The organism is Bacillus sp. 7_6_55CFAA_CT2 (genome assembly GCF_000238655.1).
GTDB lineage: Bacteria > Bacillota > Bacilli > Bacillales > Bacillaceae_G > Bacillus_A > Bacillus_A cereus.
In genome coordinates this window covers 1-56,615 of record NZ_JH414709.1, presented here as the reverse complement: position 1 = coordinate 56,615, position 56,615 = coordinate 1, and the positions used below count along the sequence as shown (strand labels likewise).

Here is a 56,615-nt window from a genome sequence, read left to right as displayed (position 1 = left end):
AAAACTTAATTAAAGTAAGGTTTTTTGTATTTATTCATTAGCAATATAAGCATTCTTATAAGTATAAATACCACCAAATTGATGCTTTTCAATTCCTTTTACATAATCCTTTTGTACATATGCTGAGCCAATATGATAAAGCGGCGCTACCGCAGCATCTTCTAATAATACCTGCTCGGCTTCTCGCAACGCTTCCCATCGGTTTTCCGTATCTAGTACAAAATCCGTTTTCGCTTTCTTTATTAATTCATCGTAATGAACATTAGAATAATTCATTTTATTATTCGGATTCCCTGTCGTAAATAACTCTAAATAACTAATTGGGTCTTTATAGTCAGGTCCCCAATTTGCCATAGTTATATCGTAATCACCTGCTTGTTCTAACTGTAATTTTTGCTTAAATGGCTGTTGTTTAATTTGTATCGTGAGTCCTTGCAAATTCTTTTCTAAATCACCTTTTATATATTCTGCCATCCGTTTTGCATTATCTTGTTCAAACGTTAAAAACTCGAGGTTTACTTGCTCTACTTCAAGCTCTTTTTTCGCTTCTTTCCAAATCTTTTGCGCATTTTGCAAATCATATGAAGAAAGATCTCCGTTTTCTTTTCTAAAATCTTTACCGGTCACTTCATTTACATGACCAACTGGTACAAGCCCGCTTGCAGGTTTTGCTCCGTTATTAATAAAGTGAGCAACAAAATCATCTTTATTTAACGCTAATGAAATAGATTGACGCACCTTTTTATTTGCTAACGCGGTATTTTTTTCATTAAAACGAAGCATGGCAATTCCAGGATCACTCGACATATGTAATTCCTTATTCCCTCTATACTTGTCTACAATTTGAGAATTAATAGGTACTCGATCCAAATCTCCGGCTTCATATAAATTTACAGCTGTCATTGTATCCTTTACGATATGAAAGTTTATTTCGTCTAATTTCACTTTCTTTCGATCCCAATATGCAGCATTCTTCTTTAATTGAAACTCTTGTTCATGCTTCCATTTTTCTAATACAAATGGCCCGTTATATATGAGATTACTAGGTTCCAATGCATAATTGTTTCCTTGTTCTTTCAAAAATGATTCATGCTGTGGTAAGTATATAGGTAGTGCTAACAACTGTAAAAAATACGGAACTGGCTGTTCCAGTTCAACTTCTAACGTATAATTATTTATTGCTTTAACCCCAAGTGCATCAAGAGGCATTGTTCCCTTATTAATCTCTTTCGCATTTTTCACATAAAAGAGCATGTATGCATATTGAGATGCCGTTTCAGGGTTAATTGCACGTTTCCATGCAAATATAAAATCATTTGCTGTTACATTATCTCCATTTGACCATTTTGCATCTTTACGCAAGTTAAATGTATATTTCTTACCATCTTCACTTCTTTTAAACGATTTTGCTACTGCTGGAGTAGGCTGATCTTGATCATTTAATACATATAACCCTTCAAATATGTTTTGCATAACGTGTGCTGATGTACCATCCATCGTTTTCGCAGTGTCCAGAGAAGGAATTTCTTCTGATACTGTTACATTTAACACTTGTTTTTTAACCTCTGTATCACTTTTATTCGCTTTATTATTACAAGCTGTTAATAATAAAGATGTAACAAGTGCCATTACCATTAAATGGCTCTTTTTTCGCTTCATGAGTTGTTCTCCTTAAGTATAAAATATTATAAAGCGTTATATATTATAGCAGAAATATGAACAGAAAGATGCGACATTCTTTTGAATATTTATTCGTTCAAGAAAAAAGCTATCCTTTTAAAAGGATAGCTTTTTCAACTGCCACATAATTATCTATCTTTGCAAACCTCGTTTATAACGACTTGCTTCAAATATAATACGCTCTTCATCTAACGTTTTACATTCGCCATTCCAAACGACACGTTTTCCGTTAATAATTACATCGCTTATATCTTTTCCACTAGCAGCATATACAAGGTGTGATAACACTTCATCCGCTGGTTGTAAATGAGGCTTATTAGACGGATCAATTGTAATGAAATCAGCACATTTTCCAATCTCAAGTGATCCTGTTTGTTTCATCCCGATTACTTCAGCAGCTCCTTTTGTCGCAAGTGTAAGAGCTGTTTCAACTGGTAAAGCTGTTGCATCTTGGTGAATACCTTTTTGTAGTAAAGTCGCTATGCGCATTTCTTCAAACATGTCTAAATTATTGTTAGATGCAACACTATCTGTTGCAATTCCTACTTTTATTCCTGCTTCTAGCATCGCTTTTACATTCGCTATACCAGAACCTAGTTTTAAATTACTATTCGGATTATGAGCTACTCGAACGTCATTTTCTGCTAAAAATGCACGCTCATCTTCATTTAATACTACACCGTGTGCAATAACTGTTGGGCGTTTAAACAATCCGCAGCTCGCTGCATATTCTACTGGACGTTTTCCATATTGTGCTTCAATATCACGTACTTCACGCTCTGTTTCAGAAAGATGGATATGAACCATCGTTTGATTCTCTACTGCAATCCGTGCGCACTCTTCTAACAATTCTGTACTACATGTATATGGACTATGTGGTGCAACCATCGTAGTTAACATGCCACTTTCGTTATAGTAACGCTTCACATATTTCTCAGCTTCTTCAATCGCTTTCTTTTCATCGTCTTTCGTTCCGAAGCTAAATAAAGTCCTTGAAACAGCAGCTCGCATCCCGCTCCTTGATACCGTTTCCATAATTGCGTCTTGATCTACTCCAATTGGATTAAACATGTCAGAGAATGATGTTGTACCACTTTTCACCATCTCAAGTAATCCTAATTCCGTACTAGCGACCGCAATTTGGGGAGTAAATTGACTTTCCAGTGGCCAAATTCTCGTCTCAAGCCACGGCTGTAATAACATATCATCGCCAATACCTCTTAGGAGACTCATTACAACGTGTGTATGTGTATTTACAAGCCCTGGTAAAACCCACTTTCCTTTCATATCAATTACTTCATCTACTTCAAAATCATTAGCGAATTCTCCGCTCTTTACATCTATAATTTGATCATTTTCTACAATGATATATCCATTTTCTATCACTTCGTTTTGTTCATTCATCGTTACAATTGTAGCGTTTACATAAGTTGTTTTCAAAAGTATTTCCCCTTTCAACTCTATGAAGTTCCCTTTAATAAGTTACCACCATTATAGTAACTTATTAAAGATTAAGAGTCAAAAGATAATTTGAATTCTTTCGTTACTTTTTCCTTCAAAATGCTATATTGTTTTTCATTTGTATCTGCAAATGCTTCTTTCCGATTTGATTCCACATCCATATAATTCAATTTCCCATTGAATTGATTCTCTGTAAAATCAAATCTCTGCCCATCTATAAAGTTATAAAAGTGCCATACCTCTCTTACTTTTGTCTTTTTAATTTCTCCTCCATATATGTCTTGAACGACTAGAGCCGTTACACCACACTGTCCCTTTGCTGGGTTTTCAATTGTCCACTTTGAACTTGTTTCAATCGACCACGATTTTATTAGTGCTTCATATATTCTTTTTTCCTTTACATCATCCATTCTAATCTTCCCCTACTATTAATAGTTTTACACATCATATTTCAAAAGAGGCAGTAAACGATCCTTAAAGACAGTTGATGGCGTCTCTCCTATTAACTGTGCTCCCATTTTCAAGTAATATCCTTTTGCATTCGGATCACTATCAATCGTAAAACTTTTTAATCCTAGTTCATTGGCTTTTTCTATTACATACTCCCAAAGTATTTTCCCGTAACCTTTTCCTTTGTAATCAGGATGAATGTACAAGAAATCGAGAGCTTTATCATTACGTAAAAATGAGAAAAAACCAATCTTCGCATTATCGTTTTCTAAAACATATACAAAATTATTTTTTATGTATTCTTCTGTAATTGTTAAATCTTCCTTACAAGCAAGTATGAATTCTTCACTATAATCCCACGTTGCTTTTGATTGTAGTGCGAATTCACTTAATTCATTTGCTTCACTTAATAACGCTTCTCTTATCTTCATGATTCTTTCTCCTCACCTTTGATATGTAAACTACTAAATTGATTCGGAAAGCACTTCAAAAAACCTTTTTTTTCATAAATTAGAGGTTATTTTTATAAATCTTTATTATAACCAGTACAATTTTTTTAAAGAAAAAGAACACCATCCCTAAAAGTTGGTGTTCTCTTTTTCTAAAATTTAATCTTCAAACTCACTCATTCGTTTTACTATTTCGTACGATACAAACCTATACAGTTTCTACTACCGCTTCAAGCATTGTTCCATTTTTAGCATAATTCGTATGCCAAGAAAAAGCTTTTTCTAAAATATGAGGAGTTTGTCCACCTCTTGTTTTTGCTTCTTCGTAATAAGCACGTAGTTGATCACGATACATTGGATGTGCGCAATTCTCAATAATAAGTTCCACTCTTTCTCTTGGCGCAAGTCCCCTTAAGTCGGCATACCCCTGTTCAGTAACAATAACATCTACATCATGTTCAGTATGGTCTACATGAGAAACGAAAGGAACAATACTTGAAATGTTACCACCTTTCGCAATCGATTTAGTAACAAAGATAGCTAGGCGTGCATTTCTTGCAAAATCACCAGACCCACCAATTCCATTCATCATTTTTGTACCTAAAACGTGAGTAGAGTTAACATTTCCGTATATATCTAATTCTAATGCAGTATTAATTGAGATTAATCCAAGGCGACGAATGATTTCAGGATGATTGGAAATCTCTTGCGGACGCATCATTAATTTGTCACGATATTTTTCAAAGTTAGAAAATACTTGTTGCATTTTCTCTTCAGAAAGCGTGATAGAACAACAAGAAGCAAAATTGACTTTTTCAGCATCCATAAGATCAAAAACTGCATCTTGTAAAACTTCAGAATACACTTCTAAATCTTCAAATTCTGAATCTAACATTCCATGCAATACTGCGTTAGCAACTGAACCAATTCCTGATTGTAACGGCGCTAAACGATTTGTTAATCGCCCTATTTTAACTTCTTCTCGAAGGAATTCTATTAAATGCTGTGCCATAATGACCGTTTCTTCATCCGGAGGAACAATTGTCGATGGCGAATCCAATTGATTCGTAAACACAATTCCCTTTACTTTTTCAGGATCAATTGGAATACCGATTGTTCCAATTCGGTCATCTGTTTTCACAAGCGGAATTGGAAGCCTCTCCCCTTGTTTACCTGGTTCATATAGATCATGTAGTCCCTCTAATTGCGTGGATTGAGCCATATTCATTTCAATAATAATAGACTTAGCATTTAAGGAAAACGCTAAGGAATTTCCAATTGAAGTGGTTGGAATAATCATTCCATCCTCTGTAATCGCAACCGCTTCCAAAATAGCGAAATCTATATCCAGAACGTCAGCGCGGAGTAACTCTGCTGTATGAGATAAGTGTTGATCCACAAATAAAAAGTCTCCGTTATTAATTCCTTTTCGCATCGTCGCGTCAGCTTGGAAAGGTAATCTTTTCCCTAAAATTCCTGCCTCAGCAAATAATTTGTCTACATCCGAGCCTAAAGAAGCCCCAGTATAAACATTTACTTTAAAAGATTCATCATTCTTAACTCGGTTTACAAGCGCAAATGGGACTGCTTTTACATCACCTGCACGTGTAAACCCACTTAAGCCTAAAGTCATTCCACTTTGAATCCAGGAAGCTGCTTCTTCAGGTGTAACTACCCGATCTTTTAGACGTTGATCTCTGATTCTATCTAAATTATTCTCCATATGTAATCCCTCTCTCATTGAATATTCATAATTATTTTACACATTTACACTATCAAAATAGGGATTTTAGTATACAATGCCGAAAATTCAGACAGAACAGCAAATCTAGGTTCTAAAGCAGAAAAATTTAGAATCCTAGAAGCTTACGGAAATAACTAGCGTATGATTGACTAACTGGTACTCTCTCACCATTATCCATCGAAAGTACAAAAGTAGAATGGGTATCAGGATAAATCGCTTTAATATGATTAACATTTACAATAAATGAACGGTGACATCTAATAAATGAATCTTTAGGAAGCAAGTATTCGAATTCTTGCAGAGAGTATTTATGTGTTCCTGATAACTCTTCTGAATTCACGTACGTCTTTTTATCTTTAGCCTCTAAATACATAACCTTTGAAAAAGGAACCGGAATCCAGCCATCTGTTGTTTTTAAAGTAACGACTGACTTTCCATCCGTTAAAGCTGGATAAATTGCCGTTACGCACCCTTCAAGCTTTCCATTGTTTGAAAATGGTACAGCCATTCCATGATAAGGAATACCAAAAACATCCCGATTCATAAACTCAGATGTTTTTTGATTCATCACCATCGCTTTATGAGCAATCGTTCCTTCCTTTATAGGATCCCCAGCGCTAATCTTTAAATCAATTCGTTTACTTGGCCGATAGTAAATATATTCTTTCGTATTCGAAACAGCAATTGAAATTTCATCTGAAAATAATTCACCAACAACATCTAGTAATAAACCTAATGTTCTATCTTCCATTCTATTAACACCTCATTCACTATTATACTACTATTATGAACAGGCATCTGTTTCTTTATAAATAGTTTGATTTTAAATTATTTTTAAAATTAGTTTTATTCACTATTACTTCGTTACTACAAAAAACCTCACTTCAGAAAAGTGAGGTTTCCTCTCATACAATATTTCTTTATTTTTTTAACGACTCTAGAATAAGATTTATTTTTTATTAAGTAAAGTAAATTTAAGAATTTATTGCCCGTATTTCTGTAAAATAAATAATCTCAAACTACAAACAGTTTGGGATTATCTTTCTCATTTATTATGCGCATCTAACCACGAAATTAAATCTTTAAATACTTCATCCTTATTTACTTCATGAAACATTTCATGTCTACCATTTTCATATAAACGTAGTGTCACGTCTTTCACACCACATTTTTTATAGTTTTCATATACTTCTTTTACACCTTTCCCCATATCGCCAACAGGATCACGATCACCAGAGAATATATGTATTGGAAGATTCTTTGGCGTCTTCTTGTATTCTTCTAGTTTATTTACTTCTAATACACCAGAAAATAATTCTCGGTAAAAACTCGTCGTACAAATGAAACCACATAACGGATCCGCAATATATTTATCAACTTGATTATTATCTGAAGATAACCAATCAAATTTTGTACGATTTGGCTTAAAGTTCGAATTGAAGTTTCCGAAAGATAAAAAGTTTAACATTGGACTTTTCGTTTTTGCCCCGCGCAACTTCATTTCGATTGTTGCTACTTTATGACCAATAACTCCTAAAAGCCCTGGATTTCCACCTGTTCCTGAAATCAGAAATCCCTCATATAGTTCACCCCTAAGTTGTACAGCACGTCTTGATAAAAAAGAACCCATACTATGTCCAAGTAAAAACAAAGGACTTGACTGCTCTTCTTTTATCCTTTCTGAAACAAAGATAACATCCGTTACAACTTGATTCCACCCTATATTTGGTTCAAAATGACCATAATCTTCTTCTTTTTTTACTGTTTTCCCATGTCCTTTATGATCATGCGCATAAACACCATACCCTGCTTCCAATAAAGCATCCACAAATTCTGTATACACCCCTGCATGCTCTGTCATGCCATGTGCAATTTGAATAATTCCTCTCGGATCTCCTTCTGGTAACCACTTACGCAAATAAATTTCCGATCCATCCAATGCCGTAACGAAACTTTCCTGTACATTCATTTCGTCAGCTCCCAACTCTATTATGTATACCTTTAAGAGAAATGAATATCCATTCACTTTTCTTATTTTATATTATATGTAATTGCTTTCATTATGACAAATGATGTATTTTTCAGACTTGCTTTCAAACTGATCTCTTGACGAACCTGAAATAAAATTATATAGTTACTTACATAAAGTAACTATATAATTTTTAGGAGGTTTCTACTATTATGATGCCATCATTATTTTTAGCACATGGTTCGCCTATGCTCGCTATTCAAGATACAGACTATACACGATTTTTAAAAACACTTGGAGAAACATATAAACCGAAAACAATTGTTATTTTCACTGCTCACTGGGAAAGTGAAGTATTAACGATTTCCTCATCAGATAACGAGTATGAAACAATTTATGATTTTGGAGGTTTTCCCCCTGAGTTATACGAAATCAAATATCGTGCGAAAGGCTCTTCTAGCATTGCATCTATGTTAGAAACAAAATTTAAGAACAAAGGTATTTCAGTCCATCATAATATGACGAGAGGTTTAGATCATGGTTCATGGACACTCCTGCACCGCATGTATCCAGAAGCAAATATTCCTGTCGTGCAAATATCAGTAAATCCATTCCTTTCTGCAAAAGAACAATTTAAAATTGGAGAAGCACTTAAAGGACTCGGACAAGAAGATATTTTAGTAATCGGGAGTGGTGTTACCGTCCATAACTTACGAGCACTGAAATGGAATCAAACTACACCTGAAAAATGGGCAATTGAATTTGATGATTGGATTATTAAACATATGCAGAATAACGATAAAAATGCATTGTTTAATTGGGAAAAAAATGCTCCTCATGCACAATTAGCAGTACCAAGAGCAGAACATTTTGTTCCTTTATTTATCGCTATGGGAAGTGGTGAAAATAGCGGTGAAGTCATTCACCGTAGTTATGAGCTTGGTACATTAAGCTATCTATGTCTTAAATTTTAAAGAAAAGGATGAAGCAATGATTGCTTCATCCTTTTTTTATTCACTAAGTTAACTAACTTCCAAATGTCGTTTCTCTGATACCTCTTCGTTCTTATTATGAAAATAAACCCAGATACACGCAATAAATAATAGTGATGATGTAGAGAGGAAAACATATTGGAAACCTGCATGCGCTGCAATTTGTCCCCCGAGTACTGGACCAATCATATTTCCTAAAAACTGAAATGATTGATTATATCCAAATATTCTTCCCGTAACATGGGTTGGTGTATGTTGTTTTAGTAGAGTTTGTACGGAAGGTAATAATCCTGCTTGTGCGATACCTAATAAAAATCGAAGAATTAATAGTTGCCAAGCTGAGGTTACAAATGCTTGCGGGATAAAAATAATTCCTGCAGCAAATAACGCTACAACTAACGTTTTTTGAGGACCGATATGATCTGATAATCTTCCTAGTCTTGGTGCTGCCAAAATAACGGCTAATCCTGTCGCTGACATAACTGCTCCCGCAATTGTTTCAATATGTGCAGTATGAGGGCCTACTAAATTTTTCACGTACAATGTAACAATTGGTTGAACTGACATATTAGCAAGTTGAATAATAAATGTTGTAACAAACAAACTAATAATTAAATGCTTCGCTGGGACCATCGTCCATACTTTTTTCGGCTGTGTTTTTTTGCTTGAGCAGAGTGATTTTCTTCATGCAAGAAGAAAAAACGATGAGAAAGGAAAGGAATAAAAAAGCTCCTGTAACAAGAAAGACATGACGCATTCCAATTAATTCAGATAAATAACCTCCAAGTAACGGGCCAAGTAACGAACCGCTTACACCACCAGTTGAAATTGTGGAAATTGCCCAACCTGAATGTTCTTTCGGAGTTTCTGCTGCAATAAATGTCATTGCGGTTGAAAGGAAACCAGATACTGCTCCCATTAAAAATCTTAGTGCGACTAATTGATATACATCCGTTACAAACCCCATAAGCGTCATAATAATCGCCATACCGAGGCTAGCACGAATTAGCATCAATTTCCGTCCATGTATATCACCAAGCTTTCCCCATATTGGTGATACGATCGCACCCATTAAAAATGTTACACCAAATGCAAGTCCCGACCACTGTGCAATGCTTGAAGTGCCAGTTACTCCCAATTCCTCAATATAAAAAGATAAGAAAGGAATCACTAAACTCATACCGGCTGCAGTGGTAAAACAACCTAGCCAACAAATCATTAAATTTCGTTTCCAGCTGGCCATTTTCACACCTTCTTTCTTTAGATACCCATTCTACACCCTTTCTTGTAAAAAGTTTAGTAATTTGCTTTATATGCAAGATTTACTACAAAACCCGCTATTTTCTAGTAAAAACCACTACATCTCTACATCATTTTCATAATAAAACCAACTCCTTTAGATGAAGTTGGTTACTTATTATCTATCGATATTAAACGAGCATCACAATTTCTCTCGTAAAACTCAATGGGACCTGCTTGTCCAATAATCGCATATTCATATCCATCTTGCTTCATATTATATAAACAATGATGCAATAATTCTTTTCCTACACCTTTCACACGATTTTGTTTCGCTATGCCCATTGGACCAAACAATCCTTTCTTTCCTCTCACTACATCGTAACAGGCGAAACCAATTATCACTTCCTCCTGCTGTGCAATATAGATAGGTAACTTTTCATTATATGTCCGAAATCCATAATCAACCGACTGTAACCACCGTTCACCAAATTCATCCGCCACAAATCGTGATAACTTATCAAAATCAGAAGGACTAGCTCTTCTTACATGACAAAATAATGTATTATAAATAGATTTAAAACTATTTAAATCAACCGCTAAGTCTCTCGGTGCAGCTGTAATACGTAATATATCTTCTTGCATTTGTGTATGTATAAATTCACCAATATCTGTATCTACACGAAATAATGCATACATAATATGTCCTTCATTGATTACTACTTGCTGAAAGCGTTCCATACGTTTCTTCGCTATTTGTAAAATTTCTATCGCATTATAAGATAGTTTATATTGCTCTATTTTTTTATACTCTTGATTATGTAAATCGAATCGTTTTCGTAACGAAAGTTTTTCTAAAAAAATCTGGACCGACTTTATGAAACAAATACATAAATAACTCAGCGCAAACTCCTGTACCTTCTTTACACATACCTATAAACAGATGGACCGGGTGAATTATGCTACACTCACTCTCTTCTGCTGCAATCTCCAATATTTTATGCACACGTTTTGTAAATTGAAATTCCTCCATATGTGTTTCCATCCTCTACTAATTTACTAACAAACCGTAACCATAAATAATTGAAACAATTACACCCACTACTAATATACCTGGAAGTAAATTTGCCACTTTAATTTTAATAAATCCGAGTAAGTTTAATCCGATAGCAGATATCATAATGCCGCCCGTAGCCGTCATCTCCACTATAAATTGGTTCATTAATTCTTTTGGGACAAAACTATTAATTTGTGTTGCAAAAACTGCAATACCACCTTCATATAAAACAACTGGAATCGCCGAAAATACTACGCCAATTCCTAGAGTTGTCGTTAATATAATAGAAATAAATCCATCGATAATTGCCTTGGTAAATAAAATATTATGATTTCCGCGAATCCCACTGTCAAGTGCACCAAGTATCCCCATCGCACCAATTGCAAAAATTAAAGTAGCTGTTACAAAACCTTCTGATATGCTTCCTTTCCCCTTCGATCCAACTTTATTTTCTAGCCAATCCCCTAAATGTTTTAACTTTTCTTCTAATTGTAACCATTCTCCAATTACCGTACCAATCACTAAACTCAGTATGACAACAAGAAAGTTTTCACTTTTTAATGCCATTTGAAGCCCAAGCACAGTAACCGCTAAACCGATTGCGTGCATTATCGTCCCTTTCATACTTTCTGGAATCCTACTAAATAATTTACCAAGTAAAGTACCAAATATAATACAAATCCCATTTACAACTGCTCCTAATATAACCATTTCTCATTCTTCACCCTTCGAATTCTTTATTTCTATATTTTGGTTTATACATTGATTTACAGGTTATCTATATGTTAACTTAATATTGAGAATATTAACAAATGTTTTCCACTACATAACCCGCTGTTTTTTTGTAACTTTAATTACCTTTAATAGATTCAGTGTTAATTTAATTGCGGGATAATATTAAAAGGGAAGGTATATATGAAAACTTTACTAAAACGATTTTTGTTAATAGCCTTTTTCATTACACCGATTGTTTTATTAATCAATTACTCTTTTATTTCAAAAGCAAAAGACAAACCCGATTTGCAAAACAAATCTAGTAAAACCGCTTCAAAAAGCGAAAAGAAAATAGAAGACCAAGAAATCACACTCACCTTCTCTGGTGATACAATGTTTGATTGGCAATTACGTCCTATAATCGAAAAGAATGGGGCTGATTACCCATTCCAACATGTAAAAGAAGAAATAAAAAAAGCTGATATTTCTTTTGTGAATTTAGAATCGGCATTTACAACGAAAGAAAAGAAAGCACCTGGGCAATTGTTTTGGATTAAAAGTGACCCATCTACACTACAAGCTATTAAAAACACTGGATATGACATCGTAAATATTGGGAATAACCACACACTTGATTATGGGCAAGATGGATTATTGGATACGATTTCTCACGTAGAAAAATTAAAGTTCCCTTACATTGGAGCCGGAAAAAATGCAAAAGATGCATATACTGCACGAGAAATGACCGTAAAAGGGAAAAAGTTTAAATTTCTTTCCTTCGTTCGATTTATGCCTGATTCTAATTGGGTAGCTGGTGAGAATAAACCTGGCGTTGCGAATGGCTATGATTTAAATCTTGTAACAAAAATAATTAAAGAACAAAAACAAGATGCAGACTATTTAATCGTCTATATGCATTGGGGCGTTGAAAAATCAAACCGTCCGGTAGAATACCAAAAGCAATATGTACCTAAAATGGTTGAAGCAGGAGCTAACGCGATTGTCGGAAGCCATCCACATTGGTTACAAGGGTTTGAGTATTATAATAAAGTTCCTATCGCTTACTCATTAGGTAACTTTTTATTCCCAAGTTATGTGAATGGAAAAAGCGCCGAAACTGGCGTATTAACTTTAACTTTTAAAGGAAAGGATGTCCAAATGTCATTCAATCCTTATATCATTCGCAACAACCAAGTTTCCCCTGTAAATGAGGAAGAAAAGAAAAAAGCTCTTCAATATTTACAAACAATTTCAACTGATGTAGAAATTGATGATACAGGGAAAATAAAAAATAAACGAAACTAGACAGCTCAAGATCTATTTCTCTGTAATTTACTTTACAGAATAGGTGATAAACATGCTGAAAAACTTATTAGAAAATGTAAGTTTGTTAGAAAATATTTATAAAATGTCTATAGCCGTTCTACTTTTATGTTCAGTTTTTTCTGTTAGATTTCTAAAAAAAATAAAACGCGAACGAAAACTTACTACCTTTGAATTTACTATGTATGTAATTATTCGCATTGCGATATTTTTTTGGTTAACTAGCTTTATTCTTCTTGAATTTAATGAGTATCTAGTTTAACTATAAAAAAGATAGAACAAGCACTATATTTCCTCGCTTGTATCTATCTTTTTTATTTAGATGCTTATTCTTCCCTTCTATTAAATAAGCAAATCAAACAAAACAGGGTTTTTATTAAGCTCCATAAATTGAATATTATTTTCTTTAAAGCGAGTAATTAATTGCTCATAATCTTCTTTATGTTTTAATTCTACTCCGACTAATGCTGGACCATTTTCCTTATTATGTTTCTTAATATACTCAAAACGAGTAATATCATCTTCTGGCCCTAATCCTTTATCAAGAAATTCTCTTAACGCGCCTGAACGCTGTGGGAATTCAATGATGAAATAATGCTTTAACCCTTCATAAATGAGAGATCGTTCTTTCATTTCTTGCATTCTATCAATGTCATTATTTCCACCACTTAATGTGCATACAACTGTTTTATCTTTAATTTCATCCCTGTATAAATCAAGTGCTGCAATAGAGAGTGCACCAGCCGGTTCAGCTACAATCGCATTTTTCTTATACAGTTCTAAAATCGTCGTACAAACTTTCCCCTCTGGTACTAAAACGATGTCATCAATTACATCTTTACAAGTTTCAAAAGTTAACTTTCCTACCTTTTTAACCGCTGCCCCATCAACAAAACTATCTATTTTCTCTAATGCGACATTATCATTTTGAAGAAAAGCCTCTTTCATAGATGCAGCTCCCATCGGTTCTACACCAATAACCTTTGTAGTAGGACTAACACCTTTTACATATGTACCAACACCTGATGCTAATCCACCACCGCCGATTGCCGCAAAGATATAATCAACCGGTTTCTCCATATCATGCATAATTTCAACTGCCACTGTCCCTTGACCAGCAACTACATACGGATCATCAAACGGATGAACAAATGTCATTCTATTTTCTTCACAATAACGCTGTGCTTCTTGGAAAGAGCTATCGAATGTATCACCAACTAATACAATCTCTGCGAAATCACCACCGAAAAATTGTACTTGTGATACTTTTTGTTTCGGTGTTGTTGTGGGCATAAATATTTTCGACGGAATCTTCAATAAATTACATGTATAAGCAACTCCTTGCGCATGATTACCAGCACTTGCACAAACAACACCGTTTTGTAACTTTTCTTTCGGTAAACTTTGAATCAAATTGTATGCACCACGAATTTTGAAAGAGCGAATTAATTGTAAATCTTCTCGTTTTACATAAACGTCACAATCATATTTCTCAGATAAAACTGTATCACGTTGTAACGGTGTTTTAATAACGATATCTTTCATGCAATTATGAGCCATTAAGATATCTTCAATTTTCACTCTCTCCTTTACCTTTTGCACCATTATATATCATCCTTATCTCTTTTAAATTGGCTCAATCAAAATGTGGGATTTTCAGAACAGCCCCTGTATTCGCCGATGTTACCATTTGTGCATAACGTCCAAGCCAGCCAGTTTTCACTTTCGGTTCTGGTCGTTTCCATTCTTTTTTACGCTTATCTAATTCTTCATTACTCACTCTTACTTCTAGCAAGCGTTCTTCAACATCAATACATACAATATCCCCTTGTTCAAGAAGTGCGATTGTTCCACCAGCTGCTGCTTCTGGTGAAATATGTCCTACTGAAATTCCACGTGAAGCTCCAGAGAAACGTCCATCCGTTAATAATGCAACCTCAGCACCTAATCCCATTCCAGCAATTGCTGATGTTGGTGCTAACATTTCTGGCATACCAGGGCCACCTCTTGGTCCTTCATAACGAATGACAACTACATCTCCTTTTTTCACTTTCCCAAGCATAATGCCAGCAAGTGCCTCATCTTGTGAATTAAAAATAACGCAAGGTCCTTCAAAACGCTTTACCTCTGTTGCACCGCTTTTAATAACCGCTCCATCTTTCGCAAGGTTGCCTTTTAATATACGCAATCCTCCTTCCTCACTATGAGGGTTTTCAAGAGAGTGAATAACTTCCTTATCTTTAATCTCTGCCTCAGCAATATTTTCTCTTAATGTTTGCCCCGTAGCAGTTATTCGATCAAGATGAAGTACTCCTTCTTTCCGGCTCATCTCTTTCAAAATTGCACTAATCCCGCCCGCACGATCAATATCTTCCATATGCCAATTGGAAGCAGGGCTTACTTTACATAAATGTGGTACACGTCTTGAAACGGCATCAATACGGTTCATATCGTAATCTAATCCAGCCTCTTGCGCGAGCGCCAATGTATGCAACACTGTATTTGTTGAACCGCCCATCGCCATATCAAGCGCAAACGCATCATCAATTGCTTCTTCCGTTACAATGTCTCTTGGTTTAATATCTCTTTCAATTAAAATTTTCAATTTCTCTGCTGCTTGTTTAATTAACTCTTCACGTCTTGGATCAATTGCTAAAATACTCCCGTTACCAGGAAGAGCTAAACCTAACACTTCACATAAACAATTCATAGAGTTCGCGGTAAACATACCCGAACAAGAGCCACAAGATGGACAGCCATGATCTTCAATATCTTTTAATTCTTCTTCTGAAATTTTCCCAGATTGATAAGCTCCTACTCCTTCAAAAACGGAACTCAGATCAACAACTTCTCCTTTAGATGTTTTTCCTGCTGCCATTGGGCCGCCTGAAACAAACACAGTCGGAATATTAATACGTAGTGCAGCCATCATCATACCTGGTGTAATTTTGTCACAGTTTGGAATACAAATCATGCCGTCAAACCAGTGTGCATTTACAACCGTTTCTACTGAATCTGCAATTATTTCACGACTCGGAAGAGAATAACGCATACCGATATGTCCCATCGCAATACCATCGTCAACTCCAATTGTATTGAATTCAAATGGTACCATACCCGCCGCACGAACTGCCTCTTTTACAAGTTTCCCAAACTCGTTCAAGTGTTTATGCCCTGGAATAATTTCAATAAAAGAATTACAAATCGCTATGAAAGGTTTATCAAAATCTTCATCTTTCAAACCAGTTGCTTTTAATAAACTACGGTGCGGCGCTTTATCAAAACCTTTTTTAATCATGTCACTTCTCATCTTGTCAAATCCCCTCTTACATATTTTTCATTTATACTCTCTCACTCTATTTCTTTACTAATTCTTTCGGTGCATGAATCCAACTCATCATTTCACGAAGCTCTGCCCCCACTTTTTCTAATTGATGATTTTGTTCTGCTTTTTTCATTGCGTTATACGTCGGACGCCCTGCTTGATTTTCTAAAATCCATTTCTTCGCAAATTCACCTTGCTGAATTTCTGTCAGAACACGCTTCATTTCCTTCTTCGTTTCATCTGTAACAATTCTCGATCCTGTTACATAATCTCCAAATTCTGCCGTATCTGAAATAGAATGGCGCATATTCGTTAATCCACCTTCGTACATTAAGTCAACAATTAGCTTTAATTCATGCAAACATTCAAAGTATGCAATTTCAGGACGATATCCACCTTCCGTTAACGTTTCGAACCCGGCCTTCACAAGTGCAGTTACCCCGCCGCAAAGTACAGCTTGCTCACCGAATAAATCCGTTTCGGTTTCTTCTTGGAATGTCGTTTCAATTACACCCGCACGTGTACAACCTACACCTTTTGCATACGCTAATGCTACATGTAGCGCTGTTCCCGTCGCATCTTGATGCACTGCGACTAATGCCGGAACACCATTTCCTTCTTGATATACACGGCGAACGAGATGACCTGGACTTTTTGGCGCAACCATTGCTACATCTACGTAACTTGGCGGATTAATTTGGCCGAAGTGAATGTTAAATCCATGTGAGAAAAGTAACATTTGTCCTTCACGGAGATTCTCTTCTACTTCTGATTTATATACATGTGCTTGCTGTTCATCTGGCAATAACATTTGTACAACTTGTGCGGTTCGAACCGCTTCTGAAACAGACATTACTTCAAATCCATCTGCTTTTGCTACTTCATACGATTTACCAGGTCTAACACCAACTACAACTTCCACACCTGAATCACGTAAATTTTGTGCCTGCGCATGCCCTTGAGATCCATAACCAATTACCGCAACTGTTTTCCCTTGTAATAACTCTACATTTGCATCTTTCTCATAATACGTTTTCATACTCCATACACCCCTTATAATTTATTTACTTGCAGTACATCAATTAATTTTTTCAACTGACTAACAAGTAATGTCGCTTCATTTTCAGTACAAACTGCTGTGAGTTTCATTTCAGAAACGCCACTCGTATCTCTTTCGTTTAAATGTAAAGAAGAAATATAATAGCCACGCCGAGCAAAAATTCCACTTATACGTAATAAGACACTTGGCTCGTTATGAATAACGAGTGAAAAAGTATGACTCATTCTTCCCACCTCTTCATAATCATTTCGTTATTCCCTTTGTTTGGCGGAACCATCGGAAATACGTTTTCACCTTCTTCTACACAAAAATCAACTACGACAGGACCTTCGTGAGCAAATGCTTCTAACACCACTTGTTTCGCCTCTGTTGAATTTGTCGCCCTTAATCCCTTCACTCCATAAGCTTCTGCCACTTTCACAAAATCTGGTGAGCCAATTTTTGACTCTGATAAACGATTTTCATAAAACATTTCTTGCCATTGCCTTACCATCCCTAAAAATCTGTTATTTATAATAAATACTTTTACAGGGATGTTATTTTCAGCAATTGTTTGTAGTTCTTGAATGTTCATTTGAAAAGAAGCATCACCTGCAATACAAACGACGAGTTCTTCTTCTTTTGCAAGCTGAGCACCAATTGCCGCTGGGAACCCAAACCCCATTGTTCCTAATCCTCCAGAGGTAAGGAACGTCCGAGGTTTTCTTGCTTTATAGAAGTGAGCAGCCCACATTTGATGCTGTCCTACTTCTGTTGTGACAATCGCTTCACCATTCGTTAATTCACTTACTAAGTTGATCACATGCTGTGGTTTTAACTCAGATTCTTTTTGCTTATAAGAAAGTGGATATTCTTCTTTCCATGCCTTTACTTTCTGAAGCCATTCATCTGTTTGTGTATAAATAGACATATGTAACAACATGTGTAACGCTTTTTTCACATCACCAACAATCGGATGCTCTACAGTTACATTTTTATGAAACTCAGAAGGATCAATATCAATATGTACTTTTTTCGAGTGCGGAGAAAAAAGTTCTAATTTCCCTGTTACACGATCATCGAAGCGAACACCTAATGCAAGTAGTAAATCACATTCTGTTACCGCCATATTAGCAGCGTATGTCCCATGCATACCAAGCATCCCTAGAAACAATGGATCTCCCGGTGGATATGCACCAAGTCCCATTAAAGTTGAAACGACTGGAATACGGTTCTCCCTTGCGAATTCGAAGAGTTCATCGGATCCACCTGAATGAATGACACCTCCTCCAATATAAAGAAGTGGACGCTTTGATTTTGAAATTGCTTTAGCCACCTCTCTAAGTTTCATGCTGTCTGGTACAAGTTCTGGTTTGTACCCCGGAATATCAACTTCTTCATTAAAGAAACTGGTGACTTTTGCATTTTGAACATCTTTTGGAATATCGATTAATACTGGTCCCGGTCGTCCGCTTTTGGCGATGTAAAAAGCTTCTTGCACAATTCGTGATACATGATTTACATCACGAACTTGGTAATTATGCTTCGTAACAGGTACTGTAATTCCGACAACATCCGCTTCTTGAAATCCATCTTTACCAATTAAAGGCGTTGCAACTTGGCCGGTAATGACAACTAAAGGAATCGAATCCATATAAGCGTCTGCTAAGCCCGTAACTAAATTTGTCGCCCCTGGGCCAGAGGTAGCAAAGACTACCCCGACCTTCCCAGAAGCTCTCGCATATCCTTCAGCCGCATGAATGGCAGCTTGTTCATGACGAGTTAAAACATGTTTCAAACCACTTTCGTATAACGCATCGTATACTGGTAAAATCGCTCCGCCTGGATAGCCGAAAACGGTCGTTACACCCAATTTCTTCAAACCTTGAATCACGTGCCCAGCGCCTGTCATTTCTTCACACTGTAACTTCTCATACGCTGTATACTGCTGCTTCATTTCAATTAACTCCTCTCCTTATTTATGCTAAGCTTTCCGTCAGCCCGGGAACACGTACTCCTCTTTCTCTCGTTAATTTTTTAAATTCTTCGGTCAATTGTTTCGTTACACTTCCTGGTTTCCCACCTCCAATTTCTCTCGAATCAACTTTTACAACTGGAATTAACTCCGCTGCTGTTCCTGTTAAAAATACTTCATCCGCTACATATACGTCATGGCGAGTGAATGGTCTTTCCTCACACGGAATACTCAGTCGTTCACATAGCTCGATAACACTATTTCTCGTAATACCTTCTAATGCCCCTAAATAGGATGGCGGGGTTAATACTTTTCCATCTTTCACAACGAAAACATTATCGCCAGAACCTTCACAAACATATCCTTGTTGATTTAACATAAGAGCCTCTAACACTCCTGCTTGTGCCGCCTCAATTTTTACAAGTACGTTATTTAAATAATTCATTGACTTAATACGTGGATCTAACGCGTCTGGCGTATTACGTCTTGATGCAACAGATACAACGCTTAGCCCATTATCATAAAATTCTTGTGGGAATAACTTTAATTGTTCTGCAATGATAATTACGCTCGGCTTCACACAACTTCTCGGATCGAGTCCTAAGTCACCTTTTCCTCTTGAGACAATTAAGCGAATATAAGCATCAGCGTATTCATTTTTTTGGAGTGTATGTAAAACTGCTTCTTCCATTTCTTCTACCGTCATTGGAATTGTTAGTAAAATAGATTTCGCTGATTCATACAATCGTTTCACATGTTCTTTTAAACAAAATACATTTCCTCCGTAACTACGAATCCCTTCAAATACACCGTCTCCGTATAAAAAACCGTGATCATACACTGAAACAACTGCCTTTTCTTTTTCTACAAATTCCCCATTCATGTAAATGTACTGGTTTCCCATCTCACATCGCTCCTCTTTTTTCTCTATTTTTGCAATCTATTTCTACATCGATTGCTGAGATGAGTAATTTTAACAGAATATTCAGTATATAAACCTTAAAAATATACTCGTCTCAACAATCGATTACTTACATACTTGTAGCAATCCATTGCTGAGACGAGGGAATCGTGGTACCACTCAGCTTCCTTATACTTCTCACGAAACATAAGCTCTGCAAGTCCAATTAGACTTTTGTTTTTCTATCGGGAACAACCCCGCTACTTTTTACTAGTTTTCAAAAGTAGTGCTCCAAGGTGATTTTCAATGAGTGAATTGTTACCACCCTCACAGCCTCGGGGCAGCTCTCTGAAACAATCTTTATCATTTACTCTCCTCTTCTACGCATTCTCTTCTTCTATTTTTAAAAATAAAAACTCTCGCCTCAGCAATCAACTACTACAATTTAGTAGCTTTGATTGCTGAGGCGAGAGTTTCGCGTTACCACTCAGCTTCCTTATACTTCTCACGAAATATAAGCTTTGTAGGTCCAATCAGACCTCCGTCCTTTTACCGGAGACGATGCCGCCGCCCTCTACTCAGTTTCCCTTTCGCAAGCGATGCTCCGAGGTGATCTTCAATGATTCGATTGTTACTACCCTCACAGCCTTGGAGTAGCTCTCTGAAACGATCATAATCATCTACTTTCCTCTTCTTTGCATATACAACATATAAAGTTAGAAAATTCTTAATTAACTTTTATTTGTTACACGTATTATAGGACGTTGTTCTTTTCGTTGTCAACATGTTTTCTCAAAAAAATCAAAATTCATTCTATTTATTTTTTCTCAAATCAAAATTGGAATGCATTACTTACATACACTCATATATTACTTAAGTATGTTTGCATTACTACATAAAGAAAAACTTATAAAGTTTATGAGGAGATGAGGAAACTATGTTAAAAGGGAAAGTAGCGTTAGTTACAGGAGCAAGCCGAGGAATTGGACGAGCGATCGCTAAACGTTTAGCAAATGACGGTGCATTGGTTGCTGTTCATTACGGTAATCGAAAAGATGACGCTGAAGAAACTGTTCATGAAATTCGATCAGATGGTGGCCAAGCTTTTTCTATCGGCGCAAATTTAGAATCCTTACACGGTGTAGAAAACCTTTATAACGCTTTAGATACTGAATTACAAAAGCGCACTGGTGAAACACAATTTGATATTTTAATAAACAATGCTGGCATTGGTCCTGGTGCTTTTATTGAAGAAACGACTGAACAATTTTTTGATAGAATGTTTTCAGTAAATGCAAAAGCACCATTCTTTATCATTCAACAAGCACTGCCACGTTTACGTGACAATAGCCGAATTATTAATATTTCATCCGCTGCCACCCGCATTTCTTTACCTGATTTTGTTGCATATAGTATGACGAAAGGCGCTATTAATACAATGACTTTTACGCTAGCAAAACAGCTTGGAGCACGAGGAATAACGGTGAATGCAATACTTCCAGGATTTATTAAAACAGATATGAATGCAGAACTCTTGAGCGACCCGATGATGAAGCAGTACGCTACTACTATTTCCGCTTTCAATCGCTTAGGTGAAGTAGAAGACATTGCCGATACTGCTGCATTCCTTGCTTCTCCAGACAGCCGCTGGGTAACTGGACAATTAATTGATGTGAGCGGAGGATCTTGTTTATAAAAAACATATATTTTCAAATCTTTTTTATTGCGCAATAAAACAATTTATATAATACTATATAAAACATATACATTTAGGAGGATTACAGCAATGTCCGAAAAAACATACGAACTCGCAACCTTCGCAGGCGGTTGCTTTTGGTGCATGGTAAAACCATTTGATGAACTTCCTGGTATTCATAAAGTACTTTCTGGCTATGCAGGAGGTCATGTAGAAAATCCAACATATGAACAAGTAAAAGCTGGAACATCTGGACATTTAGAAGTTGTTCAAATTACATTCGATCCTTCTATTTTTCCTTATCAGAAATTACTAGACTTATATTGGCCACAAATCGATCCAACTGACGATGGCGGACAATTTTTTGACCGTGGTCCATCTTATCGTACCGCTATTTTTTACCATAACGAAACACAAAAAGGGCTTGCTGAAAAATCAAAACAAGCTCTTACAGAAAGCGGTATGTTTAAAGATCCAATCGTGACTGAAATTCGTCCTGCTGCACCTTTTTACGCAGCAGAGGAATACCACCAACATTTCTATAAAAAGAATCCAGAGAAATATGCTACTGAGCAAAAGGAATCTGGTCGTGAAGACTTTATTAAAGAAAATTGGACAAAAAAAATAATAAAAACGCATCGTGTTTTTTAATACGATGCGTTTTTATTTTTGATAAAAGTACCATACAATGATGAGAACAACCGCTGTTAATGCCCAAAGCGCTACTTCATTTTTCACTCTACTCTTTTTCTTAGTCATTTCATCTCCTCCTAATAGCAATACAACGTATTCAAGATTTCCTCTGTTTCATTGTCCACCTTATATACATAAATACATCCTTACCAATCCTTATAACAAGACCACCAATGATTCCGATTGCAATTGAAATTACTAACATTTGTCCAAAGCTAAAAGAATTTGTGTACGTTATGTAAAGAACGATACATATAAGTAAAACATCCGGTAAAGAAAGTAAAAACCTTTTAAGCATTCCTTTATCTCCTCTATACTTTATTTATATCTTCTACTGTAATTTTGAAATATAGTTTGTTCAAAAATTCCATTTAGACCCTCATTTTATGAAAAATAATAAGAAACCCTTTTCAAAAGAGATTCTTATTCAGTAGATTTAAGTTTAATTATTTTCTACATATCCTATTCCATAATTACTCCTAAAATAGAATAATATTACTAATCATTTATTGTAAATTGACTATTTGCCAGGCAACCGAATGTCGCGCCAGCTACCTACATCGCATTGGCCAAATTCATTATTACCTACCGCGACCACCGTGCCGTCTGATTTTAGTCCGACTGTATGTGCACAACCAGCCGCTATCGCTACAATATCTATCCAGCCACTTACATCACACTGGTTATGTTTATCATTCCCCACTGCTGTCACCGTACCGTCTCGTTTAAGACCAACAGTATGAAGATACCCAGCCTTGACCGCTACAATACCTCGCCAGCTACTTACATTGCATTGACCATATCGATTATTCCCCACAGTCGTCAATGTTCCGTCCAATTTGAGACCGACTGTATGCCAGTCACCCGCTGTGACTGCCACAATACCTTGCCAACTGCTTACATTGCATTCTCCTTCTTTATTTCGGCCCACCGCTACTACCGTGCTATCCGATTTAAGGCCAATAGTACGACGCCACCCTGCCGCAACCGCTACAATATTATGCCAATCGTTTACATCACATTGTTCATGCTTATTCCAACCCACTGCTACCGTAGTACTGTCACATGTAAGACCGATTGTATGAGCATTACCCGTGTTCGTTGCCATATGAACATTGCCCACTGCGACTGCTTCAATATCTCGCCAGCCACTTACATTACATTCCCCTTCTTTATTCCGGCCCACCGCTACTACCGTGCCATCCGATTTAAGGCCAACAGTATGACAACGCCCCGCCGCTATCATATCTTTGGGCCATCGCTTCACTTTTTCTTTCGATAAAAGGTAATCCATGTTTTACCTCCTTGCATATAAGCAACTGTATCATAATAGATATTTTTATCAAATTTCATTATAAATCTACATTTACAAAGAAAGCTTATTTTACTTCTTTAAAAAATAAAAACCTCCAGTTTAAATACTAGAGGTTTTCTCTTTATTTCTTCAAGCGGTCAATAAAATCGTTCAATTTATCTAGCGATTTCATATTCTGATTGCAAGCTACACCATCTTTGCAAATGTAGTTTCCCTTTTTAACGAAAGTTCCTGGTACATCGCCTTTAATTTCAACTAAAAACATTCCTACTTCTTCATGCCCATGACATAATGAACAAATGCTTTTTTTATTTAAACTTTGGAACGTTCCTTGCAGACCAACAAATTTATTTTTATCATTTTTCGCTATAATAAATTTCCTGCTTGATCCCTTATCAATCCAGCTTAAATAAGATATTTCTTTCATATCCATTTCTTCCATATCAGGAAGTTTTAACTTTTTCGCCTTAGGAAATAACTTTTTTAATGTTTGTGCTGTAACTTCTTGAAACGGAATTACATACGGATTTATTTTCATTAAAAATGATTCTGCATCTTCTCTATTTTGAACTGTTAATACCGTATCAATTAACTCTTTCTGTTCATCCGTTAAATTCTCAAATACATGTATTATCTTTTCAATCGCAAGCGATTTTAACGCTTGAATTACACCTCTATCATTTGCCGTTGCATGCCCGTTTGCTAAAATATAAGCTTGTGATTTTATAAAATTATATTGATCACTTCTAATAAACGCTTCCATCTTTATCACTCCATACAAATTGTTGATCTAGTTTTATTGTATACAATGATTACGTTTTTTGATATGTAAAAGATAACTTAGAAACAAACATTACATATATCACTTATTCTCTACCGCTGCATTTCCTGACAAAAGAAGCCATCATCTGTTTTCCATTCCGCATATAATACGTCTTCAAATTTAGTAATTCCTTTTTGCTTTATTTGTTTATAAAGCCACCCTTCATCAAATCCCGCTTCCCTCAAATTATCCTTAACTACTTTTCCATCACTAATTAATGAAATTGGTAAGTATACAGGCTTATGTTTTAAACTTAAATCATTTACAGTAGGAGATTCGTATTTACTTTTTTTCAAAACGCTTATGTTTCCGTTAGGTTCCAATATCATATATTCAACTTCTCGGATTGAAAATATATCTTTTTGTTGCCTAAGCATTTGTTGTAATTGGTTTATATCCAAATGATTTACGCTTAATTGTTCACGATCAATCTTTCCATTACGAATAATAATTGAAGGATATCCTTCAAAAAACCTTCTTGTCCCTCTTACTTTTTGTGTTATCACTTCAATAGTATAAATTAAAATTACCCAAACAAATACTGAATATAAAATAGACCATACTTTAATTTTAGGATCATATATTGAATTTCCAACGAGCTCACCTAGGACGATTGCAGAAATAAAATCAAAGGGCGTTAGCTGAGATATTTGTGTTTTCCCTAATATTTTTGTAGCAATTAATAGAACAAAAAAACCAATTAAAAGCTCTATCGTTATTTGTCCAATATGATTCATATATGTTCACCTTTCTACTCTTCAAATGTTCTGTATAGCATTTAATAAAAAACGGCACATTTTTTCTATTATCATGCCCGTTCACACTTCATATATCCAATACATATAAAACAAAAAGAGTCTGATTCAAAGTAATATATGAATCAGACTCTTTTCCTCTTATTTAGAATACACAATCTTTTTAATCGTTTCCCCAGAAAGAAAATATTCTTCTGCAAGTTGATGAATAGCAATCCCACTTTTAAACGCTTTTTTAATTGCTTTATTTCTTTCATCTAGTTGTTTTCTTCCGCCAGATCGTGTACCCCATTTATAATGTTTCGTTTCTTGTTTCGGAATATAAATTGTTTCACCTTGTATATACTTTTGAATTTCAGTAATTAAACTCTCTGGTAAAACAGCATTAGCTTTTACGTATTTCATTTCTGCTCGCCCCTTATTTTTTATGATTCATTTCAATAAGGTGCAAAGCCAAATATAAAAAATGATACGAGCTCATATAGGCGATTGTATATTACTTGTCTACCTCACGCAAAGTATCGCCATTTCCATACTTGGCTTTGCATGAGACGTTGCAGTGTCTGGCAATTGAATTATAATCGCCATATAAACACCTCCTAATATACCTTTTGCATTTTATTATATGATAAATTCCTTCTCCTTGCATCCACACCCTTCTTAAAGCACGAAATTACTTAGTTTGATATAATACTTTTTAATTGAATCAAAAATCATTGTGAGGTTACGTTATGAAGAAAAAAATTATCATTACGATCGTTACACTATTCTTTATTATCACGGCATTATTCGGAACATACAAATTGATGAACGCAAGAAGCTTTCAATTATTTGGAAATTTAACACAACGCGTAGAAACAAATGAAAAAGTGATCGCTTTAACTTTTGATGATGGCCCTACTAACAATGTAAAACAAATATTACCGCTACTAGATAAATACAACGCTAAAGCTACTTTCTTTTTAATTGGAAATGAATTAGAGAAAAATCTATCGTTAGGAGAAGCTATCGCGCAATCTGGGCACCAACTTGGAAACCATACATATTCTCATAATAGAATGGTTTTCAAAACACCTTCTTTTATTAAAGATGAAATAGAAAAAACGAATTCATTAATCCGCCAAACAGGATTTACAGACGCAATTGATTTTAGGCCCCCTAACGGAAAAAAATTAATTGGACTACCCTATTATTTAAATAAAAATAATATCGAAACGATTATATGGGATCTTGAGCCCGATACTTTTTATAAATCTGCGGCTGATAAAATTAAATACGTTAATAAAAATGTAAAACCAGGTTCTATCATTTTATTGCATTCTATGTATGATGAGTCTAATGAAAATTTACAAACGATTGAAGGTATTTTAGATTCTTTATCTAAGAAGGGATATCAGTTCGTAACGGTAAACGAACTGCAAAAAAGAGCAAAATAAAAAGGTAGCGTATCTTTGTATGATACGCTACCTTTCTATTTATATAATGCCAAGTACATTTAAGAATACGATAATAATCGCAATTGGTGCGATAAAGCGAAGTAAGAATAACCATAACACAAATAGTTTGTATCCTTTATTTTTACTTACACCTAGCTCTTTCATTAATACATCTTTCTTCATTTTTAAAGGAACAAAGATAGAAACTAATAATACACCAAGTGGCATTAATACGTTACTTACTGCATAGTCCGCTAAATCAAAGACTGTCTTCCCGAAAATCTTCAGATCACTTAATATACCGAATGATAATGCTGATGGTACCCCAACAACGAAGATTAATAACCCTACGATTAAGGCCATTTTTTCACGTTTCCCTTTACCTTTTGATGTTAACGATGCAACACTAATTTCTAACATCGAAATTGCTGATGTAATAGTAGCAAAGAAGAATAGTAATAAGAAAACGATGAAGAATAATTTTCCGAATGCCATTTTACTGAAAATAGCTGGCAGTACGATAAATAATAGCCCAGGTCCTTGAGATGGTTCCATTCCAAATGCGAACACTACTGGGAAAATTGCAAGTCCTGCAAGTAATGTAATAACAAGAGTTAAGGCTACGATAGAAAATGCTGAACGTGGTAAGCTTTCTTCTTTCGGTAAGTATGAGCTATACGTTACCATAACGGCTACCCCGACAGATAATGAGAAGAACGATTGCCCCATTGCGTATAATATAACTTCTGATGTTACATGTGAGAAGTCAGGTTGTAAGAAGAAACGAACTCCTTCTCCAGCACCATCTAACGTAAGTGCACGAACGATTAAAACAAAGAATAAAACGAATAATGCTGGCATGAAATATTTATTTACTTTTTCAACACCATTTTGTACACCTTTACTTACGATGAAAATAGTAATTAGGATGAATAATAGCTGTGACCCAACTGCTAAATATGGATTGGAAATGATTTCACCAAACGTAGCTTCGTATGCCCCATTTCCTTCCCATAGTCTACCTGTAATTGCATTCCATAAGTATAATAAAATCCAGCCTCCTACAACACTGTAGAAAGAAAGTAGTATGAAACAAGTTACAATTCCTAATTTCCCTAACCATGGCCATAATGTTTTTGGTGCGATTTCTCTATATGCATCAACGGCCTCTTTTTGTGTACTTCTTCCGATAACGAATTCAGCTAATAATAGTGGTAAACCAATTAATAATGTGAAACCGATGAAAATAAGGAAGAACGCGCCGCCCCCTCCAATTCCGGCCATGTACGGGAACTTCCAAATCGCCCCTAGACCAATCGCTGAACCTGCTGCAGCTAATACGAAACCTAATTTCGATGTCCATTGCTGTGAATTCATTTGTTAATCTCCTCTCTATCTCTTTTTCTTTGTTACAATTCGGTATTTATATTGTTCTATCAATACTCTTTTCTAATACGTTCACTTCCTCCCTAATAATAAAAAAACGCCCCTACGTAAATACGTAGGGACGACAAAAATATCGCGGTACCACCCTAGTTGTGAAGAACACTAAGAAACCACCTAAATAAAAACGCCCCTACGTAAATACGTAGGGACGATAAAATATCGCGGTACCACCCTAGTTATGAAGCCACACCAAAGTTAGGACCTAAATAAAAAACGTCCCTACGTAAATACGTAGGGACGATAAATATCGCGGTACCACCCTAGTTGTGAAAAAATCTTCACCACTTTATTTGATAACGGTATAAACTACCGTCTTTCATTTCCTCAAAATATGAGATTTATGAAAGATGCTCCAGGACGAACTTCATGAATAATCTATATACTGATTCACACCAACCATCAGCTCTCTGAAATAGGGAGATATTCACTACTATACCCTTTCATTGCCCAAATATTATTTTCCGAATTGATTACTATCATTTTTATCACACATTAAAAATAGTGTCAACTTATATTTCGAATTTTTATGTATTACAATCTATTTAAAAATTCGAAATATAAGTTTTAGTTTAGAAAACAAGTAGCTTAGTACATAGCGAATTCTAACAGGCAATAGAAAAAGAATTACGTATTATTGATACTTATTCAATAATACAAATCATCTAGAAACATAACCTGTCTCTCTGTATTCATTTTTTAAGAGTTTGATGGATACCAAGAAAATTTCGCATCACTATCCAGTGGTCTATTTTTCGTTTCTTCTTTAATTACACGAAACCATTCATTTAGAATTTGAGTTTTGGGCAATTGAGCAGCAAGGCTATCTTCCCAAATTATATGTGAGAACCAGGCTTTCGTTTCCCATTCAAACTGCAATTGTGCGAACGAAATTATAGGGTGATCAGCTCCACGAAATTGCTCATTTACTGCATTGGAAACTTCTGGAGCTTGCGGTAACAACTCGTTCTGAATTCTATTTCTTATCGTCTCATTTTCTAGCTGATCCCAGAAATACAATTGCCCATTTATTTGATAAAAAATATCAAATGAAGCCTCACCTTTCTTCAAATTCAATAACACGAAGGCACGTTCCACATCATTGTCAGCCGCCTTTACAGCATTAACAATTATATTTTGTGCCATTGATACCCAGTAACTAGTCGCTTCCTCTACCGGTGATTCAACATACAATTCTTCACTTAATTCATGAAGAGTAGCTTCTTGCTCATTTACTTTTTCAACTTTTTTAAAAAACCTATTAAAAAAACCCATAACTTCCCCCTTATTACTATTTTCTATTTCACAAAACAAAAAATAGATTTTTCTTGCTCATCCACATTTACTCCTGGCGCGTATGTATGGACTTGTTGCAACACTTCTTCTATTAGCAACTCTAACTCCTGCACACTTTTTTCTGGATTCCCTATTAATGTGTCCGCCATACGTTCATATAATTTTTCAGGTTTAATAGTCATTCGTTCCACATTATTAGGCATCCATTTAAACGCTGGATGATGTACGTACATTTTATTCAAACCAAATAAAACACCGAATACGTTCCTTTGTACTTCGCAAATAACGTCATAAAGCATAAGCCAATCTTTCCGTTTTAAAAGCGCCTTTCGATTGTGCCAACGATTACTTAACCATAGATTTTCTGAAATCATCCGTTTTACTAGTTCATCTGGATATGCCGCTACTTTTTCTTTTAATTCATTCACTTTCCCTTCTCCATACAAACTAACACCATCATGAATGGATGATACAATACATTGTTTTTCATAATTTATATCATATTGATCCACCACATCCGAAATTACTTTCTCTACTGTCTCTGTTAAAAAGTTACTAATCTCTAATTTAATTCCCTCTTTCGTTAAATACGTTTCCGACCATTCTTCTTCCTCATACGGATGATACGATAATATTTTCCCATCAATATGATAAATAGGGGCCCTACGATCCTCATCTTCCGGCGGTGTTGACCATAAAATATGTAATTCTATATCTGAATGTTCATCTTCAAGCTTTCTAGCTACTGAACCCGCTAAAATAATGGCTTCTACTTTCGGATTTTTCCTATAAATCTCTGACATCTCTATCGCTTTCTCTTTTAATCCCATTTCATTTCCCCCTAAAATTGCAGTAATCCCCTATATTTCATTTATCTATTTCAATATTACAGCTTGCATTACCTTGTCAAATTCCTACTTAATCATATTTCTATCCAATAGCGCTGAATAACTTCATCAGTACGAGAAGAAACTACTTCATTTTCTAACACACCGCCAACCTTTTGAATCGTTTTAGCAGAACCGATATTGGATTTATCGCAAGTTATTAATACTTTCTGCAATCCTAACTTTTGCGCATCAGCTAATGCAAGTTGTAGTTGTTTCGTAGCGTAACCGTGGCGACGTTTATTTGGATGGACACTATATCCAATATGACCGCTTTCCCGTAATAATTCTGGATTTAATCTATGTCTAATATTCACAAAACCTATAAGTTCTCCTTTTTCAAAACTTAAAAACTGACTAGATGGCACTCGATTAGCTAGTAAATTTTCTCCTAGTGCTTGTTTACTCACTTTTTCAAACCATTCATCAAGAGAATCAAAGTTTTGTAAAGAACTACTTCCATGTGGTTGTTCCCCTGAGTGTAAAAACGCTTGTCTATACGCCGTAATATGCTCACTATATTCATGTATTGGTTTTAATAGTTTCATTGTTCTTCTCCCCCTCTTCATTCCATAAAACAAACACCTTAATAGCAGCTATTCACTATTAAGGTGTTTCTATCCTTTTTATTCAAATAACCCCATGCTCAAATAACGTTCACCTGTATCAGGCGCAATACATAAAACTTTTTTACCAACGCCTAGACGTTTCGCTATCATGATTGCAGCGTAAACAGATGCTCCAGAAGACGGCCCAACTAATAATCCCTCTTGTCTAGCTAAGTTTCTCATTGTCGTTAAAGCCTCTTCGTCTGCAATTTGAATAATTTCGTTATACACTTCTGTATTTAAGTTTTTCGGGATAAACCCTGGGCTTGTTCCTACTAGTTTATGAGGACCTGGTACACCACCTGATAAAACGGGAGATCCTTTCGGTTCCACTACTGCAATATATAAGTTTGGTAATTTCTCTTTTAACGTTTCACCAGTCCCTGTAATCGTTCCGCCTGTTCCTGCCGTTGCAACAAAAGCGTCCAGCTCTCCATCCATTTGTTCGTAAATTTCAAGCGCAGTCGTATAACGGTGAATATTCGGATTAGCTGGATTTTCAAATTGTTGCGGGATAAAACTATTCGGTATTTGTTTTTGCAGTTCTAACGCCTTCGCAATTGCTCCTGGCATTCTTTGTTCTGCTGGTGTTAAAACTACTTCTGCTCCGTATGCTTTCAATAAATTAATACGCTCTTTTGACATATTATCTGGCATAATTAAAATCGCTTTATACCCTTTAGCTGCTGCATTCATCGCTAAACCAATCCCTGTATTCCCGCTTGTCGGTTCAATAATTGTATCTCCTGGTTTGATGAGACCATTTTCTTCTGCAACGTGAAGTAAATTATAAGCAGCACGGTCTTTCACACTGCGCGATGGATTAAACATTTCTAGTTTCACATACACATCTGCTGCGTCTTCCGGAATAAATTTAGATAATCGGACGACAGGTGTATCTCCTATTAATTCCGTAACGTTTTCACACAATTTCATAGCGCATCCCCTATTCTATCGTTTTCTTATCACTTGGCAGTAACCATGAAGTGAGTCCAATTAATGGTAGACAACTACATAATAGCATAATAAATTGCAGGCTATATATATCTGCTAATTTCCCAAGAACTACTGCACCTAATGCTCCAAGTCCAAACGCAAGACCTACGATTAATCCTGACACCATTCCCACTTTTCCAGGTACAAGCTCTTGTGCATATACAACAATTACACTAAAACTACTTGAACTAATAAAACCAATACATAAAAATAACGGTACGACCCACACAAGTGAGACATGTGGTAATAACAGTGCAAGTGGCGCTGAACCTAACATTGAAAATACGATGATATTTTTCTTACCAAATCGATCTGCTAACGGTCCTCCGAAGAAAGTTCCTAACACACCAGCAATCATAAATGCGAATACGAAATACTGGGCATTTTTTATAGATAAACCGTAATGCTCTATTAAGTAAAATTGATAGAAATTCCCGATACCAGCACCGTACCAAGAGCGTACAAAAGTAAGAAAAACAAGAAGTATAATAACGAATTTAATGTGTGTGCTTACAATTGCATTTTCCGCCTCAAGTGCAGCCCTCTTCTTCCTTCTTACAGCACCGGTTGCTAATTCATTTTTGTACCAATTCGATACGAAAATTAATAATACAATTCCTACTGCTGCAAATGCTGTAAAACCTAATGAACCAATTTGACCGAGTGGAACGAAAATTAGCGCTGTAAAAATAGGAGCTAAAGAATTCCCCGTGTTTCCCCCAACTTGATAAATTGCTTGCGCTAACCCTCGTTTTGCACCTGCCGCCATATACGCAACACGAGCGCCTTCTGGATGAAAGACCGCGGAACCTAAACCAATAAATAAAACAGAAATAATAACAATAATAAAGTTTGGTGCAAACGCGAGTCCAATCATTCCAAGCATACTTGAAAACATGCCGAGTGGTAATAAAAATGGTGACGGCTTCTTATCTGAATACATACCAAACACCGGTTGCATAATCGATGACGTCATATTTAATGCAAACGCAATCCACCCTACTTGCATATAGGATAAATTCATCGTTTTTTCCAAAATAGGAAACAACGCCGGCACAACTGCTTGCATCGAATCATTTAAAAAATGCCCAAAGCTAATCGCAAATAAAATTCGATATATTGTCGGTGTTTCTACAGTTTTTTTGTGTGAAACTGCCTGCATATGTGAATCTCCCCTTTCTGTACAAAATATATATTTATTACAGTAGGTGTAATAAATTCTGACTTTTGAAACATTTCTATTCTATACTGCTTTCATTTCTTTTTCCAGAAATATAACTTAACTCCCGTCATTGGCTTGCATCCTTGTAACTTTCAGCGGTAAAACAGTACAAAAAAAAAGACAACCCAATCACATACTGGGTTGCCTCTTACATTAAATTGCAAAATGCTTATACTTCTCGTAATCACTCGTCTTACATTCTATTTCTAATTTGGTACCCTCGTTTTCGTAACTCGTAGATAAAACGTGTGCATGATTATTGAAATACGAAACTACCTGTCCTTGATCATATGGAATTAACATTTCACACTTCGTATATTCTTTATAGATGTGTGAGCGAATCATTTCTACAAGTTCTTCAATTCCAACATGTTTCTTCGCTGATAAATACACGCGGTCTTCTTGTACTTTCGGAATTTCAACATCCACCATATCTGATTTATTATAAGCATAGATCGTTGGAATATTTTCTACTCCAATTTTCTTTAACGTTTCATTTGTAATATCAATTAATTGTTCATAATTTGGATTTGCGTAATCTACAACGTGAATAAGTAGGTCTGCTTCCGCTACTTCTTCTAACGTTGAACGGAACGCCTTCACAAGATGATGTGGTAATTTACTTACAAATCCAACTGTATCTGTTAATAAAAATGATTTATTATCTGGCAAATCAATATTTCGTACAGATGTTTCTAACGTCGCGAATAACATATCTTTTTCAAATACTTGTTTTTCTTCTGTACCATTATAAATTTCAAGCATTGCATTCATCGTCGTGGACTTTCCTGCATTCGTATAACCTACTAATGCTACAACAGGTATTTCATTTTTCTTACGCTGCTTTCGCTGCGTTTGACGCTGGGCAACGAGCGCTTCTAAATCTTTATTTAAAACTGAAATTTGTTCTTCAATTTTACGACGGTCTAACTCTAACTTCTTCTCACCGACACCTTTATTTTTCGTACCAACGCCGCCGCTCTGTCTTCCTAACGATTCACGAAGACCGATTAAACGAGGCATCATATACTGAAGATGGGCTACTTCTACTTGTAGCTGTGCTTCTTTCGTTTTCGCACGTTGCGCAAAAATATCTAAAATTAAAATGGTACGATCAATTACCTTACAATCTAAATCCTCTTCTAAATTTCGAATTTGTGAAGGAGATAATTCATCATTAAAGATGACCATATTCGCATCTATTTCTTGTACATACGCTGCTACTTCTTCAATCTTTCCTTTTCCGATATAATGCGATGGATTTACTCGTTGTAAATTTTGCGTTACTTGCCCAATTACCTCTACATCACAGGCTTCCGCAAGATTTGTTAACTCTTCCATCGAATATGCAAAATCATCTTCATTACCTACATTTACTCCAACTAAAACTGCTCTTTGTAATACTTCTTCCATATATTTATTCCTCCATTTCGATTACGTAAAATAAAAAACACAGGTCGCTGCCTGTGTTTTCGTAAACGGATAAGGGTTCACCAAAGAAATAGAAGAAAGCTATGCTTTCATCCTATTTTATAGTCAAAAAGTCCCAAGATCATATACGTATCCACAATAAGCGTTCACCTATACAATCCCATTCTATTTATAAAGGCAAAACAAAAAGAGGGCGTATTCGTCCCTCCCTCTTTTTCACATATAAGCTTAATAAAGGGTTCCTTTAAAATAGGCAGACCAATCCCGTTCACTCTGTACACAGACAGAGCCTTTGAGCGCTATTCAATTATTGGCACAAAGTATTGAGACGTAATCTGATTAAGATCAAAGGAAGCCCCTCCGTTCATTTTAAGTTACATAAAGTGTAGCATAAGTAATTCGCTTTCACAAGGTTTAACAACCTATATCACACTAAAGAAAATCGTTATTTTTTTACTTTAATCGTCATTTTTTGCGAGTTTTTCTCACAATAAAAATAACAAAAGCAATTATCAATTTTAGAAACTTCTCGTATATTATTTTTACAGCACTCGCCAAATTCCTTGTAAGTTAAGTATTATCGTTTTAATACAACAAAAATCTATATTGAAATTTCTATAGTCTGATATTAGTATCAGGTTATAAAAATAAAAATTAGGAGATGTTCCTATGCATTCTAAATCTCGTATTACTGCAATTGGTACTTATGTTCCAGATCAAATATTGTCTAATAACGATTTAGAAAAGATGGTCCATACGAATGATGAATGGATTGTACAAAGAACAGGAATGAAGGAAAGAAGAATCGCTAGCGAAGAAGAATATTCCTCAAACTTAGCCATTAAAGCAATAAAAAATTTATGTACAACATATAAGAAAAACTTAGAAGATGTCGACTGTATCATTGTCGCTACTACTACTGCTGATTACGTTTTCCCTAGTGTTGCTTGCCAAATACAACAATACTTCAACATACCTCATACACTAGCTTTTGATTTAAATGCAACTTGTGCTGGTTTTACATATGGACTACACGTCGGTAATAGCTTAATCACTTCTGGATCACATGAAAAAATACTTGTCGTAGCGACAGAGACATTATCTAAAGTTACTGATTATACCGATAGAACGACCTGTATTTTATTCGGTGATGGTGCTGGAGCTATTTTATTAGAAAGAGATGAAGACACCCCAAGCTTTATCGCTGCTCACATGGGAACAAACGGTGATGGCGGCATTCATCTATATAGAACAAACTTATCTACTACTATGAATGGCACACCACTGCAAACAAATGAAAAAATCGTTCAAAATGGAAGAGAAGTATATAAATGGGCAACACGAACAGTGCCAAAAGGCATAAAAAATTTATTACATAACGCAAATATGCAAGGGGATGATATAGACTGGTTCATACCCCACAGCGCTAACTTACGAATGATTGAATCTATTTGCGAAAAATCTCAAATTCCAATACAAAAAACATTAACGAGCGTGGAATATATGGGGAATACCTCTTCAGTCACCATTCCACTCGCTCTAGATTTAGCTATAAAAGAAGGAAAGTTAAATAATGGAGACACACTTTTACTATACGGATTCGGTGGTGGTCTTACACATTTAGGGCTTATTGTAGAGTGGAATTTAATTTAAGTGTATAAAAAGAGGCTCTAGTCAGTAACTAGAACCTCTTTTTCATTTAATTTCTTGCTCCTTTTCGAGACCATATCACAACAGGAATAAGTAATAACGCTAACACGCCTCCAGCCAATGACAATGCCGCATAACTTGAATTCGCTACTACCATACCTGACATCGCTCCACCAGAAGCTCCAGCTAGCGCAATAAAAACATCTATTTTCCCTTGTGTTTTAGCACGTGTAGACGGTGTTGTGGAATCAACGATTTGTGCTGTACCACTAATCAATCCGAGGTTCCATCCTAGCCCAAGTAAAGACAGAGCAACGATTAATAGTAATAAAGAATCACTTGGCGCTATCGCAGCTATGACACCCGCTGCAAGTAAAATCACTCCACCAGCTATGCTCATTGTAGTTCGGCCAATTTTATCAATTAACATTCCTGTAACGAGAGATGGAAGATACATTGCACCTACATGAAAACCTATCACAAGTCCTACTGCACTTAAACCGTGACCGTGGTGTCCCATATGAACTGGCGTCATCGTCATAATCGCAACCATCACGATTTGCGTAAGTATCATTACGATTGCTCCAACTGTAATACCTCGTTTATTTTCTTTCACTTCTTCTGTTATTGGTTGCCCTTTATATGTATGTTCCTGTTTATATCTTTCTATTATGTTAGCAATAATTAACGGATCTGGACGAAGCATAACAAAAAGAACTAGACCCGCCAGTATAAATGCTGCTGCCGATAGTATGAACGGACCTGCAAGTTTAGGAACTCCAATTGAATGCGCAAAACTACCCATTACTCCTACTAAATTTGGTCCTGCAACTGCACCGAAAGTCGTCATTACCATCGTAATACTAACAGCCGTTGCTCTCTGCTTCTTATCTGCTAAATCTGTACCTGCATAACGAGCTTGTAGATTCGTGGCTGTACCGGCACCATATATGAGTAAAGAAATAAGTAAAAGAATAATGCTATTCGTTAAAGCTGCCATTACAACACCAATTGCTCCAAATCCACCTACTATAAACCCTGTTGCAAGACCTATCCGGCGTCCATATCGTTGCGAAAGCTTCCCTACTATGAAAGCTGCTAATGCTGATCCTAATGTAAACATAGCAGTTGGTAATCCTGCAAATGCATCTGTTCCAAGCATTTGCTGCGCAAGAAGTGCTCCCACTGTAATACCAGCAGCTAGTCCTGCACCGCCAAACATTTGTGAAATGCTGACGATTATTAACGTTCGTTTGTATAGTTTTTGTTGCTCTTCTTCTGTGTACACATGATTATCTATTAAAGCCCCTGCCTTATCTAGCAATTCCCCATCCTCCTTTTAAAATTAATCCCTCTTGTTAATGTACTATGTATAACGTTACATATTCAATGGCATTTTCCATTCCTTCCTTTCATTCTAAAAAACTTTCTAATCATACTCGACTTATCCCATGCTATATTAAAAATACTAATATTCACAATATGCAAGGAGAAAACAATGAAAAAAACAGGCTGCTATAGCCTGTTTTCCTTTACGCTTCTTCTACTATCCTTCCCTTTCTCTTTTTACTCAAAGCTTTCCCTTCCCAAAACAACAAACTTGCGAAAGCACAAATTAAAATAATTGGCACACTTGCTTTATATAAATCTGTAAAACTCATAGCCATCTGATTCTTGGCATAATGATTCACATCATTTGAAAATGTGAGTACCTCTTTCTTTATACTTTCCTCTTGTTTTTCAACTTCTTTTGTCACTTTCCTCATAACTTCTTCTCTTTTTACATCTCTATATTCTACTGGAACTTTTCTTAATATTTCATCCGTCTTGTCGCGAATCAATTCTTCCTTTTTCTCTTTACTTAATCCCATTGTCATTGCATTTTGTTTCTTATTTATATTCGACTCTAAACTTTGATTCTCTATTTTCTCTTTAGTCATTTGTAAAATTTCAGTTTGCTCAGTACTATTCACATGAATAGTACGCACCTTTTCTTCTGCATAACGATATACTTTTTCTTTATTTACAGTTAAATTGTAAGTTAAGTTAGAGACAAATATTGCGACTGCCAATACAATTCCGACTTGTCGTAACATTGATACAACACTTTGAGAAGCAGTTAACAATTCTCCTTCAAACGAAGACGCACTTAAAACTGTAATTGGCCCCACTACTAAACCATATCCAACACCTAATATCATACATGGAATAATAATTTCTATATTTGTTGAATGAACATCAATCATTTGCAACCAATAGTAGGAAAGCCCCATAATAAGAAATCCTGACAAAATAATAGTTACTTTTCCGAGTTTTTTAATTAAAGTTGCTGCAACTGGTGAGACAAAAAATATCATTGCTGAAATAGGTGTCACTAAAAAAGCCGCTTCAATTTCCGTTCGACCTTGTAGTTTCGTCAAGAAAGTTGGAAGCAATACAGTAACTCCAATTAAAAATAAATTACTTAATATAACAACGATAGACGCTCCGACAAACATTCGATCTTGAAATAACTTTAAATTCACCATTGGATTATGAATCTTTCGTTCTACTAAAACAAATAGAATAAGAGAAATAGTGCTAATTGCATAACAAGACAAAGCAATATTACTTTGCCATCCCCATGTATTACCTTTTACTAATATGAGAGTAAATGAAAAAATTGCTGTGCTACTTAATAGTAGTCCTATCCAATCTATTTTTGAGATAATACGTTCTTCATTTTTTATTTGTAGCATGATGCAACATAACACGATTCCTATTATACAAACCGGAACATTAACGAAGAACACCCATCTCCATCCTAAATGTTGCGTAATAATTCCACCTATTACTGGTCCCATAGCAGCTGACAATCCTTGTGTTACTCCTAAAATTGCAAGCGCAACATGCCTCTTAGCTAATGGCATAGCTGATACACCAATTACCATACTTGTTGGAAATAAAATCGCTGCCCCAATACTTTGTATAAAACGAGAAAAAATAAGAAAATCACCTGTATTAGCAAAAGCGCAAAGTACCGATCCACCACCAAAAATCACCAGACCAAGAATATACATCTTTGCTTTTCCAAAGATATCAGCTATCCGCCCTAACGGAATGGCAAGTACTGCAATCGTCATTGTATAAACATTTAATACCCAAGACATCTTTTCTAACGAAGTATTTACACTCGATTGTATTGCCGGTAAAGCTATATTCATAATTGTCGTATCAATCATACAAAGAAAGATACCTAGACACATTAAAAAGACAATCTTAATACCCTTTGATTGCTCCATCTTTATATACCCCTTTATTTATTGTGAACGCGTTTTTCATTCTTCTGTTTTATTGTTTTCTTTCGCCTCTAACTCTTCTAATTTTTTCTTCAAAGTCTCCACTTGTGCACTATACGATGCAATACCTACATCTAGTGAAATTTCTTCGACGAAAGTAATACCTACTCTCCACTTTTCATATTTCAATCGAAGATCTGCAATGTACGCTTCTTTTCTTTCAATTTCATCTTTAATCCATTTTTTTATTGTTACATCATCACTATAGTTACCAAAATACATTCTCATTAAAAAATCCGAACGTAAAACATCCTTCTCTACAGGTGTCTGCATGTATTGATAAAATTCTTCACGCCCCTCATCTGTAATAAAGTACATTTTCTTATTCGGTTTTCCCTCTTGCATGACAACCTCTTTTTTTATTTTCCCTTCATTCTCCAATTGCCGTAACGTTGGATAAATCATTCCAAAACTTCCATCAAAAAAATGAGTAAATACGTCTTCAAACACAATTTTAATATCGTAACCAGACAATTCCTTTTCCATTAATAAACCTAAAACAACATCTCTTCCCTTCAAAGTAAAACCCCCACATAGTATATAATCAATAATCATATTAACAATATTAATATGATTATTGATTATATACCTTATTCTGTTAATTGTAAAATGTTTCTAAATAAAAAAGCCCCATAATTTGGTTTCACCAATTCACAGGGCCATTTTCTTATTTACTCTTTCACACCTACATCTTGCAAACCTTCAATATCCTCTTTCATTTCATAATAATAAGAAGGAAATTCTATACCATGTTCTAAGAAATAATCCTCAATGAATGAAATAATGATTTTTAACGTTTTCACACGAGCATACAATTTATCGTTACTTTCAATAATATGCCACTTCGCATTTGGCTTACTTGTTTTTTCAAACATGTCTTCCATTACTTCAACATACTCATCCCATTTTTCACGATTACGCCAATCTTCGTCTGTAATTTTCCATCTTTTCAAAGGATTTTTCTCTCTATCTTTAAATCTCTTTAACTGTTCCTCTTTACTTATATGGTAGAAGAACTTCCCTATTATGTAATGGTCATCTGTTAGTAGTTTTTCAAAATCATTAATCTCATCATATGCTCTCATCCACTCTTCCTTTGTAGCAAATCCTTCAACACGCTCAACTAACACACGACCGTACCATGAGCGATCAAAAATGGTGATTTGCCCGTACTGTGGAATTTTGCGCCAGAAACGTTGCAAATAATGGTAACGTTTTTCATGAGGTGCAGGCGCTCCAATTGGATTTACTTGGAACCCACGCGGGTCAAGGTGTTCCGTCACCCGCTTAATTGCCCCACCTTTACCAGCCGCATCCCATCCTTCCATAACAAGCATAACCGCGATTTTTTCTTCTTTCAAAATTTGCTGTAATGCTAATAAGCGCCTTTGATATTTTTCTAATTTCTTATTGTACTTAGATTTTGATTCAATTTTTTTCGTTAAGTCTACTTTAGCAAGATGTCCATTTTCCATAAAACAAATCCCCCTTGTTGTATGACAATGTTATTTTAACATATTTTTGGTAATTTTTTCATATCCTAAAAAAACTGTGTAGAAACATCTCTACACAGCTTCCTTCTCTAATTTCACATATATAAGCACATTTAACTACATTAAAATAAATAATTTATACTGAATTCTTAGTATATTCTTTTTATTAAAACGTAAAAATAGTCCTTTTAAAAAGGGCAGCAATCTAAGTATAGAAAAACAAATTTATTCTTTTTTACTACATACGTAATTATGCCGGCTATAAGAGTATTGAATAAGATATTGATTCACTACTCTTATAGCCACTTTACATTATATGGTATATTTACTCGTAAAAAGAAGATAATAACAAGTAAATCCATTAAAGAATGGGAGCTCTAAAAAAATGAAACGAAAAATATTAACTCTCTTTACACTTTTATGCTTAGCACTACCAATACAAGCTAGTGCTTACACATTTCAGTCACTACCGATTGCGTCAAAGTCTAAACAATGGTATGTCGAAATTGATAAATCTCATAACTCAAACAAGCAAGCAATCCAGCCAAAGCAAGGTGTATTTGATACGTATAGTTTACTCGTAAAAAACATCGGTCATGATGTATCAAACGTATCTGTGGAAATACTTGATAACAACCCTACCTCTAAAGCTACCTTTAAACCTACTACACCTAATGAAAATATTTCTAAAAGTCATACAAGCTTTGACTACATGGTATTCCCATTAGACTTTAATAGTCATAATTTTAAAGTTGTGATCACTTGGGAAGAAAAGAATTTCTCTTACAATGGCCATCCGGTAAATGAAGGTAAAAAAATGAAACAAACATTTGTATTTAATGAAGACTAAGTCCTAATTTCTTTAGGGCTTAGTCTTTCTTATGGATACCAATGGATACAGCACTAAAGCTTCCTATGCAAGATTGGTTTAAAGAAAGATTCCCATTATTTTTTGAAAAAGGCACCTTTGAAATTCAACGTGTTTGGGATAATGAGCTAGATAAACAAGTTGCTATAACAATTACACATACGTAAAAAAGCTTGGAATTTTTCCAAGCTTTTCTTACTTCTCCTCTACTTTCTTAATCCTATAATCAATTTCTAAAAACTCAACTCCAAATATCCACATTCTATGATTAGCTTCTAGTATATGATCCGTGCGCTCTTTTATAATAAAAGTCTCTGCTAATGGTAAACGGGTTGTTAAGAACCGAGTATGTAAATAAATCCCCTCATCTCCCTGACCATTTTCTCTTAACTTACTAGTAATGATTAAATCATGACTATCATTATATAGTTTCAAAATACCAGTCATATTCGAATAAGGTAAAGGTAAGGCGATATTCATATATGTCTCATTCTTATTTGTATGCTTTGAATAAAGAGCTACAAAAATAGATTCACCTGCTTCATTTTTTCTTAGCCAAGCCCTTACATTCTCTCTTCCATCTTTCTCATCTATGACACTAATGATAGAGCCATGCATCGTTTCCCAATTGCCGCCCATTCCTAAATGTATTTGTTCTACACGCTTACTCATTTTCTCATAGCAAAGTGCGAACGGACGGAACCAACGAGCCCATTTAATATTCGATTGCAATTCATACTCTGCTGTATTTTCATAAAAATGAATAATACTTAAAGGAACCTTCGTCACATCAAATGCCTCACTATGAAAGTCATTTACTTTATCAACTAAACCGTTGTATTCCTTACTGTCTACTAAATTGCTGCTATATAAATAAGCCTCACCAATTGCCACATTTCCTCTTAACTTACTCATTGGTTTCCCATAGTATTTATAATTCGGAACACTCTTTTCAATCACCCAGCCGATAAATGCCGGTAACGCTACTCCAATTCCGTTGACAACACCATGAATCCAAACCATTTGAGCAATTGTAATCGTCATTACATGCTTCAAATTTCCATATGAATATATAAGTGAGAACATAATTGTAACCATGAGTGTACTAGACGAAACGATTAGAAGAATCTTTGCAATGATAGCATTAAATTTTGCTCTCCAAACGTAAAATCCATACCCATAAATTGCACATAAATATAGGAACACTGCAAAAAATTCAAATATTCTTGAGTATGTAATTCCTATTGCAACTGTCATAGGTGAAATCATGATGATAAACATAATAGCATCATACACTTTACTTCTCTTTTCTCTTTTTCTCCCTATTAAACCAGCTGATAATGGCAATAGAAACGCCGAATAATGAAAATGTGCAGCTGTGAGTAAAACAATGTCAGAGCTAAAATGCATAATTGAAAGTTTTGCTACTGAAGCAGAAAACCAAAAACCACCTAAAAACAAATAAATAAACGCACTATCTATGGCGATCTCTTCTAACGGCTTCCATCCTCTTTCTAGCAATCTACTTACACCAAATAACGCAACAATTCCTGTATATACAAACCAAACTAGCGCAAATAAATAGTGATTTGCGACGAAAGCTAGCATTGCACAAATTGCTGCGATTGGATATAAAAATGATACGGATTTATAAAATAATAATTGCGATCCATCTCTTTTTCTTTTATCAATAATACAAAATGACATTGGTATAAATAATAAAACAGATAATAATATAATTGCTTCAACAGGATTTATATTCGACCACTCACATATTAGAAAAACAACATAACAAGCAAGCCCAAATATTATATTTTTCATATCGTTTATTCCCTTTCCACAAATGTTCCCTTATATGAAAAAAGCGAACCAATTAACGGGTTTCGTACTTGTACATGAATTCGAAAACACTGAAGTGTTTCATCATAACTTTCAACAATTTTTGCCTCACCATACAAAAATTTTGGTAACGGCATTTTTCTTCCAAACATATAAAACCATTGTTTCTTTGAAGAAATATGCATTGCCCCTAACTCATCGATATGAAAATGCAGTGTAGAAACGAGTAAATGTGGTTCACCAAAATAATCTACAATTTCATTTTCGTTTTCATCCAATTGCATAACTGCATTAAAATATCTTTTCTTATTTCACCTATTGATTCCCCTTCTCCAACTATTTCAAGCCCAAATCCAATCTTTGTTTTATACAAAAACTTCTGTGGTTCCCCTTCTTTTTTCTCTAAATACGAAATTTCAGTAAAGCGAGCATCCCACTCTGTATGTATATCTGGTTCTTGCGTATATTCCCATAATTTTTCCATCGTCGTGTTCATTTTTGTCGCAACATAAATAGGCTGTTTCCTTTTCATTCTCCCCACCTCCTATGCACTATAAGTTTAATGTACATGCAATGAATTTATTTTGCTACATTTTTCACAAACTCCCTCAAAAAAAGAAAGAATTTTTAAAATATATATAAAACACTTGATTCCCCGAAAAATTTAAATTATTATAAAACAAATGTTACCAACAACTTCATAAATCAAACACTCTCGCCTAAAACGTGAGATAGAGGTTGCGATACTTATGAGTATTCTAATGGAGACACAGAGATGTCTATGAACTTAGATGAAAGGAAGTATTGCCGAAATTGATAAATTTCTCTGCATTTATCAATTGGGGCTGTTTTCGAATAGAAACAGAACTGTCATATGTACAGACGTGTACGTATGAAGAGCTATCTACAAAAAAGAGATATCATTTTTTTATGATATTCCTTTTTTGGCGGTTTTTTTATTAGCTCCGTTTTCTGTTTCCCTTTTCCTGTAACAGCACCATCCTCACTTATTTGAGATGGTGTTTTTTGTTTGTCTTTCTGGTAACTACAGGAGTATTGGGATTTATATATTTCCTAATCTATTCTTAAAAATAGACGAAAGAAGGAATTTGTAATGGAAACAATTGTTCAAAAATTTGGTGGCACTTCTGTCGGAAGCGTCGAACGCATTCAACATGTAGCAAATTTAATTATTGAAGAATATGAACGAGGTCATAGCATTGTCTCTGTCGTTTCAGCAATGGGAAAAAGCACAGATGAACTTGTCGCACTCGCTAACGCTATCACAGAAAATCCAAGTAAACGTGAAATGGATATGCTTCTATCTACAGGAGAACAAGTAACTATTTCATTATTAACAATGGCACTGCAAGCAAAAGGCTATCATGCAATTTCATTAACAGGGTGGCAAGCAGGTATTACGACAGAATCTGTACATAGTAGTGCACGGATTACTGACATTCATACAGATCGTATTCAATCTTATCTTGCTGAAGGTACGATTGTTATCGTAGCTGGTTTCCAAGGTATAAGTGTAGAAAATGAAATTACAACGCTTGGCCGTGGTGGCTCTGATACGACTGCTGTCGCATTAGCTGCTGCACTTAAAGCAAAAAAATGTGATATTTATACGGATGTGACAGGTGTATATACGACGGACCCACGAGTTGTAAAAGATGCTTACAAATTAGACGAAATTTCTTATGACGAAATGTTAGAGCTTGCTAATCTCGGTGCTGGCGTATTACACCCGCGCGCTGTTGAGTTTGCTAAAAATCATAATGTAGTTTTAGAAGTTCGCTCAAGTATGGAACAAGAAAACGGAACAATTGTAAAAGGAGAATGTAACATGGAACAACAATCAATCGTTAAAGGTATTGCATTTGAGGATAACATTACACGTGTCACAATTAAAGGATTAGAACAAGGCTCGCTTTCAACAGTTTTCTCTACATTAGCAGCAGCACACATTAATGTAGATATCATCATTCAAAGTATTACAAATGAAGGAACTGTACACCTCTCCTTCTCCATCCATTCGAATGATTTAAGAGAAACTTTAGAAGTTTTGGAACAAAATCAAGAAACTCTTCACTATGAATCTGTAGAACATGAAAATCACTTAGCAAAAGTATCAATCGTAGGATCTGGCATGGTATCTAACCCAGGTGTCGCTGCAAATATGTTCACTACTTTAAAAGAAGAAGATATTCATATTAAAATGGTAAGTACATCAGAAATTAAAGTGTCTGTCGTTATTGACCGCCTTCATTTAGTAACAGGCGTTGAGGCGCTGCATCAATCATTTATGGCGAAAATTGAGCCTTTAGTGCAAATGAGCTAATCTGATATATTTAGTAATGCTAAAAAAATCATATTAATGTATTACCTTCCTATTAAATAAAAAGCTGTTCGTTAACACGATGCTATATGACATATTAAAAAACACCTTGTCACATTTTCCTATACTGTGACAAGGTGTTTTTGACTGAAAGGAATTTGTAACTACTTAGTAGTATAATTATGAGGATAATTAAATAATAGACTTTTATACATAAGGAGATAAGACTATGGCAAAAAACAAATTACTACGAATGGACAATGTCAGCATCGTTGTAGAATCCCTTGATAACGCAATCTCTTTCTTTGAGGAGATTGGCTTGAATCTCGAAGGTCGAGCCAATGTCGAAGGTGAATGGGCTGGTCGCGTAACTGGACTCGGTTCTCAGTGCGTAGAGATCGCTATGATGGTCACTCCAGATGGCCACAGCCGAATTGAACTTTCGCGATTTCTCACCCCACCTACTATATCAGATCACCGAAATGCTCCTGTAAACGCCCTCGGTTATCTACGCGTCATGTTCACCGTTGAAGACATTGACGAAATGGTATCGAGACTCACTAAGCATGGTGCAGAGCTCGTTGGTGAAGTAGTTCAGTATGAGAACTCGTATCGTCTCTGCTACATTCGTGGAGTCGAAGGAATTTTAATCGGTTTAGCGGAAGAACTCGGTAATAAATAAGTAATGTTTTATAAAAAAGAGGGAATAGCTCTATATTTAAGCTATTCCCTCACTTCTATTAAAACAGATGAATGTTTTCTTTTTTACAAGCTGCACGTAAATCGTCAGGCCATACAGAAGATTGAACTTCACCGATATGAGCTTTACGTAAGAAGTACATGCACATTCTTGATTGTCCAATACCACCGCCGATTGTTAATGGTAGTACGTCTTCTAGTATACCTTTATGGAAATCATACTCACGTTTGAAGTCTTCACCAGTTTTCGTTAACTGCTCATCAAGTGATTTACTATCAACACGAATTCCCATTGATGATAATTCAAATGAAGATTGTAGTACTGGGTGCCAGAATAAAATGTCACCGTTTAATTTCCAATCGTCATAATCAGCTGCGCGTCCGTCGTGCTTTTCACCTGAACGAAGTGCATCACCAATTCCGATAATGAAGACTGCACCATGTTCTTTCGCAATTGCATGTTCACGATCTTTCGGTGTTAATTCTGGATATTTATCTTCTAATTCTTGAGAAGTAACGAAAACAATTTCTTCCGGTAAATACTTTCCAAGGAACGGATATTTTTCAAATAAGTGATCTTCTAAATCTTTGAATATTCCATAAATTGTTTGTACTGTTTTTTGTAAGTAATCGACAGTACGCCATTCTTTTTGAACGATTTTTTCCCAATCCCATTGGTCAACGTAAATGGAATGCGTTGCATCAAGTTCTTCATCACGACGAATCGCGTTCATGTTTGTATATAAACCTTCACCAGCTTCATATCCATATTCATGTAATGCAAATCGTTTCCATTTCGCTAGTGAATGAACAATTTCTAATTCTTCTCCTGAATGTAACATATCAAATTCAATTGGACGTTCTACACCGTTTAGGTGATCGTTTAATCCTGATTTTTTCGTTACGAATAATGGTGCAGATACGCGGAATAGTTCAAGGCGTTTTGCTAATTGGTCCTCGAAAAATGTTTTAACTTCCTTAATTGCAATTTGAGTCTCTCTTACTGTCATTAATGATTGATACATGGTGGTTTCCTCCTAAAATGTTTGGATGTTGTGAAAAGAAGCCAACAAAAAAAGCCCTTCTTTCCCAAAAAACTGGGACGAAAGGCTTTGGTTCCGCGGTACCACCCAAATTAGCAACAGAGGTTGCTCACTTATACAATACGGAGATGAAATATCTCGATACTGTTCTTCTTGTAACGGCGAAGTTCCCGGCTAAGTCTACTTTCCTATAAAGGATTTCGGTTAGCAACTCCAGGAGGTTCTTCATAATAGGCTTCGTATCAGGCTCACACCACCCCTGACTCGCTTAAACTACGTCCTACTACTACTCGTCCTTTCATAGTCGTTTTGTTGTCACATCTCTGAAACATTTTATTAATGATTATTCTATACAAAAAATAAAGAAAGTCAACAAAAAGTTTTAAAATATTTTTCAATTCTTTATTTTACGGCTTTATTGATTGTTGTTAATTTAACATCTTTACTTTTTCTGCCTCGTCAATCCAAAAAATGTTTCACTGACCGAAACTAACGTATACACAATAATTAATGTGATCGTTCGGAATATAGAATCCGCAGTATTTCTTATTATTTTCATTTTCTTTATAATTCCTTTCAGTTTACTTGCAATTTCATGATATACTATAGCATTCAAGCAGTTTATTTTTACTTAAAGCAATCATAGTCATTTATAAAGAGTATTTTCTAAATCATTGACTATTATCAAATAAGATTTTTAAATAACGGAGTGATCATATGAGTAAAACGAAGGCAAAACCGAAAAAAGGTGTAGGACAAGGTACAGGAAGTAAAGGATGGAACCGTTGGCAATCAAGTGCAAAGAAAAAGGCAGCTGCAAAGCCATACAAAAGTAAAGGTACAAAGAAGTAATTTAAATAACATTTGATTTCTTTACTTTGTACAAAACAAAATATAATTATTACAACAAAAAGCTATGCTTTCACATGTGAAAGCATAGCTTTTTCATATTAAATCATTAAAATATCTCGTATTTCTTCCTCCGTGATGGATGCTAATTTTTCTTCTCCCGGCTCAATCACTTCAGCAATTAAATTTTTCTTACTTTCTTGCAGTTCATGCATTTTCTCCTCAATTGTTCCCTGAGCTACTAGCTTTATAACTTGCACTGTATTTTTTTGTCCCATTCGATACGCTCTATCGGCCGCTTGTTGTTCAACAGCTGGATTCCACCATAAATCGTATAATATTACTGTATCTGCACCAGTTAAATTAAGTCCGGTACCACCAGCTTTTAAAGAAATGAGAAATAGATCTCCTTCTCCTTCGTTAAACCGATCGCACAGCTCTACACGTTCCTGCGCTGGTGTACTCCCGTCTAAATAAAAGTATGGAATTGCTTGTCGATTTAACTCACGACCAATAATGGAAAGCATCTTCGTAAATTGAGAAAAAATTAATATTCTCTTCCCTGTACTTCTACATTCCTCTAAAATCTCTAACAGTTGTTCAAATTTAGCTGAACTTCCTTTGTAATCATCAACAAATAAAGCAGGATGACAACAAATTTGTCGCAATCTCGTTAAACCAGCTAAAATTCTAATTTTATTTTTACGTAACGTATCTTTGTCTAAATGCTTTAACGTTTCTTCCCTTAGCTTCGCTAAATAAGCAGCATAGAGACTCTTTTGATCGGGTAATAACTCCGATGATTGTAAGTGCTCTATTTTCTCTGGCAACTCATTTAATACGTCCCCTTTTAATCGTCTTAATACGAATGGTTTCACTCGCTTCGCTATATCTTCACGCCTTAAATCACCGAACTCTTTTCTTCCTGGTAATAATTCTGGGAAGACGACATGGAAGATAGACCATAGCTCTTCTAATGAATTTTCTACAGGTGTACCCGTTAGCCCAAAACGGTATTCAGCTTGAATTGTTTTCACAGCTCTTGCCGTTTGCGTTGTAGGGTTTTTAAACGCCTGCGCTTCATCAAGGAATAGTGTATGAAATGGTCTTGCATATAATCTTATATCTCTTCTCAGTAATGGATATGACGTAATTACGACATCAAATTCCGTTATATCTTTCAAAATTTTCCGGCGCTCTGCTTGGTTTCCATCTGCAATAACTGCTCTAATATGCGGGGCGAATTTTTTCAATTCACTAAACCAATTATAAACAAGAGATGATGGTGAAACGACTAATATAGGTAGTTTCTTTTCTCGAATCTCAGGCAAAACAGAATCTATAAAAGCAATGCTTTGCAACGTTTTTCCAAGTCCCATATCATCTGCTAAAATACCGCCAAAACGGTAATGAGCAAGTGTTTTCATCCATTCGAACCCATATACTTGATACTTTCTCATTTCTGCATTTAAAGTATTTGGCACAGCAAACTTTAATTTTTTCGGGTTTTGTAATGTTTTCTACTAACTCTTGAACAGAATCATCTAAACTTAAAACATTGCCTTCATGAAGTCCGTTCATCCATTTTACACTCCGAATAAGTGGAACATTTACCTCTTCTCCATGTAAAAATTCTTTCCGAATACCTGATTCTTTTATAAACTGATTAATTTCATTAAACTCTTTACTCTCTAGCGATAAAAACGAACCGTTCGCCAATCGATAATATTTACGTTTCTCTTCAAGGGCCGCTAATACACCTTTAATTTCTGCTTCTGGTATTCCTTTTATATCAAAACGAAATGACAACCAATCAATTCTTTCTTTTCTTCTCACTGTAATAAGAGGAACTGCATCCCCTTTACTAATTCGCAATTTGATTGCTGTCGTCGCATAAATATCAACTAAACCTTTTAATGTTGGCACGACGTGATATAAAAAGTTATACTCAGCTTCTTCATTATGCATAAAGTAACCGCCTTCTGTTTTTGCAAAGGCACTTTCACTCATAATGTCTAAAATCTCTTTTTCCTTTTTCTCATCACGATTAAAAACAGACGGCTGTCCATCCTCTTCTAGCGGATTAATCATGACGTTCCCATAGTGAAATTCAAGACCTGCTAATAAGCGACTTTTCACGCGGTCTAAATACAATTTCGCTTTTAGCGAAGGTGTTTCAACACGATCCGATATTACTTCATCAATGTGTACAGTTCCGAGCTTCATTAATCCTGGTACAACTTTCGCGACGAAATGTTCCATCTTACTTTCTGGAATATAAAACTGATTACTATTTGAGCGACTCATCATCTTTTGTAATTCAATAAGTCGCATACAATCTTCAATGTGTAAGTGATATAATTTCCCTTCGTAAAGTGCATTGTTATACATATCCATAACTTGTACACGATTTAAACCATCTATATGAAGTGTAAATCCGCCATTATTTCCCTTCGTAAATTCAAAGTGTAACGGCAACAAACCTTTTGAAACTTGTAATCCCTGAAACAGTTGTTCATTTTGTTTCAGCTGTACATATTCAACTTTAGAAAGTGAAGAGAGCATATCCTTCCACGAAGCTGGCGGTATAAATATCATACTTTCATCTTGTTTCGCATGTACTTCTAGCGTATCTTCATACATTTTTTCATTATGATACATTTTAATGAGCTGCTGAATAATTGCATCCGTTTCTTGTTTAAAACTATGTACATCTGGTGTATATGTAAATTCATTTGAACAATGAAAAGATTCCCTTTTCTCCACCTTAGAAAGAAATTCTCTAATATGATTTATGAAATACACTTTGGCAAGTTTCAATTGAATTCCAAGAAGAGCCCCACCACTTCTCGTAGCAACTGGTGTACATATAAACTCAATATCTAATATTTCACGTGTATCAAAACGGTGTTGTTTACTTTTTGGCCTCAGTGGTTTATCTGCAAACAGCTGAAACATACCACTTGTCAATTGATCATTTCTGTTACTAGCGGAGCTCATTCCACCTGTTTGTTGATTATAGTTTATTTGTATTAATACTGCTGCAACATGTTGACAGTACGTTTGAAAAGACGCTAATGAAGGACAACTACATTTTGCAACAACATCACCCTTTTTGGCTTTTGCTACTGTAACATGGAAATCCTCGTTCCCTTTTACTGTCGCCTCACAAATTTCTTTATTTTCATCGTACTGATCTATTATCACTTTATTTGATTTATAATAGGCTTCACCTCTTTTATATGAGGTCTCTCCGCACACTTCTTTAATAATCGATTTATTCAATGTGAAACTCATCGCTTTGACACTTCCTTAATATAAAACCATTTTCTCTTACTTAACATTTTACATGCTCCACGAGAAAATATAAAATGTTGATTTAACAAAAGAAGATGCTTATTTATAAGCATCTTCTTCACTCTATCTCCATCAACCTCTTCGCCTCAAAATACAATACTTGAATAAACTTCTTCGTATTAATTCGCGTATGACCAGAAGATGCGAGTTCATCTTTCGTCATTTCTGTCATCCGTTTTCTAACTACGGTAAAATCGAAAAATTTTGGAGCATAGCTTTCAAATTTTGGATTTGAAAAGTCTGTTAATCCTAAAGAAGCCAAATGATTTAACGACTGATAAATAGCTCGACGTACTCTTTGTTCAGACGCTTTTTTCTCTTTATCAATATCCGCCTCTAAAGCTAAATCCCCTAATTTTCTTATCGTAATATGATGGAAAATTTCTTTTAACGCAGGAAAGCCAAACTCAAATGTCTGTGCCTTTTCTTGACCATATAAATATTCCAGCATACTAAGTAAATCTTTACTTCCATTCTCTCCCGCAATACCGAGTTCTGATAGTAAAAAGCGCCCTAAATCCCCTATCTTTTTTCCTTCTTGCACTGGTTCAGTACGCAATTGCGGTTTTTCCCACTGAAACACGTTATTCAATGATTTTTGAATATCGTGTATAGAACGCTCCAATCTAATACGCTCCATCACTTTGCGTACAACCGATACAACTTCGATTTTATTTAATGGTTTTGTAATATAATATTCTACACCGAGTGTATATGCCTCACCTATAAGCTGCTTCGATTCCACTTGAGAAATCATAATGATTTTCCCCGTGAAAGTTGACGCAATGTGACGAACTGTTTCAATTCCGTCCCTCATCGGCATCAACAAATCAATAAATAAAATATCTACTTTTTTAAAATTTAGTTGATCCGCCTCAATAAAAGCTCCGTCATCCGCCTCACCAATTACTTCTCCAAGATCTCCATCTTCAATAATTTGCGAAAGCATCGAACGGAAAACTTCATCATCGTCTACGATATAATAAAACAAATCTATTCCCCTTCCCGCTTTAAACTACCCTCCGGTAAACAAACGATAAACTTACATCCTCTTTTATTTTCTCGGCCTTCTAATCTCACTTCTCCGCCTAGCTCTGTTACCATTTCATTTATGTAAGAAAGCCCAATACCAGTTGACGGCGTTCCCGTTTGATCATACTTGGAAGTAAACCCTGGCTTAAATACTAATTTCTTATACTTTTGTGCAATACCAGGTCCATCGTCAATTACTTCAAAAAATATATGTTGATCTCTTTTATATAGCTTAATAATAACGACACCTTTATCTTCAATTGCTTCAACTGCATTTGCAGCGAGGTTATTAAAAATTGATAGAACTGTATACACGTGGTATGCAGCATGCTCACCTTCTATATGTTTAGAAAAACGTATATCCTTTTCTAGCATTTCAGCATACTTCTCGTTTATTCTAACAATCATTTCTGCTAACTCATGTCCTTCTACATATTCAGCCACATTTTTATCTAATAACAGTTTAGATAATCCTGCAAATATCCTTTGATTATCCTTTTTTATTTCATGCACTTCCCCCGCTATTTTCAATGCTGTTTTACTACTTGAATCAGCGCTTACTTGTAAATTTCGATATAGTTGATATGCTTCTTGTGTAATTAACTCCGCATTTTGTAACGTCTTTTTCAAATGAACAGATTCCACATATAAATTAGAAAGATGCATTAACATATTTTCATTTTCTTTTCGAACTTGCGATTCTTTTAATTTCGTTTCATATAAATTCATCATATTTAAAAAACCAAGTGCAAAGAAACTACGAAAAATAGCAATAATGATGAGTTTATTTACTTCAGAAATCGTTATTGTTGTACCTAGTACTAACATATGATAAAACGCAAGTTCTGACATACTTGCAACAATTTCAATTGAAATTCCAAGGCATCCAATAATGATTGGTTTCTGATGGAACTTATTTACCCTGCAAAGCGAGAAAAAACTGCCATAAATAAAATAATAGAAGAACACGGGATAGCGCAAATAAAATGATTCTGTCATATGAAATGAACCTTGCATGATCCAGTCAAGACATACTCGGAATAAGACTACAGATATACCAACAAGAATACCTGCAACTCCTGCTGGTACTCTTCTTAAAAATAATAATAAAAAGAAGAATAGCGGTGTACCGAAGCTAACTCGAAACGTATCATTAAAGGGATGAAAGTTCAGCTCCCCAGCAATCGGAACAACGACCATTAATATAATTAAAAGGGACATATCTTTCTTCCATAATTGATTCCAATTCAAAGGTGACACTTCCTATACTTTTTTTCAGTAGTAAAAGCGAAAGCCCGCTTATTGTTATAAACGGGCTTTTTTTCTATATTCTAACCTTTTCTACCGCTTTTATTTGGCGATACTCTGGCTTCCACATTGCTTCTTTCACTGCCATCTTGATATCGTTATCACTTAAGTTCACTCTTGCAACACCTTCTGCAACTGCAACTTTAGCTACTTCAATTGCAACCATTTCTGAGATATTACGTAATTCTTCGACCTCTGGTAAAATAGGTGCTCCTGGCTGACTTGTATCTACCATACTTGCAACTGCTTCAGCAGCTGCTGCAAACATTCCATCCGTCATGACGCTTGCTCGTACTACAATTGTTCCAAGACCAAGCCCTGGGAAAATAAGTGCATTATTTGATTGTCCAATCACATACGTTACACCGTTATATGTAACTGGTTCAAATGGACTTCCTGTTGCAACTAACGCTCTTCCTTCTGTCCACTCGATTAAATCTGCTGGTTTTGCTTCAGCAAGTGGCGTCGGATTCGACATTGGTAAAATAATTGGTCTTTCTACGTGAGAAGCCATTTCTTTAATAATCTCTTCTTTAAATGCACCTGCAACAGTAGATGTACCAATTAAAATTGTCGGTTTTACATGTTTCACAACTTCAGCAAGTCCAATTACATCATTTTCTTTCCACTCACTTACTTCTACTTCTTTTCTTGCGTACGGAATTTGGAAATCAAGAAGATCTTCCATATTATCTGTAACTAACCCGTTACGATCAATACACCAGAAACGCTTATATGATTCTTCTTCAGATACGCCTACGCGGACCATCGCATCTCTAACTTGATCTGCGATACCGATTCCAGCCGTACCAGCACCAAATACAACAACGCGGTGTTCACTTAGCGGTACACCAGAAGCTTTCACTGCCGATAATACTGCCGCAAGTGAAACTGCACCTGTACCTTGAATATCATCATTAAACGTACAAACATCATGACGATATTTATCTAAAATTTTTCGTGCGTTACGAGAGCTAAAGTCTTCCCAATGTAAAAGTGCTTTCGGGAATTGTTTGTTTACCGCTTGTACAAACGTATCAATAAATTCATCGTAAGCTTCACCTGTTATACGAGGGTGACGATTTCCAATATAAAATGGATTGTTTAATAGCTCCTCACGGTTTGTACCTACATCTAAAATTACCGGTAATACACGACTAGGATCGATTCCAACTGCAGCAGTGTAAACAGCTAATTTTCCGATTGCGATGTTAATACCACCAACGCCCCAGTCACCAATTCCTAATATGCCTTCTCCATCTGTTACAACGACTAAATCAATGTTCTCAGCTGTTGCACCGATATTCGTGAATGCTTCTTCGATACCTGATGGATCGTTAATTGATAAATAAACACCACGTGGTTTACGATATTCATGACTATATCTTTGAATTGCTACACCGACAGTTGGTGTATATACAATCGGTAACATTTCACGTAAATGATCTGTTAATATACGATAAAATAATACTTCATTTCGATCATGTAACGCAGTTAAGTATACATTCTTTAATAAATCATCCGGCTGAGAACTAAATTGTTCGTATGCTCGGCGTGCCTGTTCTTCTAACGTTAAAACCGCTGGCGGTAATAACCCTTTTAAACCTAACTCTTCTCTTTCATTTTGTGTGAAAGCTACCCCTTTATTTAAAAGTGGTGTTGATAATACTTCTGCTCCTCTTAATGTTGTTTCTAATGCACCATTAGAAGCTACTGTAAACTTGCTCATAACATCCCTACCTCTATTCATATATAGCATTTCTATATTGTAAACAAAAAAGAGGGGATTGTCCCCCTCTTCTTTTAATTTTTCTTTAAAAGAGTTGCTCCTGCAATCCCTGGGTGTGTCATTTCGAATGGATCTAGAATTAACTCTAAG

The 56,615-nt window shown here is 35.4% G+C and carries 46 protein-coding genes, 7 pseudogenes, 1 riboswitch and 3 other annotated features; of the genes and pseudogenes, 12 read left to right on the top strand and 41 right to left on the bottom strand.

Translation table 11 applies throughout. The annotated features are described in order from the left end of the window. Positions 1–30: 30 nt before the first annotated feature. The 7 genes from HMPREF1014_RS09425 to HMPREF1014_RS09395 form a co-directional block, all read right to left on the bottom strand. Entirely contained in the window at positions 31–1,659 is a 1,629-nt protein-coding gene (locus tag HMPREF1014_RS09425) for a peptide ABC transporter substrate-binding protein (RefSeq protein WP_000823520.1), read from the bottom strand. Positions 1,660–1,812: 153 nt separating this feature from the next. After that, positions 1,813–3,138 carry a bifunctional S-methyl-5'-thioadenosine deaminase/S-adenosylhomocysteine deaminase gene (locus HMPREF1014_RS09420; RefSeq protein WP_002004854.1) on the bottom strand — a complete coding sequence of 442 codons (1,326 nt, stop codon included), beginning with the start codon at positions 3,136–3,138 and terminating at the stop codon, positions 1,813–1,815. A 53-nt stretch (positions 3,139–3,191) separates the two neighbouring features. Then, positions 3,192–3,551, bottom strand: a complete 360-nt coding sequence (locus tag HMPREF1014_RS09415; protein WP_000342906.1) for a YunG family protein — start codon at positions 3,549–3,551, stop codon at positions 3,192–3,194. Positions 3,552–3,578: 27 nt separating this feature from the next. Continuing rightward, positions 3,579–4,022 carry a GNAT family N-acetyltransferase gene (locus HMPREF1014_RS09410; protein ID WP_000701893.1) on the bottom strand — a complete coding sequence of 148 codons (444 nt, stop codon included), beginning with the start codon at positions 4,020–4,022 and terminating at the stop codon, positions 3,579–3,581. Between the two features lie 226 nt (positions 4,023–4,248). Further along, positions 4,249–5,763, bottom strand: coding sequence for a succinyl-CoA:acetate CoA-transferase ScpC (scpC, locus tag HMPREF1014_RS09405; protein WP_000429819.1), 1,515 nt, complete (start codon positions 5,761–5,763; stop codon positions 4,249–4,251). Between the two features lie 127 nt (positions 5,764–5,890). Beyond that, a complete protein-coding gene (locus HMPREF1014_RS09400) occupies positions 5,891–6,535 on the bottom strand; it encodes a LytTR family DNA-binding domain-containing protein (protein ID WP_000390207.1) in 645 nt (214 codons plus the stop codon). Between the two features lie 294 nt (positions 6,536–6,829). Continuing rightward, the gene (locus HMPREF1014_RS09395; protein WP_001102591.1) at positions 6,830–7,753 is read right to left on the bottom strand and encodes an alpha/beta hydrolase; all 924 of its coding nucleotides are present in this window, start codon (positions 7,751–7,753) and stop codon (positions 6,830–6,832) included. A gap of 212 nt (positions 7,754–7,965) precedes the next feature. On the opposite strand from HMPREF1014_RS09395, the gene HMPREF1014_RS09390 reads away from it, so the two are divergent. After that, complete coding sequence (locus HMPREF1014_RS09390; protein WP_000982920.1) at positions 7,966–8,727, top strand: DODA-type extradiol aromatic ring-opening family dioxygenase; 762 nt, start codon at positions 7,966–7,968, stop codon at positions 8,725–8,727. Positions 8,728–8,775: 48 nt separating this feature from the next. Here HMPREF1014_RS09390 and HMPREF1014_RS31025 read toward each other — a convergent pair. The 3 genes and pseudogenes from HMPREF1014_RS31025 to HMPREF1014_RS09375 form a co-directional block, all read right to left on the bottom strand. Continuing rightward, positions 8,776–9,988, bottom strand: a pseudogene (locus tag HMPREF1014_RS31025) (multidrug efflux MFS transporter). Positions 9,989–10,155: 167 nt separating this feature from the next. Beyond that, positions 10,156–11,017: pseudogene (locus tag HMPREF1014_RS09380) on the bottom strand (GNAT family N-acetyltransferase). 18 nt (positions 11,018–11,035) lie between these two features. Beyond that, positions 11,036–11,752, bottom strand: a complete 717-nt coding sequence (locus HMPREF1014_RS09375) for a DUF554 domain-containing protein (RefSeq protein WP_000236035.1) — start codon at positions 11,750–11,752, stop codon at positions 11,036–11,038. Positions 11,753–11,956: 204 nt separating this feature from the next. Here HMPREF1014_RS09375 and HMPREF1014_RS09370 point away from each other — a divergent pair, with 204 nt between their 5' ends. Together HMPREF1014_RS09370 and HMPREF1014_RS09365 are read left to right on the top strand one after the other, a co-directional pair. Then, positions 11,957–13,060 carry a CapA family protein gene (locus tag HMPREF1014_RS09370; RefSeq protein WP_000854533.1) on the top strand — a complete coding sequence of 368 codons (1,104 nt, stop codon included), beginning with the start codon at positions 11,957–11,959 and terminating at the stop codon, positions 13,058–13,060. 52 nt (positions 13,061–13,112) lie between these two features. Next, positions 13,113–13,340, top strand: coding sequence for a hypothetical protein (locus HMPREF1014_RS09365; RefSeq protein ID WP_000916802.1), 228 nt, complete (start codon positions 13,113–13,115; stop codon positions 13,338–13,340). A gap of 80 nt (positions 13,341–13,420) precedes the next feature. Here HMPREF1014_RS09365 and ilvA read toward each other — a convergent pair whose 3' ends face one another. The 6 genes from ilvA to ilvE are packed head-to-tail and all read right to left on the bottom strand — an operon-like array spanning position 13,421 to position 20,321. Beyond that, complete coding sequence (gene ilvA / locus HMPREF1014_RS09360; RefSeq protein WP_000250329.1) at positions 13,421–14,683, bottom strand: threonine ammonia-lyase IlvA; 1,263 nt, start codon at positions 14,681–14,683, stop codon at positions 13,421–13,423. Between the two features lie 31 nt (positions 14,684–14,714). Beyond that, entirely contained in the window at positions 14,715–16,388 is a 1,674-nt protein-coding gene (gene ilvD, locus HMPREF1014_RS09355) for a dihydroxy-acid dehydratase (protein WP_001255818.1), read from the bottom strand. A gap of 46 nt (positions 16,389–16,434) precedes the next feature. Next, positions 16,435–17,442 (bottom strand): ketol-acid reductoisomerase, encoded by a 1,008-nt coding sequence (locus tag HMPREF1014_RS09350; RefSeq protein WP_000861136.1) that lies wholly within the window; start codon positions 17,440–17,442, stop codon positions 16,435–16,437. Between the two features lie 14 nt (positions 17,443–17,456). After that, on the bottom strand, positions 17,457–17,687 hold the full coding sequence (locus tag HMPREF1014_RS09345) for an ACT domain-containing protein (RefSeq protein WP_000019916.1): 231 nt from the start codon (positions 17,685–17,687) through the stop codon (positions 17,457–17,459). Further along, positions 17,684–19,399, bottom strand: a complete 1,716-nt coding sequence (gene ilvB, locus HMPREF1014_RS09340) for an acetolactate synthase large subunit (RefSeq protein ID WP_000813474.1) — start codon at positions 19,397–19,399, stop codon at positions 17,684–17,686. Before ilvB ends, HMPREF1014_RS09345 begins: the two co-directional genes overlap by 4 nt. A 22-nt stretch (positions 19,400–19,421) precedes the next feature. Further along, positions 19,422–20,321 carry a branched-chain-amino-acid transaminase gene (ilvE, locus tag HMPREF1014_RS09335; protein ID WP_000528157.1) on the bottom strand — a complete coding sequence of 300 codons (900 nt, stop codon included), beginning with the start codon at positions 20,319–20,321 and terminating at the stop codon, positions 19,422–19,424. A gap of 149 nt (positions 20,322–20,470) precedes the next feature. Next, positions 20,471–20,710, bottom strand: a binding site (T-box leader). A 545-nt stretch (positions 20,711–21,255) separates the two neighbouring features. On the opposite strand from ilvE, the gene HMPREF1014_RS09330 reads away from it, so the two are divergent. Both HMPREF1014_RS09330 and msrA read left to right on the top strand, forming a co-directional pair. After that, complete coding sequence (locus HMPREF1014_RS09330) at positions 21,256–22,014, top strand: SDR family oxidoreductase (protein WP_000911808.1); 759 nt, start codon at positions 21,256–21,258, stop codon at positions 22,012–22,014. 90 nt (positions 22,015–22,104) lie between these two features. Further along, the gene (msrA, locus tag HMPREF1014_RS09325) at positions 22,105–22,665 is read left to right on the top strand and encodes a peptide-methionine (S)-S-oxide reductase MsrA (protein ID WP_001291889.1); all 561 of its coding nucleotides are present in this window, start codon (positions 22,105–22,107) and stop codon (positions 22,663–22,665) included. 139 nt (positions 22,666–22,804) lie between these two features. Here msrA and HMPREF1014_RS09320 read toward each other — a convergent pair whose 3' ends face one another. From HMPREF1014_RS09320 to HMPREF1014_RS09300, 5 genes are all read right to left on the bottom strand, one after another. Beyond that, positions 22,805–23,005: a hypothetical protein gene (locus HMPREF1014_RS09320; RefSeq protein ID WP_000919320.1), complete on the bottom strand. Its 201-nt coding sequence runs from the start codon at positions 23,003–23,005 to the stop codon at positions 22,805–22,807. 222 nt (positions 23,006–23,227) lie between these two features. Next, on the bottom strand, positions 23,228–24,001 hold the full coding sequence (locus HMPREF1014_RS09315) for an RCC1 domain-containing protein (protein WP_000385095.1): 774 nt from the start codon (positions 23,999–24,001) through the stop codon (positions 23,228–23,230). A 142-nt stretch (positions 24,002–24,143) separates the two neighbouring features. Continuing rightward, entirely contained in the window at positions 24,144–24,785 is a 642-nt protein-coding gene (locus tag HMPREF1014_RS09310) for a FusB/FusC family EF-G-binding protein (RefSeq protein WP_000387073.1), read from the bottom strand. Positions 24,786–24,895: 110 nt separating this feature from the next. Beyond that, entirely contained in the window at positions 24,896–25,582 is a 687-nt protein-coding gene (locus HMPREF1014_RS09305) for a DUF421 domain-containing protein (protein WP_001015535.1), read from the bottom strand. Between the two features lie 159 nt (positions 25,583–25,741). Next, complete coding sequence (locus tag HMPREF1014_RS09300) at positions 25,742–26,005, bottom strand: CD3324 family protein (protein ID WP_000878327.1); 264 nt, start codon at positions 26,003–26,005, stop codon at positions 25,742–25,744. Positions 26,006–26,331: 326 nt separating this feature from the next. On the opposite strand from HMPREF1014_RS09300, the gene HMPREF1014_RS09295 reads away from it, so the two are divergent. Then, positions 26,332–27,036, top strand: a complete 705-nt coding sequence (locus HMPREF1014_RS09295) for a polysaccharide deacetylase family protein (protein WP_000726865.1) — start codon at positions 26,332–26,334, stop codon at positions 27,034–27,036. A gap of 39 nt (positions 27,037–27,075) precedes the next feature. Here the strand turns inward: HMPREF1014_RS09295 and HMPREF1014_RS09290 are convergent, their stop codons facing one another. The 7 genes from HMPREF1014_RS09290 to hflX form a co-directional block, all read right to left on the bottom strand. Beyond that, entirely contained in the window at positions 27,076–28,413 is a 1,338-nt protein-coding gene (locus HMPREF1014_RS09290; protein ID WP_001088185.1) for a sodium-dependent transporter, read from the bottom strand. 299 nt (positions 28,414–28,712) lie between these two features. After that, positions 28,713–28,935, bottom strand: a binding site (T-box leader). Between the two features lie 243 nt (positions 28,936–29,178). Next, positions 29,179–29,754 (bottom strand): hypothetical protein, encoded by a 576-nt coding sequence (locus HMPREF1014_RS09285; protein WP_000505545.1) that lies wholly within the window; start codon positions 29,752–29,754, stop codon positions 29,179–29,181. Between the two features lie 23 nt (positions 29,755–29,777). Continuing rightward, a complete protein-coding gene (locus tag HMPREF1014_RS09280; protein ID WP_000523175.1) occupies positions 29,778–30,605 on the bottom strand; it encodes a DUF4037 domain-containing protein in 828 nt (275 codons plus the stop codon). Between the two features lie 92 nt (positions 30,606–30,697). Further along, positions 30,698–31,210: a GNAT family N-acetyltransferase gene (locus HMPREF1014_RS09275; protein WP_000771268.1), complete on the bottom strand. Its 513-nt coding sequence runs from the start codon at positions 31,208–31,210 to the stop codon at positions 30,698–30,700. A 78-nt stretch (positions 31,211–31,288) separates the two neighbouring features. Then, a complete protein-coding gene (gene cysK, locus HMPREF1014_RS09270) occupies positions 31,289–32,206 on the bottom strand; it encodes a cysteine synthase A (protein WP_000762273.1) in 918 nt (305 codons plus the stop codon). Between the two features lie 10 nt (positions 32,207–32,216). After that, positions 32,217–33,428 (bottom strand): MFS transporter, encoded by a 1,212-nt coding sequence (locus tag HMPREF1014_RS09265; protein WP_001149399.1) that lies wholly within the window; start codon positions 33,426–33,428, stop codon positions 32,217–32,219. Between the two features lie 213 nt (positions 33,429–33,641). Continuing rightward, positions 33,642–34,901, bottom strand: coding sequence for a GTPase HflX (gene hflX, locus HMPREF1014_RS09260; RefSeq protein WP_000393281.1), 1,260 nt, complete (start codon positions 34,899–34,901; stop codon positions 33,642–33,644). 687 nt (positions 34,902–35,588) lie between these two features. On the opposite strand from hflX, the gene HMPREF1014_RS09255 reads away from it, so the two are divergent. Beyond that, positions 35,589–36,572 (top strand): ketoacyl-ACP synthase III, encoded by a 984-nt coding sequence (locus HMPREF1014_RS09255; RefSeq protein WP_000555756.1) that lies wholly within the window; start codon positions 35,589–35,591, stop codon positions 36,570–36,572. A 46-nt stretch (positions 36,573–36,618) separates the two neighbouring features. On the opposite strand, the gene HMPREF1014_RS09250 is transcribed toward HMPREF1014_RS09255, so the two are convergent. From HMPREF1014_RS09250 to HMPREF1014_RS09235, 4 genes are all read right to left on the bottom strand, one after another. Then, entirely contained in the window at positions 36,619–37,893 is a 1,275-nt protein-coding gene (locus HMPREF1014_RS09250; RefSeq protein ID WP_000884517.1) for an MFS transporter, read from the bottom strand. Between the two features lie 208 nt (positions 37,894–38,101). Continuing rightward, the gene (locus tag HMPREF1014_RS09245; RefSeq protein ID WP_000438107.1) at positions 38,102–39,850 is read right to left on the bottom strand and encodes an MFS transporter; all 1,749 of its coding nucleotides are present in this window, start codon (positions 39,848–39,850) and stop codon (positions 38,102–38,104) included. A 36-nt stretch (positions 39,851–39,886) separates the two neighbouring features. Then, positions 39,887–40,426 (bottom strand): PadR family transcriptional regulator, encoded by a 540-nt coding sequence (locus tag HMPREF1014_RS09240; protein ID WP_000678333.1) that lies wholly within the window; start codon positions 40,424–40,426, stop codon positions 39,887–39,889. 152 nt (positions 40,427–40,578) lie between these two features. Beyond that, the gene (locus HMPREF1014_RS09235; RefSeq protein WP_000427322.1) at positions 40,579–41,382 is read right to left on the bottom strand and encodes a polyphosphate kinase 2 family protein; all 804 of its coding nucleotides are present in this window, start codon (positions 41,380–41,382) and stop codon (positions 40,579–40,581) included. Between the two features lie 403 nt (positions 41,383–41,785). Between HMPREF1014_RS09235 and HMPREF1014_RS09230 the strand changes: the two genes are divergently transcribed. Both HMPREF1014_RS09230 and HMPREF1014_RS09225 read left to right on the top strand, forming a co-directional pair. Beyond that, positions 41,786–42,250 carry a YozF family protein gene (locus tag HMPREF1014_RS09230; protein WP_000823343.1) on the top strand — a complete coding sequence of 155 codons (465 nt, stop codon included), beginning with the start codon at positions 41,786–41,788 and terminating at the stop codon, positions 42,248–42,250. 29 nt (positions 42,251–42,279) lie between these two features. Next, positions 42,280–42,435, top strand: a pseudogene (locus HMPREF1014_RS09225) (DNA mismatch repair protein MutT); the annotation flags it as partial. A 28-nt stretch (positions 42,436–42,463) separates the two neighbouring features. On the opposite strand, the gene HMPREF1014_RS09220 reads toward HMPREF1014_RS09225, so the two are convergent. From HMPREF1014_RS09220 to HMPREF1014_RS09210, 3 genes and pseudogenes are all read right to left on the bottom strand, one after another. Further along, positions 42,464–44,089 (bottom strand): YndJ family protein, encoded by a 1,626-nt coding sequence (locus HMPREF1014_RS09220; RefSeq protein ID WP_000789368.1) that lies wholly within the window; start codon positions 44,087–44,089, stop codon positions 42,464–42,466. Between the two features lie 5 nt (positions 44,090–44,094). Continuing rightward, positions 44,095–44,418 (bottom strand): annotated as a pseudogene (locus tag HMPREF1014_RS09215) (DUF4166 domain-containing protein); the annotation flags it as partial. Beyond that, positions 44,406–44,639, bottom strand: a pseudogene (locus tag HMPREF1014_RS09210) (hypothetical protein); the annotation flags it as partial. The pseudogenes HMPREF1014_RS09215 and HMPREF1014_RS09210, both read right to left, overlap by 13 nt. 192 nt (positions 44,640–44,831) lie before the next feature. After that, a riboswitch (Lysine riboswitch) is annotated at positions 44,832–45,018 on the top strand. A gap of 203 nt (positions 45,019–45,221) precedes the next feature. On the opposite strand from HMPREF1014_RS09210, the gene HMPREF1014_RS09200 reads away from it, so the two are divergent. Both HMPREF1014_RS09200 and HMPREF1014_RS09195 read left to right on the top strand, forming a co-directional pair. After that, positions 45,222–46,451: an aspartate kinase gene (locus HMPREF1014_RS09200; protein ID WP_000448032.1), complete on the top strand. Its 1,230-nt coding sequence runs from the start codon at positions 45,222–45,224 to the stop codon at positions 46,449–46,451. A gap of 226 nt (positions 46,452–46,677) precedes the next feature. Next, positions 46,678–47,130: a VOC family protein gene (locus HMPREF1014_RS09195; protein ID WP_001107260.1), complete on the top strand. Its 453-nt coding sequence runs from the start codon at positions 46,678–46,680 to the stop codon at positions 47,128–47,130. 58 nt (positions 47,131–47,188) lie between these two features. On the opposite strand, the gene asnA is transcribed toward HMPREF1014_RS09195, so the two are convergent. Further along, positions 47,189–48,172 (bottom strand): aspartate--ammonia ligase, encoded by a 984-nt coding sequence (gene asnA / locus HMPREF1014_RS09190; protein ID WP_000284914.1) that lies wholly within the window; start codon positions 48,170–48,172, stop codon positions 47,189–47,191. Between the two features lie 70 nt (positions 48,173–48,242). Beyond that, positions 48,243–48,501, bottom strand: a binding site (T-box leader). A 406-nt stretch (positions 48,502–48,907) separates the two neighbouring features. Between asnA and HMPREF1014_RS09175 the strand changes: the two genes are divergently transcribed. Then, on the top strand, positions 48,908–49,042 hold the full coding sequence (locus HMPREF1014_RS09175; RefSeq protein ID WP_000047588.1) for a DUF3934 domain-containing protein: 135 nt from the start codon (positions 48,908–48,910) through the stop codon (positions 49,040–49,042). A 98-nt stretch (positions 49,043–49,140) separates the two neighbouring features. On the opposite strand, the pseudogene HMPREF1014_RS09170 reads toward HMPREF1014_RS09175, so the two are convergent. The 5 genes and pseudogenes from HMPREF1014_RS09170 to HMPREF1014_RS29785 all read right to left on the bottom strand — a co-directional run. Next, positions 49,141–52,336, bottom strand: a pseudogene (locus HMPREF1014_RS09170) (SNF2 helicase associated domain-containing protein). A gap of 118 nt (positions 52,337–52,454) precedes the next feature. Further along, positions 52,455–53,387, bottom strand: coding sequence for a response regulator (locus HMPREF1014_RS09165; protein ID WP_000500302.1), 933 nt, complete (start codon positions 53,385–53,387; stop codon positions 52,455–52,457). A gap of 2 nt (positions 53,388–53,389) precedes the next feature. Continuing rightward, the gene (locus HMPREF1014_RS09160; RefSeq protein ID WP_002195356.1) at positions 53,390–54,688 is read right to left on the bottom strand and encodes a sensor histidine kinase; all 1,299 of its coding nucleotides are present in this window, start codon (positions 54,686–54,688) and stop codon (positions 53,390–53,392) included. Between the two features lie 64 nt (positions 54,689–54,752). After that, entirely contained in the window at positions 54,753–56,465 is a 1,713-nt protein-coding gene (gene malS, locus HMPREF1014_RS09155) for an oxaloacetate-decarboxylating malate dehydrogenase (protein WP_009326751.1), read from the bottom strand. Positions 56,466–56,539: 74 nt separating this feature from the next. Beyond that, positions 56,540–56,615, bottom strand: a pseudogene (locus tag HMPREF1014_RS29785) (aspartate ammonia-lyase); the annotation flags it as partial.

Bases quoted from the DNA above. Each gene is read 5' to 3' on its own strand.
- HMPREF1014_RS09400 (WP_000390207.1), bottom strand. From the start codon at position 6,535: ATGGAAGATAGAACATTAGGTTTATTACTAGATGTTGTTGGTGAATTA.
- HMPREF1014_RS09330 (WP_000911808.1), top strand. From the start codon at position 21,256: ATGTTAAAAGGGAAAGTAGCGTTAGTTACAGGAGCAAGCCGAGGAATT.
- HMPREF1014_RS09275 (WP_000771268.1), bottom strand. From the start codon at position 31,210: ATGAAACTATTAAAACCAATACATGAATATAGTGAGCATATTACGGCG.
- HMPREF1014_RS09300 (WP_000878327.1), bottom strand. From the start codon at position 26,005: ATGAAATACGTAAAAGCTAATGCTGTTTTACCAGAGAGTTTAATTACT.
- HMPREF1014_RS09410 (WP_000701893.1), bottom strand. From the start codon at position 4,022: ATGAAGATAAGAGAAGCGTTATTAAGTGAAGCAAATGAATTAAGTGAA.
- HMPREF1014_RS09315 (WP_000385095.1), bottom strand. From the start codon at position 24,001: ATGGATTACCTTTTATCGAAAGAAAAAGTGAAGCGATGGCCCAAAGAT.
- HMPREF1014_RS09295 (WP_000726865.1), top strand. From the start codon at position 26,332: ATGAAGAAAAAAATTATCATTACGATCGTTACACTATTCTTTATTATC.
- scpC (WP_000429819.1), bottom strand. From the start codon at position 5,763: ATGGAGAATAATTTAGATAGAATCAGAGATCAACGTCTAAAAGATCGG.
- HMPREF1014_RS09390 (WP_000982920.1), top strand. From the start codon at position 7,966: ATGATGCCATCATTATTTTTAGCACATGGTTCGCCTATGCTCGCTATT.
- HMPREF1014_RS09375 (WP_000236035.1), bottom strand. From the start codon at position 11,752: ATGGTTATATTAGGAGCAGTTGTAAATGGGATTTGTATTATATTTGGT.
- HMPREF1014_RS09310 (WP_000387073.1), bottom strand. From the start codon at position 24,785: ATGGAAGCGTTTATTAGAAGTGATCAATATAATTTTATAAAATCACAA.
- asnA (WP_000284914.1), bottom strand. From the start codon at position 48,172: ATGTATCAATCATTAATGACAGTAAGAGAGACTCAAATTGCAATTAAG.
- HMPREF1014_RS09195 (WP_001107260.1), top strand. From the start codon at position 46,678: ATGGCAAAAAACAAATTACTACGAATGGACAATGTCAGCATCGTTGTA.
- ilvB (WP_000813474.1), bottom strand. From the start codon at position 19,399: ATGAAGCAGCAGTATACAGCGTATGAGAAGTTACAGTGTGAAGAAATG.
- cysK (WP_000762273.1), bottom strand. From the start codon at position 32,206: ATGAAATTGTGTGAAAACGTTACGGAATTAATAGGAGATACACCTGTC.
- HMPREF1014_RS09290 (WP_001088185.1), bottom strand. From the start codon at position 28,413: ATGAATTCACAGCAATGGACATCGAAATTAGGTTTCGTATTAGCTGCA.
- HMPREF1014_RS09345 (WP_000019916.1), bottom strand. From the start codon at position 17,687: ATGAGTCATACTTTTTCACTCGTTATTCATAACGAGCCAAGTGTCTTA.
- HMPREF1014_RS09415 (WP_000342906.1), bottom strand. From the start codon at position 3,551: ATGGATGATGTAAAGGAAAAAAGAATATATGAAGCACTAATAAAATCG.
- HMPREF1014_RS09320 (WP_000919320.1), bottom strand. From the start codon at position 23,005: ATGCTTAAAAGGTTTTTACTTTCTTTACCGGATGTTTTACTTATATGT.
- ilvE (WP_000528157.1), bottom strand. From the start codon at position 20,321: ATGGGAAACCAGTACATTTACATGAATGGGGAATTTGTAGAAAAAGAA.
- HMPREF1014_RS09245 (WP_000438107.1), bottom strand. From the start codon at position 39,850: ATGGAGCAATCAAAGGGTATTAAGATTGTCTTTTTAATGTGTCTAGGT.
- ilvA (WP_000250329.1), bottom strand. From the start codon at position 14,683: ATGGTGCAAAAGGTAAAGGAGAGAGTGAAAATTGAAGATATCTTAATG.
- HMPREF1014_RS09395 (WP_001102591.1), bottom strand. From the start codon at position 7,753: ATGAATGTACAGGAAAGTTTCGTTACGGCATTGGATGGATCGGAAATT.
- HMPREF1014_RS09175 (WP_000047588.1), top strand. From the start codon at position 48,908: ATGAGTAAAACGAAGGCAAAACCGAAAAAAGGTGTAGGACAAGGTACA.
- HMPREF1014_RS09370 (WP_000854533.1), top strand. From the start codon at position 11,957: ATGAAAACTTTACTAAAACGATTTTTGTTAATAGCCTTTTTCATTACA.
- malS (WP_009326751.1), bottom strand. From the start codon at position 56,465: ATGAGCAAGTTTACAGTAGCTTCTAATGGTGCATTAGAAACAACATTA.
- msrA (WP_001291889.1), top strand. From the start codon at position 22,105: ATGTCCGAAAAAACATACGAACTCGCAACCTTCGCAGGCGGTTGCTTT.
- HMPREF1014_RS09350 (WP_000861136.1), bottom strand. From the start codon at position 17,442: ATGAAAACGTATTATGAGAAAGATGCAAATGTAGAGTTATTACAAGGG.
- HMPREF1014_RS09235 (WP_000427322.1), bottom strand. From the start codon at position 41,382: ATGGAAAATGGACATCTTGCTAAAGTAGACTTAACGAAAAAAATTGAA.
- HMPREF1014_RS09200 (WP_000448032.1), top strand. From the start codon at position 45,222: ATGGAAACAATTGTTCAAAAATTTGGTGGCACTTCTGTCGGAAGCGTC.
- HMPREF1014_RS09220 (WP_000789368.1), bottom strand. From the start codon at position 44,089: ATGAAAAATATAATATTTGGGCTTGCTTGTTATGTTGTTTTTCTAATA.
- HMPREF1014_RS09280 (WP_000523175.1), bottom strand. From the start codon at position 30,605: ATGGGATTAAAAGAGAAAGCGATAGAGATGTCAGAGATTTATAGGAAA.
- HMPREF1014_RS09305 (WP_001015535.1), bottom strand. From the start codon at position 25,582: ATGAATCATATTGGACAAATAACGATAGAGCTTTTAATTGGTTTTTTT.
- HMPREF1014_RS09285 (WP_000505545.1), bottom strand. From the start codon at position 29,754: ATGGGTTTTTTTAATAGGTTTTTTAAAAAAGTTGAAAAAGTAAATGAG.
- HMPREF1014_RS09255 (WP_000555756.1), top strand. From the start codon at position 35,589: ATGCATTCTAAATCTCGTATTACTGCAATTGGTACTTATGTTCCAGAT.
- ilvD (WP_001255818.1), bottom strand. From the start codon at position 16,388: ATGAGAAGTGACATGATTAAAAAAGGTTTTGATAAAGCGCCGCACCGT.
- HMPREF1014_RS09230 (WP_000823343.1), top strand. From the start codon at position 41,786: ATGAAACGAAAAATATTAACTCTCTTTACACTTTTATGCTTAGCACTA.
- HMPREF1014_RS09425 (WP_000823520.1), bottom strand. From the start codon at position 1,659: ATGAAGCGAAAAAAGAGCCATTTAATGGTAATGGCACTTGTTACATCT.
- HMPREF1014_RS09265 (WP_001149399.1), bottom strand. From the start codon at position 33,428: ATGCAGGCAGTTTCACACAAAAAAACTGTAGAAACACCGACAATATAT.
- HMPREF1014_RS09365 (WP_000916802.1), top strand. From the start codon at position 13,113: ATGCTGAAAAACTTATTAGAAAATGTAAGTTTGTTAGAAAATATTTAT.
- hflX (WP_000393281.1), bottom strand. From the start codon at position 34,901: ATGGAAGAAGTATTACAAAGAGCAGTTTTAGTTGGAGTAAATGTAGGT.